The following is a 57,164-nucleotide window of genomic DNA, read 5'->3' as shown; positions in this document are numbered from 1 at the left end:
GCCTGCCGAGCGCGGCGCCGTTCATCGCCACCGGGGTGCGGATCGCGGTGTCGGTCACCTTGATCGTGGCCGTGAGCGTGGAACTGCTGGCGGCGGGCGAGGGCGGGATCGGCGCGTTCCAGTCGCTGGCCGGGAGCGCGAACCGGCTCGACCGCATGCTGGCGGCGACCGTGTGGGCGGGGCTGATCGGGCTGGCCGCCAACCTGCTCTTCACGGCCGGCGAACGCCGCCTCTTCCGCTGGCACCGGGCGAGTGCGGGGGACGTGACATGAGCGGCCCAGTGAGTGGCGTCATGGTCCGGCGTTCGTTCGGCAGGCGGCTCGTGTGGTATTGGCTGCTGCCCGTGGCCGTGCTCGCCTGGGAGCTGGCCGCCCGCTCGGCGCAGGCCGCCTACTTCCCGCCGCCGTCGCGGATCGTGGTCAGGCTGCATGAGATGTGGTTCTCCGGGCCGCCGGGGCGGGCGTTCCTGACCGACGAGGCGGTGGCCGACCTGCTGCCGAGCCTGGCCAGGCTGTTCGCGGGGTGGGCGATGGCGTGTGTGGCGGGCGTGCTGATCGGTGTCGCGCTCGGCCGCTCGCGCCGGCTGTCGGCCCTGGTGGAGCCGCTGCTGCACTTCGGCCGCTCGGTGCCGCCCGCCGCGCTGGTGCCGGTGTTCCTGGCGCTGTTCAAGATCGGCACGCCGATGGAGCTGGCCTCGATCGTGTACGGGGTCATCTGGCCGGTGCTGATCAACTCCATGGACGGCGCCCGGCACGTGGACCGCCAGTACATCGAGACCGGCGTCGTCTACCGGCTGAATCCCTGGCAGCGGCTCACCCGGATCATCCTGCCCGCCGCCGCCCCGAAGATCTTCGCCGGGCTGCGGCTGAGCGTGTCGCTGGCCCTGATCATGATGATCATCTCGGAGCTCGTCGGCAGCAGCGAGGGCATCGGGCACCGCATGCTGGAGGCGCAGAGCCAGTTCGACATCCCGGCCATGTGGGCGGGGATCGTGCTGCTCGGGCTGCTCGGCATCGTGCTCAACACCGCGTTCCTGGGTGTCGAGCGCCTTGTGCTGTCCTGGCATCGCGGCGCCAGGAACGGCGGCTGACTCAACCGCCCCAGCCCGGCACCGCCATCCGGACCGACAGCGCGTGCTCGACCAGGTTGATCAGCGCGCTCTTGACCGAGTCCTTGGACCGCGCGTCCAGCCGCACCAGCGGGATATGCGGGGCCAGGGTGAGCGCGTCGCGAACTTCGGCGTCGCTGTGGGCGTACTGGCCGTCCCAGCCGTTCACCCCCACCACGAACGGCAGCTGGGCCTCCTCGAAATAGTCGATCGCCGGAAAACTGTCGGCAAGACGGCGCGTGTCCACCAGCACGACCGCGCCGATGGCGCCGCGTACCAGGTCGTCCCACATGAACCAGAACCGGTGCTGTCCGGGCGTGCCGAACAGGTAGAGGATCAGGTCACGATCGAGGGAGACCCGGCCGAAGTCCATGGCCACGGTGGTGGTCGACTTCAGCGGCGTCATGCCCAGATCGTCGATCCCGGCGGAGGCGTCGGTCATGACGGCCTCCGTGGTCAACGGCATGATCTCCGACACCGCGCCGACGAACGTCGTCTTGCCCACCCCGAATCCTCCAGCCACCACGATCTTCGTCGAAGTGAGTCCGGGGCTAGAGCCTGCGAAGTCCACTGAGCACCCTTTCGAGCAGATTAACGTCCGGCCTGCCGGCGTCCAGCTGTGGCTGATGCACGCGGACCAGACCTTCGGCAGCCATGTCAGCGATCAGCACGCGTACCACGCCGAGCGGGATCCGCAGCAGGGCCGACACCTCGGCCACGGACCGGACCTGCCGGCACAGTTGGCTGATCGCCTGGTACTCCGGCGTGATATGCGAGAACTCCCGCTGCTCGGCGGTCGCCGAGGACACCAGGGCCTCCATCGCCAGCTTGACCCGCGGCGCCGTCCGTCCACCTGTCACCGCGTACGGGCGGACGGGCGAGGCGGGGTCGGGATTCAGCTGCGACTGGGGCTGGGACTGGGGCTCCGGTGGAGGGGCCCAGCCGCCGCTGTTCCATCTCGGGTCTGACACGTACATCACCTGGTCTGGCTGGCGCGCAGCTCCGCGCGCACAGCCGGAGTCAGCACCTGACCGGCGCGATCGACCATCAGCGTCATCTGGTACGCCACCAAACCCATGTCACAGTCCGGAGCCGCCAGCACCGCCAAACACGAACCATCACTGATCGACATGATCAGCATCAGCCCACGCTGCATCTCCACAATCGTCTGATTAACCGCACCACCCTCGAACACCCTGGCCGCACCCTGCGTCAAAGAAACCAACCCCGACGCGATCGCAGCCAACTGATCAGCCCGGTCAGCCGGAAAACCCGACGAAGCCGCCAACGGCAACCCATCAGACGATACGACCACCGCGTGCGCGACCCCCGGAACCGTCCCGACGAAGTCGGTGATCAGCCAGTCGACGCCGCGCGCCGCGTGGCTCAGATCGTTCATACGCCCTCCTTCGTCGGTCGCATGAACGACAGTCGGCTGCGTTCGATTGGCCGCTCGCTTCGCTCGCTCATGCGCCCTCCTCTCTGTCGTTGTTCTTCGGGCCAGAGGGGAACGCCCTGCCCTCAGTGATGTCGTCACGCGCCGCCCGGAAGCCCTGCTGGAAGCTGGAAAGCCGGTTGCGCACGCGGTCGGGCGACACCGACGGCATCGGCGTCACGCCCTTCGGCGACGACGACGTGTCCGCCGATCCCGGCACCAGGTTGGCCTTCGGCACCCGCTTCGGCAGCCCGGCCGCCGTCGAACCGTCACGTGCCGGCTCCGCCACCGCCTCCGCCGCGCTCCAACCGGCGTCCGCCTTGGCCGAGCCCCAGCTCGCGCCGCTGTCGCGGCCGAACCAGGCGGACTCCACCGCGGCGAAGATCGGCAGGTAGTCGTCCCCCGCCGAGGCGGGGGGAACCGCCGGGATGGGGCCCGTGGAGCCCGAGTCGGTCTCGGGGTAGCCGAACCCCGGCCGCTGCGGCGGATTGGTGTCCTGGCTCCAGCCGCCCGGCGGCGGTTCGAGCACAGGCCGCCTGGGCAGGCTGCGGTCGCCGTTCCAGGCCGGCCCGCGGGGTGGCACCCAGACGTCGGAGTTGTCGTGGCCGCCGTCGGCGCGCGGTTCGGCGGGCCAGGCGCCGGGGTCGGGCTGCCACTGGGGCTGCTGCGGCCAGTTGCCGCCGCCCGTCTCCGGGTTCGACGGGAAGGAAGGGTGGCCGGGGCCCATCTGGTACGTGGGCTGCGGCCAGTCCGTGGCCGGCGGGGCGGGGTGCGGCCCCGAGTACGGCTCGTCCGCGGAGCCACCGCTCGGCGCGCCCGCGAAGGCCGGAGGCTGGTTCCCGGAGAAGGCGGGAGGTTGGTTGCCGGAGAAGGCGGCCGGCTGGTTGCCGGAGAAGGCAGGTGGCTGGTTGCCGGAGAAGGCGGCCGGCTGGTTGCCGGAGAACGTGGGCGGCTCGTTGCCCGAGAAGGAAGGCGTACCGGAGAAGTCGGGGGCCTGGGAGCCGAGCATGTTCTCCGGGATGAGCACCATCGCGGTCAGGCCCCCCGAGCTGTGCGGACGCAGCTGCACCCGGATCCCGTGCCGGGCCGCCAGCCTGGCCACCACGAACAGCCCCATGCGGCGCGACACCGACACGTCCACGCTGGGCGCGTCCGTCAGCCGGTCGTTCGCCTGGGCCAGCTCCTCCATGGTCATGCCGATGCCGGAGTCGGTGATCGACAACATCACGCCGCCGCCGTCGATCCGGCTGCCCGACACCGTCACCCTGGTCTCGCGCGGCGAGAACGACAGGGCGTTCTCGACCACCTCGGCGAGCAGGTGGATGACGTCGTTGACGGCCTGACCGGCCACCGAGACGCCGTCGGGCACCTGGAGCACGACCCGCTCGTAGTTCTCGACCTCGGACAACGAGGCCCTGGCCACGTCCACCAGCTTCACCGGCTGGCTCCACCGGCGCGGCGGGTCCTGACCGGCCAGCACCAGCAGGTTCTCACTGTTACGCCGCATACGGGTGGCCAGGTGGTCCAGCTTGAACAGGTTCCCGAGCCGCTGCTCGTCCTGCTCACCCTGCTCCAACCCGTCGATCAACGTGATCTGCCGCTCCACCAGCGTCTGGCTGCGCCGCGACAGGTTCACGAACATCGCGTTCACGTTGCTGCGCAACCGCGACTCCTCGCCCGCCAGGCGGACCGCCTCACGGTGCACCTCATCGAAAGCGCGCGCCACCTCGCCGATCTCGTCGTGCGTGTCCACGCCGATCGGGATCACCGGGCCGACCGAGCCCTCGCCGCTCTCGCGCAACTGGTGCACGGTCTCCGGCAGGCGGTGTCCCGCGATGTCGAGCGCGTCGCCGCGCAGCTTGCGCAGCGGCCTGATGAGCGAGCGGGCGATGAGCGAGATGATCGCGAGCACCGCGAGCAGCAGCAGCAGGATGAGCCCGCCGGAGATCAGCGCCGAGCGGTTGGCGCCTTCCTCCAGGGCGCGGGCGCGCAGGATCACGGAGGAGGACAGGTCCTTCTCCACGCTCCGCAGCGCGTCGATCTTGCCGGTGCTGACGTCGAACCAGGTGGCCACGTCCCTGTTGGGCCGCACCCCGATGCTCAGCTCCTTGCCCTCGGCGGACTGCGCCATGGCCCGCAGCCTGAACAGGTCCGTCTGGTCGACGTCCCGGCCCACGACGGTGTTGCGGTAGAGCTCGAGCTGTTCGAGGTTGGCCAGGGTGCCGAACAGCGTCTCCTCGCTCTCCTCACGCGACTTGGCGTCGGTGAGCGCGTCGAACTCGCCGCTGTCGAAGCCCTTCTTGTCCAGCGCGCTGGCCAGGATGCCGCGCTGCTTGGACGCCTGCTCCTTGGCCCTGGCGATCGAGGCCATCGAGCTGGCACTGTGCGAGACCTGGTCGTCCACCGCGACCTGGCCGACCTGGTCGTGGAACTGCAGCAGGGTCGCGATGATCTGCGAGTACTTCTGGATCATCGGCAGGGGCTGGATCTTCCCGTTGACGGCCGTGTCGCGCAGCGTCGGGATCTCCTCCAGGCGCCGCAACACCGGCCGGATCGCCTCGACGTGGGTGTCGGTGAGCGCCTGCGCCCGCTGCTTGGCCTCGTCGATGAGACCGTTCACCCCGCTGTAGGTGGTACGGAGCTGGGCCTCGCGGTTCTCGGGGCGGCCCTGGGCGATGTAGAGGGCGGTTTCGTCGCGTTCGAAGGACAGCTCGTGCGTGACGGCGCCGAGTTGCTCGCTGAGCTCGGCGACCTCTCTGAGGGTCTGATAGGTGCGGGCGTCACTGAGCGAGGTGATCACGTTCAGTCCGCCCAGACCCACGGCCACGGCCGTGGGAACGACGATCAGCGCGACAAGACGCGATCGCACGTGCCAGTTGCCCAGCCCGAACCTTTTGGAGGAAGGTTTGGACAACCGTTGCCTCTGATGCCCGTGCGGCTCGCGGTCAGCGGAAGCTTCAGCGCTCTGCGTTCTCACTTGCCTTCGCAACCTCTCGCCCCTGAGGGGAATTCTCGGTGACCATGCAGGTAAATGCACGTGGGGCAATATGTACATCGAGATATGCGCCATTTGAGCACAGGGGTTGGCTAGGGCCAACCACTACTAGTGCCCCATTGAGGTGTTTATCCCCGATTGTCCAGAAAATTCGACAGAATCAGTAGACAGCCTTCTATCTGGTGAAACAGGCAATAGAGGACTGTCCCACGAGCCGCATCCGGACTCGCGGAAATGATCGAATTTCATGCCCCATCAGTAACAGATGTCCCGCAAGGCACCTCCTCCCTCAAACCGGACAAACATTAGGATTCCTACCAGTCGTCAAAATTTCACGATATAGCGGTAAACACGGTTTGCAACCACAAGTGTTATCTTCGCGATAATGACCACCAATTTGGTGCTACGGTCGATCCCTGTTGTGCGTCAGGCACACACAGCCCCCGGGAGCACAAGCCACCCGGTCCCCCCCTGACTCCATCTGAAGGGAGTCCCTGACATGAGGCTTGGCCGTCCCGCCAGGGCCGCCATCATCGGGTTAGCTTTGACACTCGGCGCCGTTGCGTGCAGCACGGGCGGCTCCACGACCGCGAGCGCGCCGCCGTCCGCATCCGCCGGCGGCGGCCTGGAGAAGACGAAGCTCAAGATCGCCACTCTGCCCGCCATCGACAGTGCCGCCATCTACGTCGCCATCGACCAGAAGCTCTTCGAGCAGGAGGGCCTGGAGGTCACTCCGCAGGTCGTCCAGGCCGCTCCGGAGGCCATCCCCATGCTGCTGAACGGCGAGATCGACGCCATGTTCGGCAACTACGTGTCGATGTTCCAGGCCCACGACAAGGGATCGCTGAAGCTCCGGATCCTGGCCGAAGGCTCGCGCGCGGCCCCCGACTCGCTCAGCATCATGGCGCTGCCCAACTCGCCCATCAAGACGCCCAAGGACCTCGAAGGCAAGACGATCAACGTGAACGTCCTGCACAACTTCCAGGAGCTGGCGCTCGCGCAGGTGCTCAAGGCCAACAACGTCGATCCGGCCACGATCAAATACGTCGCGGTCACGTTCCAGAACATCATGCCCTCGTGGCAGGGCGGCCAGATCGACGCCGCCTATCTGGGTGAGCCCCTGGTCACCGCGGCCACGTCGTCGATGGGCGCGCGCAAGATCCTCGACCCGGCCTCCGGTCCCGCGGCCGAGTTCCCGATCTCGGGCTACGTCAGCACGCAGGAGTGGTACGACAAGAACGCCAAGACCGCGGCGGCGTTCCAGCGGGCCATCCACAACGCGGCCAAGCTGATGGAGAACAACCGCGAGGTGGTGGCCAAGGTGCTGCCCAACTTCACGCAGATCGACGCGGCGACCGCGGCCACCGTCACCTTCCCGTACTTCTCCAGCAACGACAACCCGGTCCGCCTCCAGCGGGTGGCCGACTGGATGCTGGAGGCCAAGTGGCTCAGCAAGGGGATCGACGTCAAGTCGCTGATGTCGCCCACCACCTCCGGGTGAGCGCTCAGGTCCTGTCTCGTGCCCGCCCGGCGTCCGCGGCCACCCGCTGGTCGCGCCGGGCGGCCGGGGCGCTGGCCTTCGCCGCGCTGATCGAGCTGCTCAGCAGGACCGGCCTGGCCGATCCGCAGTTCCTGCCGCCCGCCACGGAGATCGTCGGGCGGGCGGTCACGCTGCTGTTCGATCCGGCGTTCGGCGCGCACGCCCTGACGAGCCTGCTCGCGTGGGCGATCGGGCTCGGGCTCGCGGCGGTGATCGCGGTGCCGCTCGGCCTGCTGCTCGGCAGTGTGCCGATCATCGACGCCGCCACGCGTTCCGTCGTGGAGTTCCTCCGGCCGATCCCCTCGGTGGCGCTGATCCCGCTGGTGGCGCTGGTGATCGGGACGGGGCTGCAGCTCCGCGTCACGCTCGTGGTCTACGCCTCGCTGTGGCCCATCCTCTACAACACGATGTACGGCCTGCGCGGCGTCGACCCCCTGGCCAAGGAGTCGCTCAGGTCGTACGGCTTCGGGCGCCTGGCGGTGCTGCTCCGGGTGTCGTTGCCGTCGTCGGCGCCCTTCATCACCACAGGGTTCAGGCTGGCGGCCGGGGTGGCGCTGATCCTGACCGTCAGCACCGAGATCGTGGCCGGGCGGGGCGAGGGGATCGGGGTGTTCATCTTCTTCGCCGGGATCGCCGTGCCCGCGCGCATGGTCGACATCCTGGCCGGGGTGTTCTGGGTCGGGCTGTTCGGGGTGCTGGTGAACGCGTTGCTGGTCGCGGCCGAGCGGCGGGCGTTCCGCTGGCACCACGCGCAGTTGGGAGAGCGCGCATGAGGACCCGTGGTATGCGTACGGCGGCGTTCCGGGCGCTGGTGCTGGCCGTCCTCGTGATCGTGTGGGAGGCGGTCACGCAGGCGGCGGGCAGCACGTTCTTCCCGCCGCCCAGTACGATCGTGGGGCGGATGCAGACGATGTGGTTCTCGGGGCCGCCCGGCACGTTGTTCCTGACCGACGCGGCCATCGGGAACATCCTGCCGAGCCTGGGCAGGATGGCCGCCGGGTTCGCCGGGGGCGCGCTGGCCGGGGTGGCGCTCGGGCTGGCGCTGGGGTTGTCCGTCAGGGCGTACGACTATCTCGACGGGGTGTTGCAGTTCCTGCGGGCGATCCCGCCGCCGGCGCTGGTGACGGTCTTCCTGGTGGTGTTCGGGTTCGGGCTGCGGATGCAACTGGCGTTCATCGTGTTCAGCATCGTGTGGCCGGTGTTGCTCAACACCGCCGACGGGGCCCGCTCGGTCGAGCCGCTGCACCTGCACACGGGCCAGGTGTTCCGATTGTCGCGGGCCGAGCGGCTCTTCCGGGTGATCCTGCCGTCGGCGCTGCCCAAGATGTTCGCGGGGCTGCGGCTGGCGCTGTCGCTGTCGCTGATCGTCATGGTGTTCTCCGAATTGTTGCCCGGGACCACGAACGGCATCGGATTCCAGCTCACGGAGGCGTACTCGACCTTCGACCTGCCCGCCATGTGGGCCGGGATCGTGCTGCTCGGGGTGCTGGGCTACCTGCTCAACGAGCTGTTCCTGATCGTCGAACGGCGGGTGCTGGCCTGGCACCACGCCGCCCAGCAACTCGTTGGTTGAGATCGCGCCCTGAAAGAGGTTTACCTGACAGACATGTCTGGCAATTCCCGCTCCGATAGAGTGTTTTTCGGCTCGGAAAGAGTCGCCGTGTTGCCCGCGGTCTCGCCCCCCAAGGAAATCCATTGCTCGAAATAGACAATCTTTCTCATGTGTACGGCGGCGGTAGCCCTAACGCGCACCACGCCATCGACGGGCTCAACCTGAGCGTCGCAGCGGGCGAACTGCTGTGCATCGTCGGGCCCTCGGGATGCGGGAAGTCGACGCTGCTGCGTTCGATCGCCGGCCTGATCAGCCCGACCGGCGGGCAGGTCAGGGTGGAGGGCAACCTCGTGCGCCAGACCCCCGACAACCTGGCCGTGGTCTTCCAGGACTACAGTCGCTCGCTGTTCCCGTGGATGTCGGTGGCCGACAACGTGGCCCTGCCGCTGCGCCGCAGGAACATGGACAAGCGCCAGCGCCGCGAGGCCGCCCACGAGGCCCTGGAGTCGGTCGGGCTGTCGGGCGCGGAGCGCAAATACCCGTTCCAGCTCTCGGGCGGGATGCAGCAGCGGGTGGCGATCGCGCGGGCGCTGGCGTACCGGCCGACGCTGATGCTGATGGACGAGCCGTTCGGGTCGGTGGACGCGCAGACGCGCGAGGACCTGGAGGACCTGGTGCTCAAGGTCCGCGGGCATCACCAGATGACGATCGTCCTCATCACACACGACATCGACGAGAGCGTTTACGTGGGCGACCGGGTCGTCGTGCTCTCCAAGGCGCCCGCGCACGTGGTGGGGGACCTGAAGGTGGACCTGCCGGGGCCGCGCGACCAGATCACCACCCGCGAACACCCCGACTTCGTCCATCTCCGCGCCGAGGTGGGGCGTCTCGTTCGCGGCCACGCCACCGTATAAACACATTCAACTGTTACGGCGGAGCCGAGCCGGCCGCCACCCGCCGTCCATGGCTGGGCGCCTCCAGGAGGACGCCCGCTGACCGGTGCGTGGCCAGCCGCCGTAACGGCGCTTGCTTTACCGGCTTCGTGGTTCAAAACCCGTGCTCACCGGCGTCAGTGCTGCGGTTCGTGCTCGGTGGCGCGTTGGGCGGAACAGCTCTGGGAGCAGGGCGAACAAGCCGAGGGCGGCCAGCGCGGCGCCGAGCCAGAGCGGGGCACGCAGGCCGTACGCGTCGATGGCCAGGCCGCCCGCCGAGGAGCCGATGATGACGCCCAGGGTGATGAAAGACGAGTGCACCGTGTTGACCAGCGGCCGGGCGTTGGCGGTGCGCTGGACGCGGGTGACCATGGCCGGGTTCATGGTGACGCCTACCAGGCCGACGCCGAGCATGAACGCCACCGCCGGGACGCTGAGGTGGGCCAGCAGGGCGAACCCGGTCAGGAAGATCAGGTTCATGGCCAGGCCCCACACCTGGACGCTGACCGTGTGCCGGTCGGCCAGGCGCCCGACGACGGTGTTGCCGACCACGGTCGCGGCGCCGTAGGCGATGAGCAGCAGCGGCACCGTGCCCTCGCTGATGCCGGTGACCTGGGTGAGGATCGGGTTCAGGTAGCTGAAGGCGGAGAAGGTCGCGCCGATGATGAGGGTGCTGGTGGACAACACCACCCACAGTTTGGCGTTCTTGAAGACCTGCAGCTCGTCCCGGAAGTTCGCGCCGTCGCCGCCGGTGCGCTCCAGACGGGGTATGCCGATCAGCGTGGCGAGCGCGGTCAGGACCGTCAGCCCGCTGATGGCCCAGAACGCGGCCCGCCAACCCAGGTGCTCCCCGATCAGGGTGGACAACGGGAGCCCCAGCAGCGTGCCGACCATCAGCCCGTTCATGACCATCGCGATGGCCCGTCCGCGCACCTGCGGCGCCGTCAGGTGCGCGGCCAGGGAGACGGCCACGCCGAAGAACGCCTGCGAGGCCACCCCGGTGACCACCCGCGCCACCATCATGATCGGGTACGAGGGCGCGACGGCGGCCAGCACGTTCCCCGCCAGGAAGATCGCGAACAGCGCCATGAGCGCCGCCTTGGGAGACAGTCTCACCACCGCGACGGTGAGGAACGGGCCGCCGACGGCCATGGCGACCGCGAAGGCGGTGATGAGGTAGCCGATCTGCGGGATGGTCGCGTCCAGTCCGCCGGCCAGCTGCGGCATGAGTCCGGCGACGGCGAACTCGCTGGTCACCATGGCGAAAATGCCGAGGGCCAGCAGGTATACGGCACGGGGCAAGGTCGGTCGCTCCTTCGGGGGCAGGTTTTGCATCGAACGGTGTAGAACGCGGGCATGCGGATGCCCGCCGTGGACTCGGCGAAAGTGTCAGGTCAGAGCGTCCATGGCCGTGGTCGCGATGGACTCCAGGGCGGCGCGGTCCGCACCCCCTTGCGCGGCGACCCGGAGGCCCGCGATCACGGCGTTGACGAAGCGGGCCAGCGATTCGGGGGTGCGCGTGGAGGTGATGTCGCCGGCCGCCAGCCCGGCCGCGATGGCGCCCCGCAGGGAGTCGAGCCGCCGGGCCATGTCGCGCTCCAGGAGCAGGGCGACCTCCGGGTCTCGGCCCGCCAGCTCCACCGTGGTGTTGACGGTCAGGCACCCACGGCCGTGGCCGTCACGCCTGGACGCGGACTCGATCTCGATGATCTCGGCGAGCAGCGTGCGGATCCGCTCGACGGCCGGCCGCTCCTGGTCGTCCAGGACGCGTAGCGCGTTGCCGGTGGTGGCCTCGATGTAGCGGGTCAACGCGCGCTTGAACAGCTCGTGCTTGCTGGTGAACGCGTTGTAGAGGCTGCTGCGGTCGAGCCCGACGGCATCGCACAGGTCACGGGTCGAGGTGGCCTCATAGCCGTACGCCCAGAAGAGGTCCATCGCGGTGCCCAGCACCTGATCCTCGTCGAATGTGCGCGGTCGAGCCATGCGACGCACCTTACCCGTTTTACACCGATCGGTGCAATATGCCCCGATCAGGGTGATTGCGTGAGCCCGATGACGTGACCGGGATGGTCGACGAGGCCATGGCCGCCACCGCCCGCCTCCTCCTCGACCGCCACACCCGCTCGACCGGCCTTTGACCGGGTGCAAGGGCCTGGCGTGCAGATCTGCGGCGAATGCGCGGTCCTGGCAGGCGAGATCATCGCCGCCCGACACCAGCAGGACCTCGAGCCGGGGCGACGCCTGATCGGCTGAGCCGGCCGCGGCGCACCGCCCTCTGTCGCCGGCTGATAAACGGGTTGCGGGCGCCGAGAGGATGGACTGCATGGATCGACAGCTGCTCAGCGCCATCGCGCACCGCGACCATCCGATCGCCGCACCCGTCTCGGCGGCCAACCTCGACCGTTTGCTGCGCCGGGCGGCGCTGCCGGAGGGGGCACGCGTACTCGACCTCGGGTGTGGCGAGGGCGAATGGTCGCTCCGGGCGCTCGAGCTCGTCCCGTCGTCCGTGGCGGACGGTGTGGACATCTCCCCGCACGCGGTGTCGGCCGCGGAACGGTCCGCAGCCGCGCGCGGCCTGTCCGACCGGCTCTCCCTGCACGTGACGTCCGCCGCCGAGTTCTCCGCCACCGAACCGTACGACCTGGTGATCTGCCTGGGCTCGACCCACGCGTTCGGCGGTTTGACGGAGACGATGGACGCGGCCGCCAAGTTCGTCCGGCCTGGCGGGCTGGCGCTGGTCGGGGAGGGCTTCTGGGACCGGCCGCCGGCCCCGGAGATCGCCGAAGCCTTCGGCGCGTACCCTGACCTGGCGGGCACGGTCACCACCGCCGAGTCCGGCGGCTGGCTGACCGTCTACGGCCACGTGAGCGACCTGGCCGAATGGGACGAGTACGAATGGTCGTGGACCGGCACGCTGGCCCGCTGGTCCGCCGACAACCCCGGCCCCGACGGTGAGCAGGCCCTCGCCGTCATGAGAGAGCACCGCGAGATGTGGCTCAACGGCTACCGAGGCGTGCTCGGCTTCGTCTCCCTTCTGCTCCGACGCGTGTGAGTCGCACCCCGCGTCATGGCCGGTGTGCCGCCTCAAGCGAGTTCCAGGCCGCCGGCGCCGCTCGCCGGACCGTTTCGCGCACCGAGTTCGCCGCCATGTCCCGCGGCATGCCGCTCCTGGACGACCGGACATATCGCGAGGACATGGACCGTCACGTCAATGACGATCTCTACGACCCTTACGACCGCGCCCTCGGCAGAAGCGAGTTCACCGAGGACGAGAGGTGAACCACGCTCAAGGTTTGCTCGACACCGACATCCTCATCTTGCGAGCCGGGATCGACCCCGACGAACTGCCCGACAAGATGATGATCAGCGCCATCACGACTGCGGAGCTGTCGGCCGGCGTCCTGGCGGCGATTCGCCACGTCGCCCACCACCGTCGGCGAACCGCCACCCGCGCGTCGGCGCCTCGACGACTGCCGCGCCCCCTGCAGCTTCTCCTGGCCTCAGGCGATCTTGTATTCGGTGTCGCCGAAATCGGCGACCACGCGCAACCGCCCGCCCAGCGCCTCCACGTACGCGCGCAACGTGGAAACCTCAACTCGATCCAACTCCCCGTGCTCAATCGCCGACACGCGTGGACCGGACACGCCCATCGCGTCAGCCACATCCCGCTGGGTGAGCTCCTGCTCCCTTCGAATCTCAGCCAGCCTGTGGGCACGAATCTCCGCCTTCAGCCTGGCCATGGCGGCGTCCTTCTCGGCGGGCGAGCGTACGGGGCGCCCCGCGGCCTTTCGCCGCTCGTGCGCCTGCCGCTTCACCTCGTCCCAACTCGTTGCGCTCATTCGTACTCCCTCGAGTTCAGTTCGGCCAGGTGTTGCGCGTATCGCTTCTCGGCGATTGCGATATTGATGTCGTACCAGCGGTCCCAGCTTCCCGATTTATCCCCCGCCACAAGAAGAACCGCTCGCCGGACCGGGTCGAAGGCGAAGATGATCCGGATCTCGCTGCTTCCACATGATCCAGGACGAAGTTCTTTGAAGTGGTGCTGATCCGCCCCCTTCAGCCGGTCCACAAGGGGGCGACCCAATGTGGGGCCGAGCTGCGCCAACATATCGATGGCATCCTCGACCTGTTCAGCGGTGCCCCAGTCCTCATCGCACAAGCGGTCGAACCACTCTCGGACCTCGGCCACAAGCACTACTTCCCAACTGGCCACTGCTTCAATTTAATGCCTGTGTTAAGTCCTCGGCAAGCGGCGCCGCGCCACGCTCTCGCGCAGCTGACCTTTGGCCCCGGGGTGGGTGTCGGGCGGCCCACCACCCAAGAGGGGCAACGGGTGGGAGCCGCCGGTCCACCTACTCCGAAGACCTACACAGGGGTGTGCATGTGGCGGGTCAGGGCGTGCTCCACCAAGGTGATCAAGGTGGATTTGACCGACTCTCGTTGTCTGGCGTCCAATCGGACGATCGGGATGTGGCCGCCGATCGACAGGGCCTCGCGGAGTTCGTCCTCCGCGTGGGCGAACTGGCCGTCCCAGCCGTTGATGCCGATCACGAACGGCAGTTTCGCCTCTTCGAAATAGTCGATCGCCGGGAAGCTGTCCGCCAGGCGGCGGGTGTCCACCAGCACGACCGCGCCGATGGCGCCGCGTACCAGGTCGTCCCACATGAACCAGAAGCGGTGCTGTCCGGGAGTCCCGAACAGGTACAGAATCAGGTCACGGTCGAGCGAGACCCGGCCGAAGTCCATCGCGACGGTCGTGGTCGTCTTGTTCGGCGTGAGCGAGACGTCGTCGACGTGCGCCGAGGCGTCCGTCATGACCGCTTCCGTGGTGAGCGGGAGGATCTCCGACACCGCACCCACGAATGTCGTCTTCCCCACGCCGAAGCCCCCGGCCACGACGATCTTCGTCGAGGTTAGGCCGGGGCTAGAGCCTGCGAAGTCCACTGAGCACCCTTTCGAGCAAGTTGAGGTCCGGCTTTCCCGCGTCCAGCGCAGGCTGGTGCACGCGGATCAGGCCTTCCGACGCCATGTCGGCGATCAGCACCCGGACCACGCCAAGAGGCTGGCGTAAAAGGGCGGAGATCTCGGCAACCGACCGGACGTTCCGGGTCAGCTGGATGATCGCCTGATACTCCGGACTAAGTAGGGAAATGTCTTGGTATTCCGACGTCACAGAGGACACCAATGCCTCCATGGCGAACTTCATCCGCGGCGCGGTGCGCCCCCCGGTCACGGCATAAGGCCGTACCAGGGAGCTCGGCTTCTGCGGACGGGGAGCCGCCGGATGCGGCGGAGTGCTATCACCAGCCCAACCCTGACCTGACACCATGATCTCCTGTCACCACCCCGCTAGCGGGGGCGGGCCGCTTGCAGCTCAGCGCGTACGGCCGGAGTAAGAACCTGGCCCGCCCGCTCAACCAGCAAAGTCATCTGGTACGCCACCAGGCCCATGTCACAGTCGGGAGCCGCCAGGACAGCCAAACAGGAGCCATCGCTGATCGACATGATCATCAAGAGCCCACGCTGCATTTCGATAACGGTCTGCGACACCATACCGCCCTCGAAGACCCGCGCGGCGCCCTGGGTCAAGCTGATCACACCCGAGGCCACCGCGGCGAGCTGATCGGCCCGGTCCTTGGGAAACCCCTCGGAGAAGGCCAGTGGCAACCCGTCAGACGACACCACGACCGTGTGGGCGACGCCTGGCACGTTGTTCACGAAGTCCGTGATCAGCCAGCTGATACCGCGCGCTCCCTGGCTCATTTCTCTCATTTATCCTCCTCATTCTCGTCTCCGCGGGTGAACGCTCGGCCTTGGCGGACACCCTGCTGGAAGCTGGAGAGCCGGCTGCGCAGCCGCTCGGGTGAAACTTGCGGCGCCGGTGAAGTGGCCTGGGGCTCGGCGAGGCTCGCCGTACCAGGCACCAGGTTGGCCTTGGGGACGCGGCGGGGCAGGCCCGAGGGCGTCGTACCGCCCTGCGCGGGCTGCGCGGCGGCCTGCGCGGCCTGGAAGCCGGAGTCCGCCGGCGAGGACCAGGTCGCCCCCGCACCCGACGCGCCGGGCGTGCGCTGCGGCAGCCCGGACCTGCCAGCTGTCCCGGCGACCGGAGGCGCCGGCGCGGCAGGAGCCGGGTCCGCGGGTACGGCCGGGTGCACAGCCGTGATCTCCGGCTCGCCCTCGGGCTCGTAACTCGGCCGCAGCTGCTCGGGGTCCGGCCGCCGGAACCAGTCCGAACCGACCGACGAGAAGATCGGCAGGAACTCGTCGCCCTGCTCCTCCATGGGCGAGTTGCGCACCACGGGCAGCGGCCCGGTCAAGTCCTGCGAGGTGTAGTCGCCGGGCCCGAACCGCCCGTAGTCGGAGCGCCCGTTCTGCTCGTAGTGGTCGGCGGGCTTGGGCTCCTCGGCGAACGGCGAGCGGTAGGACTCCTCGGACTGCGGCCGCGGCCGGTCCTCCGACTCGAACAGCGACCTGCGCGGCAGCGGGTCCGAGAACGACGACCAGCGCGGCTCCTCCTGAGGCTGCGGCGGCGGCTCGGTGGCGAACGACGGCCAGCGCGGCTCGTCCTCCCGCAGGGGCGGCGGCTGCTCGGCGAACGACGGCCACTGGTTCTCCTCGAACGGCCGCGCGGCCGGGGGCTGCTCCTCCGCGAACGACGGCCATCGCTGCTCCCCGAAGGGCGCGGGCGGCTGATCCTCGGCGAAGGACGGCCAACGCTGCTCGTCCTGCGGCTGCCCGGTGTACGGCGACGGCTGCTCGCCGAAGCCCACAGGCTGCTGCTCACCGAACGAAGGCTGCTGCTCACCGTACGGCGGCCAACCGGCCCCCGGCGCGGGCAGCGACCCCGGCCACTGCGTGTCCATCACCCGGTCGGGAGTGTCCATGGAAGGCGCCGAGGGGTAGGACCCTGACCCGTTCTGCGAAGGCTGCCCGAACGTGCTCGGATCGAACGTCGTGAACGCCTCGTACTGCCCGCCGGGCTGCGCGGACCCGAGCCCGCCGCTGATGAGCATGTCGGGCATCATGACCAGCGCGCTCAGCCCGCCCGTCTCCCGCATGCTCAGCTGCACCCGGATGCCGTGCCGCAGTGCCAGCCGGCCGACCACGAACAGGCCCATGCGCCGGGAGACCGACACGTCCACGACGGGCGGGTTCGCCAGCCGCCAGTTGGCCTCGGACAGCTCCTCCTGGCTCATGCCGATGCCCAGGTCGTTGATCGACACGAGCACGCCACCCTCGACGGGCGTGCTGGTGACCTGGACCTTGCTCTCGCGGGGCGAGAAGGAGATGGAGTTCTCGATCAGCTCGGCGAGCAGGTGGACGGCGTCGGTGACGGCGGGGCCGACGATCAGCGTGCCGGACGAGATCTGGATCTGGACCCGTTCGTAGTTCTCGACCTCGGACAGCGAGGCGCGGGCGATGTCGACCAGCGGCACCGGTTCGCTCCACTTGCGGGCGGCCTCCTGGCCGGCCAGGACCAGGAGGTTCTCGCTGTTGCGGCGCATGCGGGTGGCGAGGTGGTCGAGGCGGAACAGGTTCGCCAGCCGCTGCTCGTCCTCCTCACCCTGCTCCAGGCCCTCGATGAGCTGCAGCTGGCGTTCGACCAGCGTCTGGCTGCGGCGGGAGAGGTTGACGAACATCGAGTTGACGTTCGAGCGCAGCTTGGCCTCGTCGCCGGCCAGCCGGATCGCCTCGCGGTGGACCTCGTCGAACGCCCGCGCCACTTCACCGATCTCGTCGCGGGTGTTGACGCCGACCGACGGCACCTCGGGTACCTGCGCCCCATCGCCCGACTCGCGCAGCACGCGCACGGTCTCGGGCAACCGGGTCGTGGCGACCTGGAGCGCCTCGGCCCGCAGCCGGCGCAGCGGGCGGACCAGCGAACCGGCCACGCGGGTGGTGATGATCAGGACGAGCAGCAGCAGGACGAGGATCAGCGCACCGGAGATGATCGCGTTGCGCTGCTCGGTGTCGCTCAGGTCCCTGGTGGTCGCCACGATCTTGGTGGCCAGGCCGTCCTCGACCTTGCGCATGGCGTTGCCGGTCAGGGTGGTGCTGTCGTACCAGAGGCTCAGGTCGCGGCGGGTGGTGACGTCGAGGTCCCTGATCCGGTCGTACTCGCGTACCTGGGCCAGGGCGCGTTGCCGCATGGCGTCGGCGAGGTCGACCTGCGGTCCCTTGACGCCGTCCTCGTACGCCTTGAGGTCCTTGGGGGCGGCCTCCTGCTCGAAGGCGGCCAGCTCGGCCTGCTGCTTGTCCCAGGAGCCGAGGAAGTCCGTCCAGTCGTCCTTGTCCAGCTCGCGCTGGACGAGCGCGACGATGAGGATGATCTGCTGGCGCGAGACCTCCTCCTTGACCCGCTGGATCGAGCCGAGCGCGGCCACGTCGCCCTGCAGGGCGTCGTCGTTCACGCCGTCGCCCAGGTCGCCCTGGATGCCGGCGAAGACGCCGATCATGGTCGTATACGTGCTGATGGCCGCTCGCGGCGGCGCGTTCTGGACCATGGACTCGCGCAGGCTGTCGAGGCCGTCGAGCCACCGGCGCATGTTCGCGACGCCTTCGCGGACGCGAGCCGGGTGCGCGGCGTCGATGGCCGTGGCCGCGGCGAGCACCTGTCTCTTGGTCTTGTCCGTCGCCTGGCGCTGGGTCTTGAGCTGGACGAGGCGTCCGCCCTTGTTGTGGTCGGCGACGTACCACGCGGTGAGCGTGCGTTCCTTGCCGAGCTCGTGGTTGAGCGCTCCGATGCGCTGGACCAGCTCGGCGACCTGGGTGAGCCGGCGGTATTCCGCGCTGGTGCCGATGGCGTTGGCCAGCTGTACGCCGGCGAGCAGCACACCCACGACCGTGGGGATGAGGATCAGCGCGACCAGCCTCGAGCGCACACGCCAGTTCCCCAGCCGGAGACGTCCGCCTGTGTACTCCCCTGACCTCGTGTGCCTGGGGTTTTCAGTCCTCACTGACTCTCGCAACCTCTCGCCGGTACGTGCTCGAAAAAATCAGACACGCGTGTGGCGCATGGGATTCTTTCCGGCTGGGTAATTGGAACACAACCCGTACCAGATCGGCCAACCGAACATATCCCATCAAATGGCCCCAAAGAGGGATTTTGGGGCACATCTCGCCGTACACGTTTTCAGGCGGGCCGGAACGAATCCCGTTCAGCCGGTGCCGCGTGCTTCACCATCAGGTGCCGCGTCACCGAATACTCCTGCACCGCCTCCTGGCTCATGTCCTTGCCGAACCCGCTGCCCTTCACCCCGCCGTGCGGTGCCTCGCTGGCGATGGGCAGATGGTCGTTCACCCAGGTCACGCCCACATCGAGCCGATGCGAGACGCGCATGGCCCTGGAGACGTCACGCGACCACACCGACGACGCCAGACCGTATCTGGTGTCGTTGGCCAGCCTGACCGCCTCGTCCTCGCCGTCGAACGGCAGGGTCACCAGCACGGGCCCGAAGAGCTCACCCTGCACGATCTCACTTTCCTGCGCGACCTCGCCGACCAGCGTGGGCGGGTAGAAGAACCCCGGCCCGGCGATCGGGGCGCCTCCGTGCAGCACGCGCCCGCCGGCCCTGGAGACGAACCCGTGCACCCGGTCCCGATGCGCCGCGGAGATCAGCGGGCCGATGTCCGTCGCCGGGTCCCACGGGTCGCCGGCGGTGATGCCGGCCAGAGTCGCCCGGATCGCCTCCACGGCGTCGGCGTAGACCTCGCGGGCGACGTACACGCGGGTGGCGGCCGTACAGTCCTGCCCGGTGTTGTACGTGGCCCCCATGGCCACGCCGCGGGCCATCTCCGCCAGGTCGGCGTCCTCGAAGACCAGCGCGGGCGCCTTGCCGCCGAGCTCCAGGTGCACCCGCTTGAGCGTGGCGGCCGCGCCGGTCATCACGGCCCGGCCCGTCTCGGTGGAGCCCGTCACGCTGACCATGTCCACGCCGGGGTCGGAGACCAGTGCCTGGCCCACCTCGGCGTCCCCGGTGACGGCCTGGACGAGCCCCTCGGGCGCGCCCGCCTTGGCGAACAGCTCGGCCAGCCGCAGCGTCGTGCGCGGCGTCTGCGGCGCCGGCTTGATCACCACCGCGTTGCCCGCGGCCACCGCCGGTCCGACCTTCCAGACGGCCATCACGAACGGGAAGTTCCACGGCGCGATCGACCCCACCACCCCGACGGGACGGCGCAACATGACCGAGGTGTAGCCGGGGCTGAACACCCCGGCGCCGGAGCCTTCGAGCGAACGGGCGGCCCCGGCGAAGAAGCGCAGGTTGTCCACCGCGAACGGCAACTCGCCGTCCCGGAACACCGCCGCCGGTTTGCCCGTCTCCTCCACCTCCAGCCTGGTCAGCTCCTCGGCATCGGCCTCCACCAGGTCGGCGAGCCGCAGCAGCAGCCGCGCGCGCTCGGCCGGAGTGGTCTGCGACCACTCCTGAAAAGCCACACGAGCCGCCTGTACGGCCGCCCCCACGCCCTCCACCGGCGTGTCCGGAATTTCGGCACATGGGAGCCCGGTGGCGGGGTTGATCAGTTCACGCATGGGAAGACTTCATCTCTCAGGGTCGTACTACTGACCGAGCTGCTCGATCAGGTCGGCGGCCTGGCGCAGGCCATCGCGGCGCCGGATCTCCTCGCCCGCGGCGGCCAGCCTCGCACGCAGCCCGGTGTCGCCGAGCAACCGCGCGACCGCCCCCGTCAGGTCGTCGTCGGTGAAGGTGTAGGTCGAAAGCCTGACACCATAGCCCAGTTCGTCCACCCTCTGGGCGTTGTCGTACTGGTCCCAGAAGAGCGGCAGCAGGATCATCGGCTTGCCGAAGTGCAGCGCCTCCGTGGTCGTGTTGTTGCCGCCGTGGGTGATGACGAGGTCACACAGTGGGATGATCTTAGTCTGCGGCAGGAACTCCGAGCCCCACATGTTGTCCGGAAGCTTGATCTCCTCGTGCAGCGGGCCCATGGAGACGATGTACTGGTGCGGCGTGCCGGCCAGCACGTCGATCACCCGCTGCATCAGCTCCACGTCGGAGGAGCCGAGCGAGCCGAGCGAGAAGTAGATCAGCGAGCTCCTGCGCTCGTGCTTATGGTCGCGCCCGCTTCGCTCCTCGTTGGCTCCTCCGTCGCTCTCTCGTCGCGAGCTCCTGCGCTCGAAGGGCAGCGTGAAGTCCTCGTCGGTCTCGCGTACCGAGGAGTCGAGCCGGTGCCACGTGGAGCCGAGCGGGCGGGCGCCGGCGTAGTCGAGGATCTCGGGGTAGACGTAGAGGTTCAGGTCGCCCTCGTGGATGAAGTCGAGGTCCGGCAGGGGCTCGGTGCCCTGCGCGACCGACCACTCGTTGAAGGCGGTCCAGAGCTCGCGGTGGGTGCGGTCGTACTCGGCGCGGAAGGCGTCCCACTCGGAGCGGTCATCGGCCGGCAGGCCGGAGAAGACCGGCGCGATGTCCGCGCCGCGCACTTCCAGCGGGTTGCAGGAGACGATGCGGGCGAACTTCTTGCCCGCCGTGCGCAGCGCCGGGAACGTGATCACGTTGTCCTCGACGATCACGTCGGGGTTCACCCGCTCGATGATGGCCTTGAGCTGCGGCTCGCAATATTTCACGCCGTCGATCAGCTCGGCCCAGATGGGCTGGGTGACGGTCTCGAGCTGCTCCCGCGTGCTCTTTCGGTATTCGGGCGCGGTCTCGCGGATGAAGTCCTTCCAGAACTGGCCCGGGTCCTGCTCTTCGGCGTCCTCAGGCGGGGGCGCCAGGTCCACGAGGTCCTCCTCGAAGCCGAGCGCTTCGAGTTTGCCCTTCCACGACGCCTCGGCCGCGAAGACGACGCGGTGGCCGCGGCGGCGCAGGATGTCGCCGATGCCGATGCAGTTGTTGGTCGGGCCGTAGGCGCTTTCAGGCATGAACAGGATGGTGAGAGACATCGAGACTCCGGGGGAACTCATCGATTTGAAGAGGAATTCAAAAACGCGTCTGGCGTAAACGTAAAGTTAAGTGCACTATGGTCACGGCTAACTGAACAGCGGCCGAACGAGTGAAGGTGGTGAGGGTGGCTCAGCGTAAAAGCCGAAGTGACCGGCGCATCGACTTGATCGAGGCCGCACGCAGGGCCATCATCCGCCATGGCATCGACGGTGTACAGCTCTCGCACGTCGCCGAGGAGGCCGGGCTGACCTCCGGCGCCGTGCTCTACCACTACCCCGACCTCAGCGAACTGCTGGTCGAGGCGCAACACGCGGGCATGGAGCGCTTCTACGAGCAGCGCCTGCGGCAGCTCGCCGCGCTCACCGACCCGGCCGCGAAGCTGGTCGTGACGATCAGGTCGGGGCTCCCGACCGGGCCGCTCGACCCCGACGTACGCCTGCTCAACGAGCTGGGCGGGGCCGCGGGCCGCAACAGGGTCTATGGCGTGCTGCTCACCTCGCTCTACGACCGGCAGGTGTCGATGTACCAGGCGATCCTGGACACGGGGGCCGCGCTGGGGGTGTTCCGGCTGAGCGCGGACTCGGCGACGATCGCCCGCAACCTGGTGGCCCTGGAAGACGCGTACGGCTACCGCATCACGGCCAGGCACCCGGTGATCGGCCCGGCGGAGGCGGCCGAGCTCATCCTGTCCTACGCCCGCGTGGCCACGGGCAACGACCTGGCTCATTGACCGGCCGCCATGATGACCGCGTCCTGGGCGTCCCAGCGCACCCTGACCTTGGCGCCCACGTCCACACCGCTGGCCCCCTGTACGGCGACCAGCACCGGCTTGACATGGCCCGGCACGTCCACGGAGATGTGCGACACGCCGCCGTAGAAGCTGACGTCCAGGACCATGCCCTTGATGCCTTTGGCGGCGCTCTCGTGTTCACTGGTCGAGTCCGCCTCTTGCACCCTGGTGTCCGCACGTGGTTCCCCAGGTGTCCGGTTCGGCTCCCTCTCGTGTTCACTGGTCGAGTCCGCCTCACCTTGCACCCTGGTGTCCGCACGTGGTTCCCCAGGTGTCCGGTTCGGCTCCCTCTCCTCCACCAGCTCGACCTTCTCCGGCCGTACCGCCAGCAGCGCCTCGGCGCCCGCCGCCAGCTCCGTCAGGGGCGTGCCGCGCAGCGGGCCGAAGTCGTCGGTCTGGAGCGCGTCCAGGCCGCCGGCCGCGCCGTGGAAGAGGTTGTTGGCGCCGACGAAGTCGGCCACGAAGGGTGAGCGCGGCCGCTCGTAGAGCTCCACCGGCCGGTCCACCTGGCACACCGTGCCGCTGTCGAAGACCGCGATGCGGTCGGCCAGCGACATGGCCTCCTCCTGGTCGTGCGTGACGACCACGAACGTGATGCCGACCTCGTGCTGCAGCCGCTTCAGCTCCAGCTGCATGTCGGCGCGGACCTTCTTGTCCAGGGCGGACAGCGGCTCGTCGAGCAGCAGCAGCCGGGGCCGCTTGACGATGGAGCGGGCCAACGCCACCCGCTGCCGCTGCCCGCCGGACAGCTGGGCGGGCCGGCGCGCGGCGTGCGCCGTCAGCCCCACCGTCTCCAGCACCTCGTCCACGCGCTGCCTGACCTCGTGGCGGGGCAACCGCTCGCGCTCCAGCCCGTAGGCCACGTTCTTGGCCACGGTCATGTGCGGGAACAGCGCGTACGACTGGAACATGAGGCTGATCGGCCGCCGGTTCGGCTGCTTGGCCAGCAGGTCGGCGCCGTCGAGCGTGACCGTGCCCGCGTCCGGCGTCTCGAACCCGGCGATGATGCGCAGCAGCGTGGTCTTGCCGCAGCCGGAGGGCCCGAGCAGGGCGAAGAACTCGCCCTGCTCGATCTCCAGCGACACGTCGTCGAGCGCGACGACGTCGCCGAACCTACGGGAGATCCCGTCAACCCTGAGCACGTGACTCCCCGATTTTTGTCATGCGCTGCCCGGCGATCACCGCCGTGAAGCTCACGAGGAGCAGGATCGCAGCCAGCGCGTTGATCTTCGGGGTCACCCCGAAACGGATCATTGAGTAGATGACGATCGGCAGCGTCGGCTCGGCGTTCCCGATCGTGAAGAAGGCGATCACGAACTCGTCCAGCGACAGCGTGAACGCCAGCAGCGCCCCCGCGACGATCCCCGGCGCGAGCTGCGGCAGCGTGATCCGCACGAACGTCGCCACCGCCCCGGCCCCCAGGTCGCGCGAGGCCTCCTCCAGCGAGGTGTCGGCGTTGGAGAGCCTGGTGCGCACCACCGCCGTGACGAACGCCATCGAGAACAGCGCGTGCGAGAGGATCACCGAGTACAGGCCGAGCGTGAGCTGGATCAGGCCGTAGAAGAGCAGCAGCCCGATCGCCAGCACCAGGTCGGGCAGCACGGCCGGCATCAGCGCGAGCGCGTCCAGGAGCTTCGACCTGGTGTGCCGGGCCAGGCCGACGGCCAGCAGCGTGCCGAGCACGGTCGCGAGCGCCGTCGAGCCCGTGGCCACGATCAGCGTGTTGATCACGCCGGTCCTGATCCGCTCGTCCCCGGCCAGCTCGCCGTACCACTTGAGGCTGAACCCCTCGTAGGTGTACGCCGAGTCGCCGGAGTTGAACGACATGACGACCAGCACGACGATCGGCAGGTAGAGGAAGACGAACGTGGCCCAGAACGGGACGTACAGGAGCTTGGACCTACGCACGGCGGGCCGCCCAGGACTGCGCGAGCAGCAACACGACCAGCACCGCGATGAGCGCCAGCGTCACCGTCGAGGCGAACGGCCAGTCGCGCGCCGCCAGGAACTCGTTGCGGATCACGTTGCCCGCCATCAGCGTCTTGCTGCCGCCGAGCATCTCGGGGATGACGAAGTTCCCGAAGCTCGGCACGAACACGAACATGCACCCGGTCAGCACGCCCGGCACCGTGAGCGGCAGCGTCACCTTGCGGAAAGTGGTGAACGGCGCGGCGCCCAAGTTGGCGGACGCCTCGCGCAGCTCCGGGTCGAGCTTCTCGATGGCCGTGTACAGCGGCAACACCATCAACGGCAGGTACGAGTAGAGCAGGCCGGTGACGATCGTGCCCTCTTTGTAGAGCAGCTCCAGCTCCGTGCCGAGCAGCGAGTTCACCAGCCCCGGCCCGTTCAGCAGGATGATCCACGCGTAGATGCGGATGATGAAGTTCGTCCAGAACGGCAACACGATCGCCACCAGCGCCACCGTCCGCCACCTCCGGGGCAGCTGGGCGATGACGTAGGCCGTCGGGTAACCGAGCAGCAGCGCGATCAGCGTCGTGAGCGCCGCGATCTTCAGTGATCCGCCGAGCACCTGCAGGTAGACCGGATCGATCAGGCGCTCGAAGTTCTCCGTGGTGAACTCGTAGACCACCCCGCCGAAACGGCCGCGCTGGAAGACCGTGGTGCTGAGCACCAGCGCCAGCGGCACCAGCAGCAACACGACCAGGTACGTCAGGCCGGGCGAGAGGAACACGAACGCACCCAGCCGGCGCCCCCAGGAGCGGGACACCGGCCGGGTCCTTGCCTCAGACTTCACCGACGACTATCCGGCGGCCTGGACTTCCTGCGACAGGCGGGTGAACTTCGTCGACGCCTGTCCCAGGTCGATGATCGCCTCGCCGTTGAGCAGCTCGGCGGGCTTGATGCCGAGCAGCGAGCCCTTCGGGGCCTGCACCTTCTCCATGGCGGCCTTGTTGGGCACCTTGTAGTTGATGTTCGCCGCGGCCCAGCTGTGGATCTCGGGATCGAGGATGTAGTTGATCAAGGCGTGCGCGGCCTCCTTGTTCTTGGAGGACTTCATGATCACCATGGTGTCCACCCAGAGGTCGCTGCCCTCCTTCGGCACCTTGAACGCGATGTTGCCCTTCGGGTCGGTGGTCGGGCACCAGCCGTCCCACGCCTCGACCATGGCGGCCTCGCCGGACTGCAGCTTCTCGCCGAACGTGGTGTCGTCGTAGCTGAGCAGGTGGGGCTTGGCCGCGAGCAGCAGCTCCTTGGCCTTGGCGATCTCGTCGTCCTTGTCGGTGTTGACCGAGTAGCCGAGCGCCTTGAGCGCGGGCAGGGCCAGCCAGCGCTCGGTGGTCATCATGGTGACCTTCTTGTCCGCCCAGGCCGGCGGCTTGAGAAGATCGTTCCAACTCGTCACCGGGGTCTTCGCCAGGTCGGTGCGGTAGCAGATGCCGGTGGTGCCCCAGGTGTAGGGCACCGAGTACTTGTTGCCCTTGTCATAGGAGAGCTGGGTGGCCTCCGGGTAGAGGTTGGCCAGGTTGGGGATCAGCTCAGGGTGGATCGGCTCCAGCAGGCCCTGCTCGTTGAGCGCCTGGGCGTACTGGCCGGACACGAACGCCACGTCGATGCCGCTGTCACCGGGGGCGGTGAGCTTGGTCATCGCGACCTCGTTGGTGTCGTGCAACGAGATCTTCATGTCCTTGACCTTGAGCTTCGCCTTGACCTTCTCGGGAAGCTCCTTGGGCGTGTAGCCGTCCCACACCGTGACCTGGAGCGTCTGCTGCGACAGGTCCGCGTTGGGCTTGAGCTGGTCGGCTGCCGCCGCGGTCGTGCCTTCTGAGCTGGTCGACTCACCACCACCGCACGCCGCGACGGCAAGCGCGAGGCCGGCCGCCGCCGCGGCGGCCGGAAGACGACGGGTGAACCGGATACGGGACACGGCCGCTACTCCTTCTGAAATTGGCTGTAACAGAGGTCGCGCGACCTTACCGGACACAGCTGACCAGAGCAGGAGTGTTGCAGCAGAAATCAACATGAGCAAGACTTTTTATGACATTGCTACCAGGAAGTTTGGTCTACCAGTTGAATTGGGATTCAATAAGTCATCGCATGATCTCTCTGGGTGAGAACCCGCTCACCGCCGAAGACCGCGGCCTCACCGCCGCACTCCTGAGGCTGATGGCGGGTGAGCTGCCGCCGCCCTTCGCGGTGCGGCGCTTCCGCCCGCTGCCCAGCCTCTCGTACGGTCCTGGAGATCTCCACACTGGGGCTCCAGGTGAACGCGACTTCGGCCCGCACGTGGACCAGACCAACTATTCGGTGGTGGTGGACGAGAAGGTGGTCGTCAAGTGGCTCACCCCTCCGGTCCCGCTGCCCCATCCCACCCCGGAGATCCTCGCCCACCTCGTTGAGGCGGGCTTCAACCACACCGCCCCTCCGTACGCGGCGCTGACCCGCGTAGCTGACACGCACGAGGAGCTCCTGGCCCTGGTGACGGGCTACCTGCCGGACGCCAGGGACGGCTGGGAGTGGTGCGTGGACGAGGCGGCGGCGGGCACTGCGGACTTCGCTCCTGAGCTCGGCCGCCTGGCCGCCGACCTGCACCTCGCCCTCGCGACGCTCCCCTCGGGGAGGCCGGGTGACCTGGCGGTCCGAGCGGAGGCCGCGCTTCAGGAGGCCCTCGATCTCACCGGCGGCGAGGACGGAGCGTGGCTGGCCACCAAGGCCACGGCCCTCAGGCGCGAGCTGGCGCCCTTGGCCAAGCCCGTCACGAGCCCGCTCATCAGGATCCATGGTGATCTCCACGTCGGCCAGATCCTCAAGTGGCGCGACGGTTACGCGGTGATCGACTTCGACGGCAATCCCACCGTCACCGAGGCCGATCCGTACCAACCGGCGGCCAGGGACGTGGCCCAGCTCGCCATGAGCCTGGAGCACGTGGCCCAGGTGGCGATCAAACGACGGGACACCCCGCCCGCCCGGGCGGCCGCCTGGGTCGCGAAGGCCCGCGCCACCATGCTCACCGCCTACCGGGCCCGCCTGGCCGCGAAGGACCGGCCCGACCTCCTGGACGCAGACCTGATCCGCCCGTTCGAGGTGGAGCAGGAGTGCCGTGAGCTCATCTACGCCGCCCGCCACCTGCCCCGCTGGCGCTACGCCCCCATGGGTGTGCTGCGCACCTGGTACCACGAGGAGAACATCACGTGAATTCCGAGCTCTACCTGTCCGACCTGGAGTCCAAGCCGGCCTCCCTGGCGAACCTGGCCGACGCGCTGCAGGCGGACGACCCCTTCAGTCAGCTCCCGGACAACATCGACAGGGTGCTCTTCCTGGGCATGGGCAGCTCGCGCTACGCCGCGAAGGTGGCCGCCCTGCGCCTGCGCGCCGCGGGCATCGACGCGTACGCCGAGTACGCCTCCGCGGCGGCCACCGTCCCGGCCACCGAGAACACCCTGGTCGTGCCGATCTCGGCCACCGGCTCCAGCCGGGAGACGCTGGACGCCACGGCCCGCTACGCGAACGGCCCGGCGTTCCTGGCCGCCATGACGAACACGCCGGGCTCCCCCCTCACCGAGACGGCCGACCTGGTGATCCCCATGCACGCGGGCGAGGAGCGCGGCGGCGTCGCCTGCCGTACGTTCCAGCACACCCTGGCCCTGCTCCTGGCCCTGGAAGCCCGCCTCGCGAGGCGCGATCGCGACCTGACCACCCTGATCAGGCGGTCGGCGGAGGCCACGCAGGACCTGCTGGACCGCAGGGACGAGTGGCTCCCCCTCACGATGGAGCTGCTCGACGGCCCCCACGGCGTCTACACGATCGCCCCCGTGGAACGCCTCTCGTCGGCCGAGCAGTCGGCCCTGATGCTCCGCGAGGGCCCGCGCCGACCCGCCGACGCCTGCGAGACGGGCGACTGGTCCCATGTGGACGTCTACCTCACCAAGACCCTCGACTACCGGGCCCTGCTCTACCCCGGCTCCCGCTACGACGCCCAGGCCATGGAGTGGGTACGCGAGCGCGACTCCATGGTGATCACCGTGGGTGCGGAGGTGAAGGACGCCACGGCCGCGATCCGCTACCCGCACGACGGCGACCCGGACGTGGCCCTGCTCACGGAGACCCTGGTGGCGGAACTGGTGGCGGCGTACTGGTGGCAGTAGGTCAGTGCGCGCGCACGGTCATCGCGTGCTCGACGAGCGTGATGAGCGTGTTCTTGACCGCCTGCCGCGCCCGCGCGTCCGTACGGATGATGGGCACGTGCGGCGAGAGCGTGAGCGCCTCCCGCACCTCGCTCTCGACGTGCGGGAACGCCCCGTCCCAGCCGTTCAGCCCGACCACGAACGGGATCCCCGAGTCCTCGAAGTAGTCCACGGCGGGGAAGCTGTCGGCCAGCCGCCGCGAGTCCACCAGCACCACGGCCCCGATCGCGCCCCGCACGAGGTCGTCCCACATGAACCAGAACCGGTGCTGCCCCGGTGTGCCGAACAGGTAGAGGATCAGGTCGTGCTCCAGCGAGAGCCGCCCGAAGTCCATGGCCACGGTGGTGGTGGTCTTGCCCGGAGTGAGCCCGAGGTCGTCGATGCCCTCCGACGCGTCCGTCATCACCGCCTCCGTGGTCAGCGGCATGATCTCGGACACGGAGCCCACGAACGTGGTCTTCCCCACACCGAACCCGCCCGCCACGACGATCTTCGTGGAGGTGAGCCGGCTAGAGCCTGCGAAGTCCACTTAATACCCTTTCGAGCAGGCTCCTGTCGGGAAGGCCCGCCTCTAGCTGCGGCTGGTACACCCGGACCAGCCCATCCGCTTCCATGTCGGCGATCAGCACCCGCGCCACCCCGAGAGGGACGCTCAGCAGCGCGGAGATCTCCGCCACGGAACGCACCTGCCGGCACAGCTCGCTGATCGCGCGGTATTCGCGGGTGTAGGTCATGCCGAGTTGTGCTGAGGTGGCCGACGATACCAGCGCCTCCATGGCGAGCTCGGTGCGCGGAGTGGTCCTGCCGCCGGTGACGGCGTACATCCGGACGAGCGAGCTGCGCTCGGGCTCCGGCTCCCCGTTATCCCACGATGCCAACGTCTACTCCCATCACCGTGTCCATCTGGCCTCGCCCAGCGAGGCGGGCCGGTGATGGATGTCCTCGCTTCGCTGCGGATCCATCACCGGGCGCGAGGCGGAAAGTTCCGCCCGTACGGCAGGCGTGAGGACCTGCCCGGCGCGCTCGACCAGGATCGTCATCTGGTACGCGACCAAGCCCATGTCACAGTCGGGTGCGGCCAGCACCGCCAGGCAGGATCCGTCGCTGATCGACATCACCAGCAGCAGGCCGCGTTCCATCTCGACGAGGGTCTGGGTGACCCCTCCGCCCTCGAACACCCGCGCGGACCCCTGCGTGAGACTGACCAGCCCGGCCGCGATGGCGGCGAGCTGGTCGGCGCGGTCCTGGGGAAAGCCGCGGGAGAACGCCATCGGCAGGCCGTCGGCGGAGACCACCACGGCGTGCGCGACGCCGGGAACCTCTTCGACGAAGCGGCTGACCAGCCAGTTGATGTCCCTGGCGGCCTGGCTCAGCTCCTTCATCAGTCCTCCTCTAGCTCGGCGCGCCCCTTGCGCACGCCCTGCTGGTAGCTGGCCAGCCTGTTACGCAGTCGGTCAGGGGACAGCGGAGGAGCGGGAGCGGGCGGCGGCTTCAGGTTCGCGGTGCCCGGTACCAGATTCGCTCTCGGCGTGCGCTTCGGCAAGCCGGAGTTCGTGGTGCCGTTCTGCGCGGGCTCCGCGGCCGCGCCGGCGGCCTGCCATCCCTGGTCGGCGGGCGACGACCAGGCCTGGTCACGGTGGTCGTCGCGGTGCTCGTCGCGGTGGTCGGCCGTCGGCGACGACTTGGAGAACCAGCCGCTCTCCTCGACGGAGGCGAAGATGGGCAGGAACTCGTCCTTGGACGGCGCCGGGGTCGGCGTCGCGAACGAGGGGTACGACTCGCGCGGCAGGCCCAGGTCGGGTGGCGGCTGCTCGACCGAGTGGGTGTGCGGCGAGCTGAACCATGACGAGGGCTCGGGGGCGGCGGGCGCGGCGTCCAGCGACGGATGCCCGGCGGGGAGCGACGGATGCCCCGACGGATACCCGGACGCGAACGACGGAGGCCCAGAGGCAAGCCCCGGCGGTGGCCCGTAGGAAGGCGGCTGCGGGTTCGCCTGCCTGGGCACCTGGACGCGCGGCTGCGGCGTGGGAATCGTGCCCGGCGCCGCCGTGAGCAGCATGGGCGGCACCAGCACCATCGCGGTCAGCCCGCCGATGTCCTGCAACCGCAACTGCACCCTGATGCTGTGCCGCAGCGCCAGCCGTCCGACCACGAACAGCCCCATCCGCCGCGACACCGACACGTCCACGACGGGCGGGTTGGCCAGCCGCCAGTTGGCCTCGGTGAGCTCCTCCTGGGTCATGCCGATCCCGTGGTCGGTGACCGACAACAGCAGGCTGCCGCCGTCGATGCGGCTGCTGGAGATGATGACCTTGGTGTCCTGCGAGGAGAACGAGACGGCGTTCTCGACCAGCTCGGCCAGCAGGTGCACCACGTCGGTGACGGCCTGGCCGGCGACGGCGACGTCCGACTGCACCTGGATGCTGACCCGGTCGTAGCTCTCGACCTCGCCGAGGGCGGCGCGCACGATGTCCATCAGCTCGATCGGCTCGCTCCACTTGCGCGCCGCCTCCTGACCGGCCAGGACGAGCAGGTTCTCGCTGTTGCGCCGCATGCGGGTGGCCAGGTGGTCGAGCTTGAACAGGTCGCCCAGCCTGGTGTCGTCGCGCTCGCCGCGCTCCAGCCGCTCGATCAGCGTCAGCTGCCGCTCGACCAGCGTCTGGCTGCGCCTGGACAGGTTGACGAACATGGCGTTGACGTTCGAGCGCAGCTGCGCCTCGTCGCCCGCCAGCCGTACGGCCTCCCGGTGCACCTCGTCGAAGGCGCGCGCGACCTCGCCGACCTCGTCCCTGGAGAAGATCCCGATAGGCGGGACCTCGGTGTTGACCGCGCCCTCGCGCGACTCACGCAGATGTTGCACGAACTCGGGCAGCCGCCGGCCCGCGATCTCCAGTGCCTCGCCGCGCAGGCGGCGCAGCGGCCGTACGAGCGACCTGGCCACGCCGGTGGTGATCAGCAGGACGACCACGAGCAGCGCGAGCACGGCGCCCGCGGTGATGAACGCCTGCTGCCGCTCGTCCGCGCTGAGCGCCTCGCTGCGGGCCACGATGCCCTGCGCCTGGCGTTCCTCGACCGTGCGCATGGAGTCGACGACCACGTTCGACGCGTCGAACCACTCGTTGGCGTCATCCTTCTTGCTCAGGTCCAGGTTGCGCAGCGGCAGCCCGTTCGTGGCCCTGATCAGCACCAGCTCGCGCAGGAACAACATGCGGTCGGCGGACCTGCCGTTGACGGTCTCGTCGAAGAAGCGCCGCTCCTCCGCGGTGGCCTCGTCGGCGAAGCCCTTGCGCTCGTTGGCCTCCCTGGACTGCTCGCCGAGGAAGCGCTTGAGCTGGTCCTGGTCGAAGGCCCCCTCGACCAGCACGGCGGTGACCAGCGCCTGCTGGTAGGAGACGCTCTCCTTGGCGCGGGCCAGCCCGTCGAGCATGCGGGTCTGGCGGAACAGCTCGTCGTCCGCGCTGCCCTTGATCAGCTCCGTGTGGAAGGAGAGCAGGTCGTTGATCACCGTGGTGTAGAGCTCGACCGCGGGCCCCGGCAGCAGGTCGGCCTCCAGCGCCTGCTTGCGCAGGCCGGTCAGGTCGTCCAGGCGGCTGAGCAGGTTCTCGATCTGGTCCGCGGTACGGCCGGTCGCCTCGGTCAGCAGTTGCTGCGCGAGGCCGCGCACCTGCTTGGCCTCCAGGTCCACCTGGGCCATCTGGGCCTGCACCTCGGACAGCCCGTCCGCGGGGCGGTTGCGCGCGATGTACCAAGCGGTCCTGGCCCGCTCGGCGGACACCAGGTGGGTGAACCCGCCCAGCTCGGCGGAGAGCTGGGCGAACTGGTTCGTCCGCGCGTAGTCGCCCGCGGCGGCCGTCGAGGAGAGCACCTGGATGCCGCCCAGCAGCACGGCCGCGGCCGTCGGGATCAGGATGAGAGCGACGAGGCGTGCCCGGACGCGCCAATTGCGCAGGCGCCAGTTGCCCTCGCTCGCCTGCCTCTCACCCAAGTCTGTACTCACCGAACGCACCTCGCCCGAATCGGCGTATATGAGGGGGCCAGGGGCCCGTGGGAAATCAGCAAGTGCGGGTAATTGGAACACATCCCATGGCGGGGTGGCTACCCGAACATAACGCGACAAAATACGAGTCGTGTGACTCCTGAGAAGAGACCTGGGGCTCCATCTTGCGGCCTATAGGTCAGGAAATAAACCTTTAACAAAGGAAATGTCCGTCGGTGGGCGATTCGTACGTTCCAAGCGAGTAACGTGCGAGGCGCACCCAGGTCTCTGGAAGGTCACAACGTTGAGATTTCCGTGATTCCAGACATATGTTGAGCGACGTCAAAACGAGGAGGCAAGTGGTGGGGGATTCTCCCGACAGTGCGGCTATCACCGTTGCCGGCCTTTGGAAGATCTTCGGTTCCAGGGCGCAGAAAGTGCTGGACAGCGATGACAAGCAGCTTGAGCCCGCCGCGCTGAGAGAGAAGACCGGCTGCACCGCCGCCGTCAGGGACGTCAGCTTCGAGGTGCGCCCCGGCGAGGTCTTCGTGGTCATGGGCCTGTCGGGCAGCGGCAAGTCCACCCTCGTACGCTGCCTCACCCGGCTCATCGAGCCCAGCGCCGGCGACATCAGGATCGGCGGCGAGGACATCTGCAGCGCCTCCCCCGCCAGGCTCCGCGAGCTCCGTCGGCACCAGGTCAGCATGGTCTTCCAGCACTTCGGCCTGCTGCCGCACCGCAAGGTGATCGACAACGTCGCCTACGGCCTGGAGATCCAGGGCACCGCCAAGGTCGCCAGGCACGCGCGGGCCGGCGAGATCCTCTCCCTCGTCGGCCTCGACGGCTACGCCGACGCCTACCCCGACCAGCTCTCCGGCGGCATGCAGCAACGCGTGGGCCTGGCCAGGGCGCTGGCCGTGGACCCACAGGTGATGTTGTTCGACGAGCCGTTCAGCGCGCTCGACCCGCTGATCCGCCGCGACATGCAGGCCGAGGTGATCCGGCTGCACCGCGAGGTCGGCAAGACGATGGTGTTCATCACGCACGACCTGTCCGAGGCGCTCAGGCTGGGCGAGCGGATCGCGATCATGCGGGCGGGCTCGATCGTGCAGCTCGGCACGGCCGAGGAGCTGGTGGCCGCGCCGGCCGACGACTACGTGGCCGACTTCGTACGGGATGTGCCCAGGAGCCACGTACTGACCCTGCGCTGGATCTGCCGCGAGCCCGAGCCGGGAGAGCCGCTGGACGGGCCCGCGCTGCCGGTCACCACCCTCATCAAGGACGCCATCGGCGCCTCCTCCGCCTCCTCTCGCCCGATCAGGATCATGGACGGCGACGAGTTGGCGGGCGTCGTGGACCGGGTGGACCTGCTGACCTTCCTGTCGGGCGAGGACTTGTCCGTCAAGGCGGCCACATGAGCGAGCGCAGCGAGCGAACAATCAGACACAGCAGCATTGTGCTGCTCACGCGCCCGACGAAGGAGGGCGTGTGAGCAGCTCGGCTGTCAGCGCGCCTTCCAGGCTCGGGTTACCGAGGTGGGCGGCCCCGGCCGGGGTGGCGGTCCTGTTCGCGGCGGCGTACCTGGTCTTCCGCGGCACGGGGACGTTGCCGCACGACAACGAGGCGCCGCAGTTCCTGGCCGTCACCGACCTGCGCGAGTGGATCGACGACCATCGCAACGACAACCCGCTCTTCCTGTACTTCCTGAACTACATCCGGCTCTTCGTCGGCGGCCTCTACGACCTGTTCGAGACCGTCCTGTACGCGCTCGGCTGGCCCGGCATCACCGGCGTCATGGGCGCGCTGGCCTGGCTGGCGGGCGGCTGGCGGATCGCGTTGCTGGCGGTCGCGGGCGTGAGCGCGTTCGGGTTCCTGGGCTTGTGGCAGTCGAGCGTCGACACGCTGGCCCTGGTCTCGGTCGCGGTGTTGCTGTCGCTGGCCATCGGGATCCCGCTGGGCGTCTGGGCCGGGCTCTCCAGCCGCGTGCGCCGGGTGATCACGCCGGTCCTGGACGTCATGCAGATCATGCCGACGTTCGCGTACCTGGCGCCGCTCGCGCTGTTCTTCCACATCGGCGCGCCCGCCGGGGCCATCGCGACGATGATCTACTCGATCCCGCCCGCCATCCGCATCACCGCGCTGGCCGTCTCGGAGGTCTCGCCCACGGCGGTCGAGGCGTCCTCGTCGCTGGGCGCGACGCGCTGGCAGACGTTGTTCAAGGTCTACCTGCCGCTGGCCAGGTCCACGATGGCGCTGGCGGTGAACCAGACCATCATGATGGCCCTGTCCATGGTCGTCATCGCGAACCTGATCTCGGCCCCTGGCTTGGGCGGCGACATCATCCGCGGCCTGTCCCGGGCGCAGGTGGGCATCATGCTCCCGGCGGGCATAGCGGTCGTGATCATGGCCGTGGTGCTCGACCGGACGACGATGGCGATCGCCCAGCGAGGGAGCGCCGTCGCCTGGAGGAGCGGCGGGAGCGAAGCGACCAGAGCGGGGGAAGGCGGCGGCATCAAGGGTGACCGAGCCGCCTCACGGAGTGAGGCCATGAACACGCGCGACTCCCACGCGCGGATCGGCAGGCTCAACCTCGCCGCCGCGGGCGTGCTGGCGGTGGCCGGGCTCGCGCTCATCCCCGTGCTCCCCCGGACGTGGCCGGAGAACCTCACGGTCAACTTCGTCGCCGAGGTGAACGACGCCGTCCGCTGGGCCGAGACCAACTGGTTCACGGTCACGACGTTCATCAAGGACCTCACCTCCTACGCCCTGCTGAACCCGCTGGAAGGTGTGCTCACCTCGGCCCCGTGGTGGCTGATCGCCCTGGCGGTGCTGGCCGTCGCCTGGCGGGTGAGCGGGGTGCGCGCGGCACTGACCGCGCTCGCCTGCCTGCTGGCGATCGCGCTGCTGGGCACCTGGGAGCACGCCATGCAGACGCTGACCACGGTCGCCGTCGCGGTCCTGGTCACCCTGCTCATCGGCCTGCTGCTGGGGGTGGCCGCGGCCCGCTCGCCGCGCTACTCGGCCGTGCAGCGGCCCATCCTCGACGCCGCCCAGACCATGCCCGCCTTCGTCTACCTGCTGCCGGCGCTGGCGCTGTTCGAGACCACCAGGTTCACCGCGATCTTCGCCTCGATCATCTACGCGGTGCCGCCCGTGGTGCGCCTGGTCGAGGACGGCATCAAGGCCGTGCCCGCCACGGTCGTGGAGGCCGCCGCCTCGGCCGGCTCGACCTCGGGCCAGCTCCTGTGGAAGGTGCAGCTGCCGATGGCCAGGCAGGCGATCCTGCTCGCGGCCAACCAGGGCATCGTCATGACGCTGGCCATGGTCGTCGTCGGCGGCCTGGTCGGGGCCGGTGCGCTCGGCTACGACGTGGTCAGCGGGTTCTCCCAGCGCACCGACTTCGGCATGGGCTTCATCGCGGGCATCGCGACCGTACTTCTCGGCGTCATGCTCGACCGCATCACGCAGGGCGCCGACAGGCGCCCTTCCCCCCGAAAGAGGAAGTTCACATGAAGATTCGCCTGCTCGCAGGCCTCTTGGTTCTTGGGCTAGCCGCCGCAGGCTGCGGCGGAGCCACAGTCGAGACCTCACCCAGCTCCGCCGCCCCATCGTCGGCGGGCGCCAGCAGCGCCGCCGGCACCGTGAAGATCGCGATCAACCCCTGGGTGGGGTACGAGGCCAGCGCGAACGTCGTCGCGTACCTGCTGAAGAACGAGCTCGGTTACACCGTCGAGCTGCCCGAGATCAAGGAGCAGCTGGCCTGGGAGGGCTTCGAGACCGGCGACGTCGACGTCATCATCGAGAACTGGGGTCACCCGGACCTGAAGAAGCAGTTCATCGAGGAGAAGAAGGTCGCGGTCGAAGCCGGCTCCACCGGCAACAAGGGCGTCATCGGCTGGTACATCCCGAAGTGGATGGCCGACGAGCACCCCGACATCACCGACTCCAAGAACCTCAACAAGTACGCCGACCTGTTCAAGACTTCGGAGTCGGGTGACAAGGGCCAGCTGCTGTTCGGCGACCCGTCGTACGTCAGCAACGAGGAAGCCCTGATCAAGAACCTCAAGCTGAACTTCAAGGTCGTCGTCGGCGGCAGTGAGGCGGCCCTGATCAAGGGCGCCCAGCAGGCGCAGGAGCAGAAGAAGGCGCTGCTGTTCTACTTCTGGGACCCGCACTGGCTGTTCAGCAAGACCGACCTGGTCCGCGTCAACCTGCCCGCCTACACCGAGGGCTGCGACGCCGACCCGAAGAAGGTCGCGTGCGACTACCCGGAGATGGACCTCGACAAGATCGTGAGCAAGAAGTTCGCCGACACCGGCGGCAAGGCCTACGAGCTGGTCAAGAACTTCAGCTGGACCAACGAGGACCAGAACGCCGTCGCCGACGACATGACCAACAACGGCATGACCGGCGAGCAGGCCGCCAAGAAGTGGGTGGAGGCCAACACCGCCAAGTGGCAGGCCTGGATCCCCAAGTGACGCCGTCCTGAACCCTGATCGATCGTGGGCCCCTCCTCGTGGAGGGGCCGCGGTCGTGGAGACCTCTCATGCGAACGAAGACGCTCGTCGGGCCGCTGATCGCCGCCCTGCTGCTGGCCGCCTGCTCCAGCGAGGAGCCCGACTCGGCCGCCAGGTCCAAGGGGACCGTGAACATCGACATCCACGCCTGGGTGGGGTACGAGGCCCAGGCCGGGGTGCTGGCGTACCTGCTCGAGCACGAGCTCGGGTACAAGGTCAACAAGCGGGCCATGAAGGAGGGGGATTCCTGGAAGGACTTCGAGACCGGCAAGGTCGACGTGATCGTCGAAGACTGGGGTCACACCGCCTTGAAGAAGGAGTACATCGAGAAGAAGCAGGTGGCTCTGTCGGCCGGTCTCACGGGGAACAAGGGCGTGATCGGCTGGTACGTCCCCGAGTGGATGGTCAAGAAATATCCTGACATTACGGACTACCGAAACCTCAATAAGTACGCCCGCCTCTTCCGGACCGAAAAAACCGGAAATGCCGGACAGATCCTGGACGGCGACCCGACATTCGTCACCAACGACGAGGCTCTCGTCAAGAACCTCGGGCTCAATTACCAGGTCGTCTACTCGGGCAGCGAGGACGCGCTGATCAAGGCCGCCGAGTTCGCGGCGAAGAACCGGAGGCCGCTGCTCATGTATTTCTACGAGCCGCAGTGGTTGTTCACGAAGGTCAAACTGGTCAAGATCGCGCTGCCCCCCTACGCTGTGGGCTGCGACAACGCCCCGGCCAAGGTCGCCTGCGACTACCCTCCCTACCTGCTGGACAAGATCGTCAGCAAGCGGTTCGCGCAGACCGGCGGCCGGGCGTACGAGCTGGTCCGCAACTTCAACTGGAGCAACGACGACCAGAACGCCGTCGCCAGTGACATGATCAACGAGAAGATGACCGCCCAAGAGGCGGCCAAGGTGTGGGTGGAAGAGAACAAGATCGTGTGGAAGGACTGGATCCCGCGTTGAGGTTCGACTACGTGATCGTCGGCGGCGGCTCGGCCGGCTGCGCCCTGGCCAACCGGCTGAGCGCCGACCCTTCGACGTCGGTCCTGGTCCTGGAGGCTGGCCGGCCGGACTACCTGTGGGACGTCTTCATCCACATGCCGGCCGCGCTGATGTTCCCGATCGGCAGCCGCTTCTACGACTGGAAGTACGAGTCGGAGCCGGAGCCGTTCATGAACGACCGGCGGATCTACCACGCCCGGGGCAAGGTGCTGGGCGGCTCCAGCAGCATCAACGGCATGATCTTCCAGCGCGGTAACCCCCTGGACTACGAGCGCTGGGCGTCGGACCCCGGGATGAAGCACTGGGACTACGCGCACTGCCTCCCGTACTTCAAGCGGATGGAAACCTGCCTCGCGGACCCGGACTCGGCGTTCCGCGGTGGCGACGGACCGCTCCGGCTGGAGCGCGGCCCCGCCCGAGGCCCGCTGTTCGAGGCGTTCTTCGAGGCGGTCCAGCAGGCAGGCCACCCGCTGACCGACGACGTGAACGGCTACCGCCAGGAGGGCTTCGCCGCCTTCGACCGCAACATCCACCGCGGCCGCCGCCTGAGCGCGGCTCGCGCGTACCTCCACCCGGTACGCCACCGCCGCAACCTCCAGGTACGGACCCGAGCCTTCGTGGAGAAGATCCTCTTTGACGGAACCAGGGCCGTGGGCGTGCTCTGCGGCGGCGAGCGCATCAACGCAGGCGAGATCATCCTGTGCGGCGGCGCGATCAACACCCCCCAGCTCCTCCAGCTCTCAGGCGTCGGCCCGAGGGCGCTGCTGGAGCCCCTGGACATAGAGGTCGTCCACGACCTGCCTGGCGTGGGCGAGAACCTCCAGGACCACCTGGAGGTGTACGTCCAGCACGCCTGCAAGCAGCCCGTCTCGCAACAACCGTCACTGGCGATGTGGCGCAGGCCCTTCATCGGCGCCAATTGGCTCTTCCTCAGAGGCGGCCCCGGGGCCACGAACCACTTCGAGGCGGGCGGCTTCATCCGCTCCAACGACGACGTGGCATACCCGAACCTGATGTTCCACTTCCTGCCGATCGCGGTCCGCTACGACGGCTCGGCCCCCGCGGGCGGCCACGGCTACCAGGTCCACATCGGCCCGATGTACTCGGACGCCCGGGGCTCGGTCCGCATCAAGTCCAGCGACCCGCACGAGAAGCCCGCGCTGCGCTTCAACTACCTCTCCACGGACCAGGACCGCCGGGAGTGGGTCGAGGCCATCAAACACGCGAGGAAGATCCTCTCCCAACCGGTCTGGGCAGACCTGAACGGCGGCGAACTCTCCCCGGGCCCCGAAGTGCAGACGGACGAGGAAATCCTGTCGTGGGTGGCCAGAGACGGCGAAACCGCCCTCCATCCCTCCTGCACCAGCAAGATGGGCCTCGACGACATGTCCGTCATCGACCCCGAAACCATGCGCGTCCACGGCCTCGACGGCCTCCGCGTCGTGGACGCCTCGGCCATGCCGTACGTCACGAACGGCAACATCTACGCCCCGGTCATGATGCTCGCCGAGAAGTCCGCCGACCTCATCCTCGGCAACACCCCACTCCCCCCGGACCCCGCGGAGTTCCACCGGCATAAGTGACAGTTGTTTCAGACTAAACTGAAGCTTATGGCTCCTGAAAACGACCGCGAGCGCATGCTCGAATGGGTCGAGCGGGTGGCGACGTTCTGTGGCGACGCCTGGGGCCTGGCGCCCATCACCGGGCGCATCCTGGGCTGGCTGCTCATCTGCACCCCCGCCGAGCAGTCCGCCGGTGAGATCGCCGACGCGATCGGGGCCAGCAGGGCGTCCATGACGTCCAACATGCGCCTGCTGACCTCCATCGGCCTCGTCCGCCGCCGCACCCGGCTGGGCGAGCGCACCACGTACTACCGGATCGAGGACGACGCGTTCGAGAAGGTCGTGCGGCAGCGGCTGGCGTCGTTCGCCGCGTTCGGGACGATCGCGGAGGAGGGGCTGGAGCTGGGCGGGGAGGACGAGGAGCGCACCCGCCGCATCCGCTCGGCCCAGCACTCCATCGCCCTGCTCACCGGCCCCGCGAAGTAAGGGCCACGACACGTCGTACGAGATTCATCGCTGCACCCCCTACCTGCGGAAACGATATCCCGCGGGTAAGAGAACCGACATTTCACGGCCCCAAGAACCGACATACCGCGGTGTCAGCTACCGACATTTCGCAGACAACCCAGCCGACATCGACGCGATCAGCGGTCGAGGCGCTGGTACAGGCGGACCGACAGGGCGAAGAACACGGCCGTGATCGCCACGGGCCAGAGCACGGCCATCAGGACCGCGTGCTGGGCCACCCACGACTCCCCGCCCCACCCCGGGTTCCCGAACAGCTCCCTGGTCGCGGCGACCGTGGATGACAGCGGGTTCCACTCCGAGATCGCGCCCAGCCAGCCCGGCATGGTGCCGGGGGCGACGAAGGCGTTCGACAGGAACCCGATCGGGAACTCCAGCGTCTGGATCGCCACCACCCCGCCGGGGTCCTTGGTGAGGAGCCCGAGGTACATGCCTGCCCAGAGCAGGGAGAAGCGCAGGAGCAGGAGCAGGCCCACCGCGCCCAGCGCCCCCGGCAGCGTGGCCGGGCGCCAGCCGACCGCCAGGCCGCAGGCCAGCAGACCGGCCAGGATCAGCACCGAGTTGAGCAGGTCGGCGATGGCGCGGCCGATCAGCACCCCCGACGGCGCCATGGGCATCGAGCGGAAGCGGTCCGTGATGCCCTTGGAGGCGTCGGTGGTGACGGCGATCATGGTGGCGCTCAGGCCGAAGAGCATCGTCATGCCGTACATGCCGGGCATGAGGAACGCGAAATAGTCCGCCCCCGAGGGCACCTCCACCGCACCGCCGAACAGGTAGCCGAAGGCCAGGGTGATCACCACGGGGAACGCCACCCCGAACACCACCGTCATCGGCTGGTTGGCCCAATGGATCAGATCCCGACGGGCGACCGTCCATCCGTCAGCCAGTACCCACTTCATTTCGTGCCGCCTCCTGCGTTGGTGAGGTTCAGGAAGACCTCGTCGAGAGTGGGGCGGCGCAGGGCGACGTCCTCGGCCTCGATCCCGGCCGCCGCCAGCGCCGCGAGCACCTCCGTGAGCGCCTGCACCCGCTCGTTCACGGGCGCCCTCACGTGCCTGGTGTCCTGGTCGATCTCGGCCGGCCCGGACGCCACCGCGCCGGCGATCGCAGCGGCCTCGGTGAGCCGCGCCGGGTCGTGGATGACCACGTCGAGCCGGTCGCCGCCGAGCTTGGACTTGAGCTCGTCCGGCGTGCCCTCGGCCACCACCCGCCCGGCGTCGATCACCGAGATCCGGTCCGCGAGCTGGTCGGCCTCCTCCAGGTACTGCGTGGTCAGCAACACGGTGGTGCCGCCGGACACCAGGTCGCGCACCGCGCGCCAGATCTCGGCACGGCTGCGCGGATCCAGCCCCGTCGTCGGCTCGTCGAGGAAGAGCACGGGCGGGGCCAGGATCATGCCGGCCGCGAGGTCGAGCCTGCGCCGCATGCCGCCCGAATACTCCTTGGCCGGGCCGGTGTGCTCCAGCCCGAACCGTTCCAGCAGTTCCGCGGCCCTGGTCCGGGCCGCGCCCGCGCCGAGGTGGTAGAGGCGGCCGAACATCTCCAGGTTCTGCCTGCCGGTCAGCAACTCGTCCACGGCGGCGTGCTGGCCGACCAGGCCGATGTTGCGGCGTACCTGGCGGGGCTGGGTTGCCACGTCGAAGCCCGCCACCTCCGCGCGGCCGCCCGAGGCGCGCAGGAGCGTGGTGAGGATGCGGACGGCCGTGGTCTTGCCCGCGCCGTTGGGTCCGAGCAGGCCGCAGACCGTGCCCGGGCCCACGTCCAGATCGACGCCGTCGAGCGCCGCTTTCTCGCCGTACGTCTTCCGCAACCCCCGCGTGAGCACCGCCGACATGCCTGTCTCCTTCACGACTCGTACGGCGTACCGTACAGCATACGATTCAGATCGGCAACCGTACGGTGTACCGTACACATGTGACCGTGGAGTTTTCCGGGAAGGGCGATCCGGCGCGCAGCCTGGCGTTGCTCTGGCGTACCAGCGAGCGGGCCAGCCGCAAGGGGAAGCCCGAGCTGAGCGTCGACCGCATCGTGCGCGCGGCCATCGAGGTGGCCGACGCCGAGGGGCTGCAGGCGCTGTCCATGCGCCGCGTGGCCGAGCGGCTGGGCGTCGGGACGATGTCGCTCTACACGTACGTGCCGGGCAAGCCGGAGCTGTTCGACGTCATGCTGGACACCGTCTACGGCGAGACCGACAGGCCGGAGGACGTGCCGGACGGCTGGCGGGCCAGGCTGGAGCAGATCGCCAGGGAGAACTGGCACCTCTACCTGCGCCACCCGTGGCTGCTGCAGGTGGCGGCCAGCCGGCCCGTGCTCGGCCCGAACGTCACGGCCAAGTACGACTACGAGCTACGCGCGGTGGACGGCATCGGCCTGTCGGACCTCGAGATGGACTCGGTGATCACACTGGTCACCGGCTTCGTGCACGGGGCGGCCAGGGGCGCGGTGGAGGCAGCGCTGGCGGAGAGCCAGACGGGTATGACCGACCAGCAGTGGTGGGCCGCGCACGCGCCCTTCCTCAGCCGGATCTCCGACCCCAGCCGCTTCCCCACGGCCGCCAGGGTCGGCCAGGCGGCCGGAGAGGCACTCAACGCGGCCTACAGCCCGGAGCACGCCTTCGAGTTCGGCCTGCAACGCGTCCTCGACGGCATCGAGGCCCTGGTGAACACCCGAGCCTGAGCGCCCGACAGCCTCAACTCGAAAGGGCCTGTTCGTAGGCCAGGAGCGTGTCCACGAACATCCGCCGCTGCTCGGGCGTGAGCGGCTCCAGGGCCTGCCGCCACGCCTTGGCGCCGTAGCCGAGCCACTCGTTGATCGAATCCTGGTGCCCGCCGGCGATGCTCACGATCGTACGGCGCCGGTCCGCGTCGTCCTCGCGCCGCTCCAGCACGCCCTTCCTGCTCAGCTCCCCCACCATCAGGCTGACCGTCGCAGGGGCCACCTCCAGTCGCCGCGCCAACTCGTTCACCGTCATCGAGCCGTCGAACAGCAGGTACGCCAGCAGCGACAGATGCCGGGGCGCCAGCGACAACGACTGCAGCTCCTCCGGTACCCCCAGCCGCTTGGCCCGCCCCACCATGCGCGGCATCAGCAGCAGCAATGTCCTGATCCCGTCGTCCACGCTCAAGCCGTCTGTTGACATCCCCAATACCTTGCTGTCTAAATTAGCTTTGTTAGCAAAGCAAATACGAATCTGGCTAATCAAAGGATAGTGAGATGGCGGACTTCAACCAGCAGGTCATCGAGGAGTTCCGGGCGAACGGCGGCGAGGTGGGCGGCATGTTCGAGGGCGCCCCGCTGGTCCTGCTCACCACCACGGGTGCCAGGACCGGGCTACGGCGTACCAATCCGGCGGTCTTCCTGAGAGACGGCGAGCGGGTCCTGGTGTTCGCCTCCAACGCGGGCGGCGACGCCCACCCGGCCTGGTACCACAATGTCGTGGCCAACCCCCGGGTCATCGTCGAGCTGGGTGCGGAGCGGTTCGCGGCCAGGGCGGTACCGCTGGAGGGCGAGGAGCGCGACCTCATGTACGCCCGCCAGGCCGCCATGGACCCGGCCTTCGCCGCGTACCAGGAAGGGACGGAGCGGGTCATCCCGGTCGTCGCGCTCTATCCCGAGGCTGAGCGGCTGGAGGCGTTGGGCGACGAGCTGATCAGGGTGCACGGCTACCTCAGAGGCGAGCTGGCCAAGCTGCGCGCCGGTGAGGCGGGCGCCAGCGACCTGCGGGCCCATTGCCTGGCGTTCTGCGACGCGGTGAGCTTCCACCACTCGGGCGAGGACCGCGTGGCGTTCCCGCACCTGGAGCGGCTCTTCCCGGAGCTGAAGCAGCCGCTCGACCGGTTGCGCGGCGAGCACGTGGTGATCGCCAAGCTGGTCGAGGAGCTGCGCGAGGCCACCGAGCCGGAGACACTCGACCGCATCTCGGGTGAGCTGGAGGCCCACTTCGCTTATGAGGAGGAGCGGCTGGTCCCGGTGCTCAACTCCCTCACCGAAGTCCCGTGGGGCTAGCGGACGGGCGCGGCGCGCAGGCGTACGACGTGCTCGACCAGCGAGATCAGCGTCGACTTGACCGACTCGCGGTTGCGGGCGTCGGTACGCACGATCGGCACGTGCGGCGACAGGGCGAGCGCCTCCCTGACCTCCACGTCGGAGTGCGGGAACTGCCCGTCCCAGCCGTTGATGCCCACCACGAACGGCAGCTTGGCCTCTTCGAAGTAGTCGATGGCGGGAAAGCTGTCGGCCAGGCGGCGGGTGTCGAGCAGCACGACCGCGCCAATCGCGCCGCGCACCAGGTCGTCCCACATGAACCAGAACCGGTGCTGCCCCGGCGTCCCGAACAGGTAGAGGATCAGGTCGCGGTCGAGCGACAGCCGGCCGAAGTCCATGGCGACGGTGGTGGTCTGCTTGTTCGGGGTCATGCCGAGGTCGTCGATGCCCGCGGACGCGTCGGTCATCACCGCTTCTGTGGTTAGCGGGAGGATCTCGGACACCGCCCCCACGAACGTCGTCTTGCCGACGCCGAACCCACCAGCCACGACGATCTTCGTCGAGGTGAGCCCGGGGCTAGAGCCTGCGTAGTCCACTGAGCACCCTTTCGAGCATGTTGAGGTCTGGTTGTCCCTGGCTGAGGCGTGGCTGGTGCAGGCGGACAAGCCCTTCGTCTGACATGTCCGCAACAAGCACCCTGGCCACGCCCAGCGGGACGCGGAGCAGGGCCGAGATCTCGGCGACCGACCGGAACGACCTGCAGAGCTGCATGATGGCCTCCTGCTCGGGGGTGAGCATGGCCATCTCTTCGTCCGGGATCGACATAGACGAGATCAACGTCTCCATCGCGAGGTGATAGCGCGGCTCCGAACGGCCGCCTGTCACCGCGTAAGGACGGAACAGGGGCTCGTCGTCCCCAGCCCCGTCAGCGCCGTACACGGCCCTCTCCCATCAGTTCCATCACATCACCGGGTCCTGGCCGCCTGGAGTTCGGCGCGCAGGGACGGCGTGAGCGCCTGTCCCGCCCGGTCCACCAGCAGCGTCATCTGGTACGCCACCAGGCCCATGTCACAGTCGGCACCGGCCAGCACCGTGAGCACGGAGCCGTCGCTGATCGCCATGACCAGGAGCAACCCGCGCTCCATCTCGACGACGGTCTGCGTCACGGCGCCGCCCTCGAACACCCTGGACGCGCCCACGGTCAGGCTCAACAGGCCCGCGGACACGGCGGCGAGCTGGTCGGCCCGGTCTGGCGGGAAACCCTCCGAGGTGGCCAGGCAGAGGCCGTCCGCCGACACGACGACGGCATGGGCGACTCCGGGCGTGTTGCGGACGAAGTCCGTGATCAGCCAGTCGAACCTGTGCGCCTCATGACTAAGGGTTGTCACGCATCCTCCCCGACGGGACGCTTACTCACTCTTGTTCCTCCTGTCCACGAACTTCCTGACGACCCCGTCGCACACCCTGCTGGTAGCTGGCCATCCGGTTGCGCACCCGGTCCGCTGAGACCGGGGGCGCCGGCGCCTGCCGTTGCGGCTGGTGTTGCGGCTGCGCGGGCTGGCTTGCCGTACCGGGAACCAAGTTCGCCTTGGGGGTGCGCTTGGGGAGCCCGGCGGCGGTGATGCCGCCCAGGCTCGGCTTGCTGGCCGCGGCCGCCGCACGCCATCCGGCGTCCGCGGCCGTCCGCCACGCTTCCTCCCCAGAGGGTACGGCCTGCGCGGGGCGGACCTCACTTTCGCCCTGCGCCGGCGCCTGTGACTGGGGCTGCGGCGGCTGCTCACCGGGCGGTCTGCGGAACCAGGCGGACTCCACCGAGGCGAAGATCGGCAGGAACTCCTCCTGCTCCGGCTCCATCGGCGACACCTCGACCGACGGCGCCGGCTCCGGCCTGCGCACGTCGTTGGTGCTGTACGAGGGCGGCGTCTGGAACGCGCCATTACCCGACGGGTAGGACCCCGTCCCCGGGTACGACGGGTAGGCGCCGGAGTCGAACGACGGCGGCTGCCTGCGGTACGAACCACCATCGGTGTCGGCGGTGAACCCCTGGGTCCCCTGCCGGCCGGTGTCGGAGTTGAACGAGCCGAACCCCGGCCCGGACGCGCTGTCGAAGGGCCCCTGCGGAGCCGGACTCTCAAAGGAATGCCGCGCGGGCCCGGGCCTCGCTGGGCCGCCGTCGAGGGAGTCGAAGCTGCCGAACGACCTGAACGACCCGTTCTGGGCGGGCGGTCCGGCCTGGCTGGGCACGGTCCCGCCGCCGAACGCCGGCCGCTGCGGCAACGGCTGCTGCATGCCGTCGGCGATCAGCGTGGGCGGCAGCAGTACCATGGCGATCAGGCCGGCCCCGTCGCCCTTCCTGAGCTGCACCCTGATGCCGTGGCGCAACGCCAGGCGGCCGACCACGAACAGGCCCATGCGCCGGGAGACCGACACGTCCACGACGGGCGGCTCGGCCAGGCGCCGGTTCGCCTCGGCCAGCTCGTCCTCCGTCATGCTGATGCCGAGGTCGCTCACCGACAGCAGGGCGCCGCCGCCCTCGATGAGGCTGCTGGTGACCGTGACGTGGGAGTTGCTCGGGGAGAACTGGATGGCGTTCTCGACCAGCTCGGCGACGAGGTGCACCAGGTCGTTCGCGGCGCTGCCGAGCACGGAGGTGGCCCGGTGCACCCTGACCTGGACCCGCTCGTAGCCTTCGACCTCCGACAGCGCGGCGCGTACGACGTCGACCAGCTTCGCGGGCTGGCTGCGCCGGCGGGTGGCCTCGTGGCCGGCCAGGACCAGCAGGTTCTCGGAGTTGCGGCGCATGCGGGTGGCCAGGTGGTCGAGCTTGAACAGGTCGGCCAGCCGGCCGCCGTCCTGCTCGCCCTTCTCCAGGCCGTCGATCAGCGAGATCTGCCGCTCGACCAGCGTCTGGGTGCGGCGCGAGAGGTTGACGAACATCGAGCTGATGTTGCTGCGCAGGTCGGCCTCCTCGCCCGCCAGCCGCACGGCCTGGCGGTGCACCTGGTCGAAGGCCCTGGCCACCTCGCCGATCTCGTCGTTGCCCTCGATCTCGATCGGGCGTACCTCGGCAACCCCCGAGTCGCCGCTGACCCGCAGCTGGCGCACCACGTCGGGCAGCCGGAAGCCGGCCACCTCCAGCGCCTCGGTACGCAGCCGGCGCAGCGGAGTGACCATGGAGCGCGCGATGGCCACGGTGAGGAGCAGGACGAGCAGCAGCAGCGCCAGGATCAGGCCACCGGCGATGATCGCGTTGCGGATCTCGGACTCGCGCAGCTCCTGGCTGCGCAGGTTCACCTTGGCGGACAGGTCCCTCTCGATCCCGTGCAGGACGTCGACGGTGGCCGTGTTGTCGTCGAACCACTCCTGGCGGCTGGCCCTGGCGGAGATCAGGTTGTCGGTGATCCTGGCGCCCGGCGCCCGGCCGCTGGCCAGCGTGACCGCGCGGGACTTGGTGAGCTGGACCCTGACGTACTCGGGCTTGGAGGTGAGCGCCTTGGACAGCTCCAAGCCGGTCTCGACGCCGGCCTCCGCGCCGACGGTGGCGATGTCGCCCTGCTGGCGGGCGTTGGAGGCGATGAAGGTCTCGACCTCCTTGGCGTCCACGCGCTGGCTGTCGTAGGAGGCCTGGAGCAGCTGGACGCGCTGCCTGGAGATCTCCTCCTTGGCCGCCACGAGCGCGCTCAGGGCGCGGAACTGGCCGATGATCTGCGGGTCGTCGGACAGCAGGCTCAGCTCGTCGTGCAGCTTGATCAGGGTGTCGGTGAGGAAGTCGTAGCGGATGGTGTCGACCTGGCCCTCGGCCCTGATCCTGGGTAGCCGGCTCAGGTCGTTCTTCGCCTGGCCGGCGGCCTTGACGATGCGGGGGCCGTACGAGTCGTCCATCGTGTCGAGGTCGGCGCTGACGGTCTTGACCAGGGTGTCGACGGCCGCCTTGTGCTCGGCGAGCGGTTGGGCGAGCTTCTTGCGCATCGCGCGGGACGCGCCGATCCAGCCGCCGGTGTCACGCTCCAGACCGATCGCCTGCACCAGGTCGCGGATGCGGCCCGCCGCCTCGGCCGCGGTGGCCGTGCGGTCGTAGTCCGCGATGCTCTGGACGGAGCCGACCACGCGCGCTCCACCGAGCACGACGCCGGCGATGGTGGGCACCAGGATGAGCGCGGTGAGCCGCCACCTCACACGCCAGTTTCGCAGGCCGAGGCGTGGCAGCGACCGCTTCCCGCGGTCCCGCCTCGCGGCGTGGCCGCCGTCGGAGTTCCCCGTAGTCACTGCTTTCGCTACCCCTCAATCGTCCCGTCAGCAACGGGTGTTCAAGCCGTCCACAAGGTATCCGCAGCACCCGACTTACCCGGCATAACGGACACAATCGTTACATATGTGACCGGTAGTTGTGTGCTGTTGGTTATCGCAGTGCGGCAAGCACCTGATCGCGGACTTGAGCCCTCTGCGCGTCGTCGCTGAGGGGGCGACCGGCGCGATCCACAACATAGAAGACGTCTACCGCCTCCGCGCCGAGAGTCTCTACGCGAGCGGCTCTCACGTCAAGACCGCACTCCCCGAACGCCCGTCCTATACGCCACAGAAGCCCCGGCCTGTCATGGGCCCTGACTTCCACCACGGTGGCGGTCGCGGAGGCGTCGTCGACCAGTGTTACCCGAGGTGGAGCCACGGGTACCCGGGGCGGTCTCATGGACCGGGTACGGCGGGCCAGCCGCTGCTCGATGTCAAGGCGGCCAGCAAGGACGAGACGGAGGTCGGACTCCAGCGTGGCGGGGTCGGGCGGGGAGCCGTACTCGGGGATGACGGAGAACTCGATCACCGCCGTGGACCCCGCGGAGGCGGACGAGGCGGAGCGGACGACGAGCCGGTGCGCGGAGAGCACGCCGGCGGCGCTCCACAGCAGCCCCACCCGGTCGGGGGCGACGACCGTGACCGCCCCGCCGTTGACCCGGACGGCACCGCCGCCGTGCCTGGCCAGCGAGGCCTGCTCGGTCGACAGCGTGGGCGGCTTGGGCGGCGTCGACCCAGCCAGCACGGACCTGACGCGGCGGACGAGGTCGGCGACGAGCCCGGCCTTCCAGCTGTTCCAGGCGGCCGGACCGGTCGCGTTGCCGTCGGCGACCGCCAGCGCGGCCAGCAGGTCGAGGACCTCGCGCGTGCCGACGGTGGCGGCGACCTTCTCGATCGTGACGGGGTCGTCGAGGTCCCTGCGGGTGGCGGTCTCGGGCAGCAGCAGGTGGTGGCGTACGACGGTGGCGAGGGTCTCCACGTCCTGCGCCGGCAGGCCGATGCGGGTGGCGATGTCGCGCACCACGACCTCGCCCGTGGCGGAGTGGTCCCCTGGCCAGCCCTTGCCGACGTCGTGCAGGAGCGCCGCGATCAGCAGGAGGTCGGGACGGGAGACCTCGCGGGTGTGGCTGGCGGCGTTCGCGGCGGCCTCGATCAGATGCCTGTCGACCGTGAAGCGGTGGATCGGGTTGCGCTGGGGGCGATGGCGTACGCGTTCCCAGTCAGGGAGCAGTTTGACAAGGATGCCCGCCTGGTCGAGCTCCTCCCACACGGGCACGGCGGCGCGGCCGGCGCCGAGGATCGACACCAGCGCGTCGCGCGCCTCCTCGGGCCACGGCACCGGCAGCGGAGGCGACTGAGCAGCCAGGACGGACACCGTCGCGGGCGCCAGCGGCAGTCCGGAGTCGGCCGCCGCGGCGGCGGCCCGCAACACCAGGACGGGGTCCTTGCGGGGGCTGATCCCCCTGGCGAGCACCACTTCACCACCGTGCTCGACCACGCCGTCCGCCAGCGGGCGGCGGCCTCTGGGAGCGGGGCCTGACAGGAGCCTGTCAACAGTGCGCCAGGTGACGTCGAAGGCATGGGAGACGGTGCGGCCAGCCTCGGCGAGCCGGCGCATCAGCGCCTCGGCGTCGAGCAGGCCGAGCAGCCCGGCCACGGCGTCCTGCTCCTGCAGCACCAGGCGGTCGGTGCCGCGGGCGGTGACGATGTGCAGCGCGTGCCGCACATCCAGGATGAACTCGTACGCCTCGCGCGCCCGGGGGCCCGGCGCCGAGGCGACCCAGGCCGCCGCCACGGCCTGCATGGCCTGGACGTCGCGGAGCCCGCCACGCCCGTCCTTCAGATCTGGTTCGAGGAGGAAGGCCAGCTCGCCGCTGACCTGGGCCCGCTTGTCGGCCGCGTCACGCAGCTCGCCCAGCCTGCGCCGGGAGTCGGCCCGCCACTCGGCCAGCACCGCCTCCCTGGCCTTCCTGGTCAGCTCGGGGTCACCCGCCACGTGCCTGGCCTGGATGAGGCCGAGCACGGCCTTCAGATCCTGCCTGGCGACCGACACCGCCTCTTCGACCGTGCGCACGGAGTGGTCCAGGCTGACGGCCGAGTCCCAGATCGGATACCAGATCCGGTCGGCGATCCTGGCCACGTCGGCCCGGCCGTTGTGGAGCAGGACCAGGTCGAGGTCGCTGCCCGGTGCCAGCTCGCCCCTCCCGAGGCTCCCGACGGCGACCAGTGAGACATGGTCGCCGTCGCTCGCCGTACGGAAGAGATCCTTCAGCCAGCGGTCGGTGTCCGCGGCCCGCTCCTTGCGGGCCGCGGCGTACGAACGGGCCTCTCCCCTCACTGCTGTGCCCCCTTGCCGAGCGCCGCCCGGACGCCGTCGTCCGAGCCTCGCCACGGATCCATCGTGAAAACCCTGCCGTGCTCCGCCCGGACCCCGATGTCCCGGCGTAGCTGCGGATATCTCACAGGGCCTCCGGGCCCCTCTCTCCCGTGCGCACTCGGATGACGGTGTCCACGGGCACGGACCAGACCTTGCCGTCGCCGATCTTGCCGGTGTGCGCGGCCTTGACGATGACGTCGATCACGTCCTCGGTGTCATCCTCTTCCGCGAGGACCTCAAGCCTGACCTTCGGCACCAGGTCCACCTGGTACTCGGCGCCGCGGTAGACCTCGGTGTGGCCGCGCTGCCGGCCGTAGCCGCTGGCCTCGCTGACCGTCATTCCCTTGATGCCGAACTGCTCCAGCGCGGCCTTCACGTCATCGAGCTTGAACGGCTTGATGATCGCGGTGATGAGCCTCATGCGTCCACCTTCTTCTGTGCCGGGGTGGCGGGACCGTTCGGGGAGGTCACGCCGGAGGCGTAGACCGTGCCGAGGTCGTAGCCGGTCTCGGCGTGCGTGGTGACGTCAACGCCGGTGACCTCGTCGTCGGCGGTGATCCGGAAGCCCATCGTCTTGTCGATGATCTTTCCGATGACCCAGGTGATGACGAACGAGTAGCCGCCGACGGCGATCGGGCCGAGCACCTGCAGGCCCAGCTGGCCGACGCCGCCGCCGTAGAACAGGCCCTCGCTCTGCTGCTCCAGGAAGGGGTACGCGGCCAGGAAGCCGAGCGAGACGGCGCCGATGACGCCACCCACCAGGTGCACGCCGACCACGTCGAGGGAGTCGTCGTAGTTGAGCTTGTACTTCAGGCCGACGGCGTAGGCGCAGATCCCGCCGGCCAGCAAGCCGATGACCATCGCGGCCCACGGGTCCACGAAACCACAGGCCGGGGTGATGGCGACCAGACCGGCGACCGCGCCGGAGGCGACACCGAGGCTGGTGGCGTGCCCGTCACGCAGCTTCTCCACGACGAGCCAGGTGCCCGCGGCGACCGCGGTGGCGATCTGGGTGTTCATGAACGCCAGGCCGGCGGTGCCGTCCACGGCCAGCTCGGAACCCGCGTTGAAGCCGAACCAGCCGAACCACAGCAGGCCGGCGCCGAGCAGGACGAGCGTGAGGTTGTGCGGCCTCATCTGCTCCTTGCGCCACCCCTTGCGCTTGCCGAGGACCAGGGCCAGCGCCAGCGCCGCGGCTCCGGCGTTGATGTGGACCACCGTGCCGCCCGCGAAGTCCTCGATGCCCATGGTGTTGAGCCAGCCGGTGCCCCAGACCCAGTGCGCGACCGGGAAGTAGACCAGCGTCGCCCAGATGATGCTGAAGAGGATCCACGCGCCGAACTTCGCCCGGTCCGCGATCGCGCCGCTGATCAGAGCGACGGTGATGATGGCGAACGTCAGCTGGAAGGCCGAGAAGACCAGGCTCGGCATGCCGGTGCCGTCGTCCTTGGTGGCGGTGTCCACCAGGCTCTGCAGGCCGAGAGCGTCGAAGCCGCCGACCACGTTGTTGATCGCCGCGCTGGCGTTGTCGGTGAATGCCAGCGAGTGCCCGAACAGCACCCAGGCGATGGTCACCGTGATGATGGCGCCGAACGACATCATCATCATGTTCAGGACACTCTTGGCCCTGGTCATGCCCCCGTAGAAGAACGCGAGACCCGGAGTCATCAGCAGCACCAGGGCGGTTGCCGCGAGCATCCAGGCTGTGGTGCCGCTATCGATCTTCACGACGCGACCCTCCTTATTACATGTGGCGTGTGGCCACAGCGTGTTCGCCTGGGGTTTCGTGGCTCGACCAGGTGTGTTTCACATTGGTGAATCTCGCCGCACTGGTGTTTCGGCAACGTTTCGGGACTCTCACACGCCCGATTTCGGCTGCGCTATATCGGACGTGCGATACTTAGGCTTGCCTAACCTAATAGATCAAGGAATGCCCATGCGTCTCCGCCTGGCCCTCGCCGCCATGCTCCCCCTACTCGCCCTCGCCTCCTGCGGCACTGCCACCAGCTCCCAGGAGGCCGGTCCCACCAGGACCGTCAAGCACGCCATGGGAGAAACGAAGGTGCCGATGACCCCCAAGCGGGTCGTGGTGCTCGACACGGACAAGCTCGACAGCATGGCGTCGCTCGGCCTCGCCCCTGCGGGCGCCGTGCAGGTGACCGAGAACGAGGCCTTCCCCCAATACCTCGGCTCGGCCCTGGCGGGCACCAAATCGGTGGGGACCATCGCGCAGCCCAACATCGAGGCCATCGCGGCGCTCAAGCCGGATCTCATCCTCGGCTCCAAGTTCCGCCAGGCCGCGCTCTACGACAAGCTCAGCAAGATCGCCCCGACCGTGTTCACCGAGCGAGTCGGCATCACCTGGAAGGAGAACTTCCTGCTCGACGCCGCGGCGCTGGGCAAGAAGGACCAGGCCCAGCAGCTGCTGACCGCCTACGAGACACGGGCCAAGGAGGTCGGCGCCAGGTTCTCCAAGATCAAGGTGAGCATCGTGCGGTTCCGGCCGACCGAGATCCGCATCTACGGCCCCGACTCGTTCTCCGGGATCGTGCTGGGCGACGCCGGCATCCCCCGGCCCGAAGCCCAGCTCCTCACCGGCCATGAGGACCGCCGCTTCGCCAAGCTGAGCCAGGAGAACATCGCCGACGCTGACGGGGACGCCCTGTTCTACACCGCATTCGGCGAGGCGGCCGCCAAGTCGCAGGCCACGGTGACCGGCGGGCCGCTGTGGAAGAACCTGGCCGCCGTCAAGGCCGGTCACGCCTACAACGTGGACGACGAGATCTGGATGACCGGCATCGGAGTCACGGCCGCCGGCAAGATCCTCGACGACCTGGACAAACACCTCACCCCGCTGGTGTAGAGCGTTCAGGGTTCAGTCCAAAAGCGGCGCAGGTGCAAGACCACGACACGGCGGAGGCCGCGGTCGAGGAATTCCTCCACCGCGGCCTCCGCCACGACCGACCACCCGCCTCCCACAGCCCGGCGCCCTGCCCGCCGGGGTCAGGCGGCGGCGGTGGCCATCTTGCGGAGTCGGGCCAGCGCGTCCCGTTCGATGCGGCGGGCCCGGTCGCGCCCGATGCCGTAGCGCTCCCCCACCTCCGTGAGCGTGTGCTCGCGCCCGTCCACCAGCCCGTAACGCCACCGCAACATCTCGCTGGTATCACCCTCGAGCCCGGTCAGCCACTGGTCCAGCCGCTCCCGCTCCAGGATGTCGATGGCCTGCTGCTCGGGATCGGCCCACGTCTCGTCGGCGATCATGTCGCCGAGCTCGGTCTCGTCCTCGTCCCCCACCCCGAGCTGCAGCGAGACCGGATCGGAGGCCCACCGCCGCAGCTCCCGCACCCGCTCGATCGGCAGGTCCAGGATCCCGGCGAGGTCGTCGTCGGTGGGCTCGACGTCGAACTCCGCCAGCATGTCCCGCCGGACCCGCATCAACCGGGTCATCTGCTCCCCCGCGTGCGTGGGGAGACGTACCGGACGGGCCTGCTCGTGGATGGCGCGCCCGACCGACTGCCTGATCCACCACGTCGCGTACGTGGAGAACTTGTATCCCCGCCGGTAGTCGAACTTCTCCACAGCGCGAACAAGGCCCAGGTTCCCCTCCTGGACCAGGTCGATCAGCGGCATCCCCCGCCCCGAATACTTCCGCGCGACCGCCACCACCAGGCGCAGGTTGGCCTGGATGAACTCGTCCTTCGCCCGCTGGCCCGAAATGGCCAGGCGCTCCAGCTCCTCGTCGGCCGCGTCCCCGATCCGCGGCTCCGAGCCCCCGCTGTCGAGCAGCTGCTCGGCGAAGAGGCCCGCCTCTATCCGCTTGGCGAGCTCAACCTCTTCCTCCGCCGTGAGCAGCGGGACCCGGCCGATCTCGGCCAGATATGTCCCCAGCAGATCGCGATCGGCGACGTGCTGCTCCTGCGTGCGACTCCCCGTAGGCCTTGCCATCCCCAGGCACCTCGTTCCGCAGCTGCGTTCTATATCCGGCCAACGTCCGGCCAGATGCAAAGATTCCCTAAACAACTACGACCGAGGGAGGGTTCTGGATGTCCTCCTAAAGGAGGAGACCACCGTGAAACACCTGGTGGACGAGGGGTACGCCGGGTCTGTAGGCCAGATGCACGTAGGAGGGGGCGTCGAGCACGACCAGGTCCGCGCGGGCTCCGCGGCGCAACCAGCCTACGTCCGTACGCCGTAGCGCGCGGGCCCCTCCGTACGTCGCCGCCCTGACCGCCTCCACCGGCGTCATCCCCATCTCGCGTACGGCCAGCGCCACGCAGAACGCCATCGACGACGTGAACGACGACCCCGGATTGCAGTCGGTGGCCAGCGCCACGGTGACGCCCGCGTCGATGAGCCGCCGAGCGTCAGGGTACGGCGACCGCGTCGAGAACTCGGCCCCCGGCAGCAGCGTGGCCACCGTGTCCGAGGACGCCAGCGCCTCCACGTCGCCCGGCGTCAGATGGGTGCAGTGGTCGGCGGAGGCGGCGCCCAGCTCGCAGGCGATCCGCACCCCCGGCCCCTCGCCGAGCTGGTTGGCGTGCACCCGCGCCCCCAGCCCCGCCTTCAGCCCGGCGGCCAGGATCTCCCGCGTCTGGTCCCCGTCGAACGCCCCGCGCTCGCAGAACGCGTCCACCCACTTCGCGTACGGCGCACACGCCTCCAACATCTCCCCCGCCACGAGCCGCACGTAGGAGTCGGCGTCCAGGTCCGCGGGCACGACATGCGCCCCCAGGAACGTGGTCTCGTCGGTGAGCCCGGTGGCGATCTCCAGCGAGCGCCGCTCGTCGGCGACGGACAGCCCGTACCCGCTCTTGATCTCGACTGTGGTCGTGCCCTGCGCGAGCATCTCGTTGACCAGCCCGAGAGCGCGGGTGGCCAGCTCGGCGTCGCTCGCCTGCCTGGTGGCGGCGACCGTGGTCCTGATGCCGCCGCCCGTGTACGGCTGGCCGGACATGCGGGCCTGGAACTCGGCCGTCCTGTCGCCCGCGAAGACCAGGTGCGCGTGGCTGTCCACGAAGCCGGGGATCACCGCCCGGCCCTGTACGTCCACCCGCTCGTCGGCGTCGGGGGCGTCCGTGGCGTGCCCCGTCCAGGCGACCAGGCCGTCCTCGACGACCAGCGCAGCGTCCGCGATCTCCTCGCGCTCGGGGTCACCGGTGTAGAGCGACCCGATTCCGTCGATCAGCGTCGTGGTCATCGCAGCTCCCCTATCGCCTTGGCCAGCATGGATCCGACGTCGCCGAGCTGGTGCCGCCCCTCGGCGACCACCCGCCGCCCGCCCGAGACCACCGAGTGCACGTCCGCCGCCGTGGCCGCGAACACCACGGCCTCCAGCCCCTTGGCGCCCGCCGTGCGTACGGAGTCGAGCCGTACGGACACCAGGTCGGCCCAGGCGCCGGGCACGAGCTGGCCGGCGTCGGGGAAGCCGAGCGAGGAGTGGCCCGCGCCGGTGGCGGCGGCGAGCAGCTCGGCGGCGCGCCAGTGGCCGCGTTTCCCGCTGGCCAGCCGCTCGTCCAGCTCCACCGCCCTGGCCTCCTCGAACAGGTCGATCACGGCATGGCTGTCCGAGCCGAGCGTGATCGGCGCGCCCCGGTCGGCCGCCGCCCTGGCGGGGCCGATGCCGTCCGCGAGGTCGCGTTCGGTGGTGGGGCACATGCAGATGTACGTGCCCGACTGCGCGAGCAGCTCGACGTCCACGTCGGTCAGGTGGGTGGCGTGCACCACGGTCGAACGCGGCCCCATCACCCCCCGCTCGTGCAGCACCTGCGTCGGCGTGGCCGCGTACGTCTCCACGCAGGCCGTGTTCTCCGCCTGCTGCTCGGAGACGTGCACGTGCAGGGGCGCCGCGTAGCGGTGGGAGAACTCCGCAACGACCGGCATCTGCTCAGGCGGCACCCCGCGCACGGAGTGGATGGCCGCGCCGATCTCCACGTCGGGCTGCCCCTCGTAGTCCGAAGCCAGGTGCTCGGCTCTGGCCGCCCAGCCTTCGGCGTCCCCGTCGGTGAAGCGCAGCTGGGTGCCGGACAGGGGGACGCCGATGCCGCCGGACACGTAGCAGGTGTCGAGCAGCGCGATGCGCAGGCCCGCGTCCCTGGCGGCGCGGATGAGGGCGTGGCCCATCGCGTTGGGGTCGGCGTACGGGCGGCCGTCCGGCGCGTGGTGCAGGTAGTGGAACTCGCCCACGCAGGTCACCCCGGCCAGGGCCATCTCGGCGTAGACGGCCCTGGCGAGCTGGAGATAGCTGTCGGGGTCGAGCCTGGCGGCCACTTCGTACATGCCGTCGCGCCAGGTCCAGAAGTCGCCCTTGCCCTCCTGGGCGGTGCCGCGCAGCGCGCGGTGGAAGGCGTGGGAGTGGGCGTTGGCCAGGCCGGGGATCGTGAGCCCCGCCAGCCGCTCCGCCGAGCCCTGCGCGCCCTGGCCGATCTGCGCGATCCTGGCGCCCTCGACCTCGATGAGCACCCCGTCGGCGACGCCACCGGGCAACCAGGCATACTCACACCAATACACGCGGGGGGCTCCGCCCCCCGCGTGTATTGG

The 57,164-nt window shown here is 69.1% G+C and carries 54 protein-coding genes and 1 pseudogene (1 of these 55 running past the window's edge); 20 read left to right on the top strand and 35 right to left on the bottom strand.

Translation table 11 applies throughout. The annotated features are described in order from the left end of the window. Together ACFLIM_RS31015 and ACFLIM_RS31010 are read left to right on the top strand one after the other, a co-directional pair. Positions 1-272, top strand: the 3' end of a protein-coding gene (locus tag ACFLIM_RS31015) for an ABC transporter permease (protein ID WP_393171482.1). The gene continues 505 nt to the left of window position 1, outside the view; the window shows 272 of its 777 coding nt (coding positions 506-777); the start codon falls outside the window, past its left edge; it ends in the stop codon at positions 270-272. Then, positions 269-1,090: an ABC transporter permease gene (locus ACFLIM_RS31010; protein WP_393171480.1), complete on the top strand. Its 822-nt coding sequence runs from the start codon at positions 269-271 to the stop codon at positions 1,088-1,090. The genes ACFLIM_RS31015 and ACFLIM_RS31010 overlap by 4 nt, the downstream gene beginning before the upstream one ends. A 1-nt stretch (position 1,091) precedes the next feature. Here the strand turns inward: ACFLIM_RS31010 and ACFLIM_RS31005 are convergent, their stop codons facing one another. The 4 genes from ACFLIM_RS31005 to ACFLIM_RS30990 all read right to left on the bottom strand — a co-directional run bounded on the left by ACFLIM_RS31005 (position 1,092) and on the right by ACFLIM_RS30990 (position 5,412). Beyond that, positions 1,092-1,631, bottom strand: a complete 540-nt coding sequence (locus ACFLIM_RS31005; RefSeq protein WP_393171478.1) for a GTP-binding protein — start codon at positions 1,629-1,631, stop codon at positions 1,092-1,094. A gap of 28 nt (positions 1,632-1,659) precedes the next feature. Further along, complete coding sequence (locus ACFLIM_RS31000; RefSeq protein ID WP_393171476.1) at positions 1,660-2,079, bottom strand: DUF742 domain-containing protein; 420 nt, start codon at positions 2,077-2,079, stop codon at positions 1,660-1,662. Between the two features lie 5 nt (positions 2,080-2,084). Beyond that, complete coding sequence (locus tag ACFLIM_RS30995; RefSeq protein WP_347697900.1) at positions 2,085-2,507, bottom strand: roadblock/LC7 domain-containing protein; 423 nt, start codon at positions 2,505-2,507, stop codon at positions 2,085-2,087. Positions 2,508-2,574: 67 nt separating this feature from the next. After that, entirely contained in the window at positions 2,575-5,412 is a 2,838-nt protein-coding gene (locus ACFLIM_RS30990) for a sensor histidine kinase (RefSeq protein WP_393171475.1), read from the bottom strand. 625 nt (positions 5,413-6,037) lie between these two features. Between ACFLIM_RS30990 and ACFLIM_RS30985 the strand changes: the two genes are divergently transcribed. From ACFLIM_RS30985 to ACFLIM_RS30970, 4 genes are all read left to right on the top strand, one after another. After that, positions 6,038-7,039, top strand: a complete 1,002-nt coding sequence (locus ACFLIM_RS30985; protein WP_393171473.1) for an ABC transporter substrate-binding protein — start codon at positions 6,038-6,040, stop codon at positions 7,037-7,039. Then, positions 7,036-7,851 (top strand): ABC transporter permease, encoded by an 816-nt coding sequence (locus ACFLIM_RS30980; protein WP_393171472.1) that lies wholly within the window; start codon positions 7,036-7,038, stop codon positions 7,849-7,851. Before ACFLIM_RS30985 ends, ACFLIM_RS30980 begins: the two co-directional genes overlap by 4 nt. Then, complete coding sequence (locus tag ACFLIM_RS30975) at positions 7,848-8,651, top strand: ABC transporter permease (protein WP_393171470.1); 804 nt, start codon at positions 7,848-7,850, stop codon at positions 8,649-8,651. Before ACFLIM_RS30980 ends, ACFLIM_RS30975 begins: the two co-directional genes overlap by 4 nt. A gap of 122 nt (positions 8,652-8,773) precedes the next feature. Beyond that, on the top strand, positions 8,774-9,544 hold the full coding sequence (locus ACFLIM_RS30970; protein WP_393171468.1) for an ABC transporter ATP-binding protein: 771 nt from the start codon (positions 8,774-8,776) through the stop codon (positions 9,542-9,544). Positions 9,545-9,661: 117 nt separating this feature from the next. Here ACFLIM_RS30970 and ACFLIM_RS30965 read toward each other — a convergent pair whose 3' ends face one another. Beyond that, positions 9,662-10,864: an MFS transporter gene (locus tag ACFLIM_RS30965; RefSeq protein ID WP_393171466.1), complete on the bottom strand. Its 1,203-nt coding sequence runs from the start codon at positions 10,862-10,864 to the stop codon at positions 9,662-9,664. 87 nt (positions 10,865-10,951) lie between these two features. Next, on the bottom strand, positions 10,952-11,545 hold the full coding sequence (locus ACFLIM_RS30960) for a TetR/AcrR family transcriptional regulator (protein WP_393171464.1): 594 nt from the start codon (positions 11,543-11,545) through the stop codon (positions 10,952-10,954). Between the two features lie 340 nt (positions 11,546-11,885). Between ACFLIM_RS30960 and ACFLIM_RS30955 the strand changes: the two genes are divergently transcribed. Continuing rightward, positions 11,886-12,614, top strand: coding sequence for an SAM-dependent methyltransferase (locus ACFLIM_RS30955; RefSeq protein WP_393171462.1), 729 nt, complete (start codon positions 11,886-11,888; stop codon positions 12,612-12,614). Continuing rightward, positions 12,611-12,841: a hypothetical protein gene (locus tag ACFLIM_RS30950; protein ID WP_393171460.1), complete on the top strand. Its 231-nt coding sequence runs from the start codon at positions 12,611-12,613 to the stop codon at positions 12,839-12,841. The genes ACFLIM_RS30955 and ACFLIM_RS30950 overlap by 4 nt, the downstream gene beginning before the upstream one ends. A gap of 221 nt (positions 12,842-13,062) precedes the next feature. Here the strand turns inward: ACFLIM_RS30950 and ACFLIM_RS30945 are convergent, their stop codons facing one another. The 8 genes from ACFLIM_RS30945 to ACFLIM_RS30910 all read right to left on the bottom strand — a co-directional run bounded on the left by ACFLIM_RS30945 (position 13,063) and on the right by ACFLIM_RS30910 (position 21,440). Next, entirely contained in the window at positions 13,063-13,401 is a 339-nt protein-coding gene (locus tag ACFLIM_RS30945) for an XRE family transcriptional regulator (protein ID WP_393171458.1), read from the bottom strand. After that, positions 13,398-13,775: a type II toxin-antitoxin system RelE/ParE family toxin gene (locus ACFLIM_RS30940; protein ID WP_393171456.1), complete on the bottom strand. Its 378-nt coding sequence runs from the start codon at positions 13,773-13,775 to the stop codon at positions 13,398-13,400. Before ACFLIM_RS30940 ends, ACFLIM_RS30945 begins: the two co-directional genes overlap by 4 nt. A gap of 152 nt (positions 13,776-13,927) precedes the next feature. After that, a complete protein-coding gene (locus ACFLIM_RS30935) occupies positions 13,928-14,506 on the bottom strand; it encodes a GTP-binding protein (RefSeq protein ID WP_192790701.1) in 579 nt (192 codons plus the stop codon). Then, a complete protein-coding gene (locus ACFLIM_RS30930; protein ID WP_055507219.1) occupies positions 14,487-14,891 on the bottom strand; it encodes a DUF742 domain-containing protein in 405 nt (134 codons plus the stop codon). The genes ACFLIM_RS30935 and ACFLIM_RS30930 overlap by 20 nt, the downstream gene beginning before the upstream one ends. 20 nt (positions 14,892-14,911) lie before the next feature. Further along, positions 14,912-15,334, bottom strand: a complete 423-nt coding sequence (locus ACFLIM_RS30925) for a roadblock/LC7 domain-containing protein (RefSeq protein WP_435054279.1) — start codon at positions 15,332-15,334, stop codon at positions 14,912-14,914. Further along, a complete protein-coding gene (locus ACFLIM_RS30920; protein WP_393171453.1) occupies positions 15,331-18,444 on the bottom strand; it encodes a nitrate- and nitrite sensing domain-containing protein in 3,114 nt (1,037 codons plus the stop codon). Before ACFLIM_RS30920 ends, ACFLIM_RS30925 begins: the two co-directional genes overlap by 4 nt. A gap of 251 nt (positions 18,445-18,695) precedes the next feature. Next, positions 18,696-20,093: an aminobutyraldehyde dehydrogenase gene (locus ACFLIM_RS30915; RefSeq protein WP_393171452.1), complete on the bottom strand. Its 1,398-nt coding sequence runs from the start codon at positions 20,091-20,093 to the stop codon at positions 18,696-18,698. A 27-nt stretch (positions 20,094-20,120) separates the two neighbouring features. After that, positions 20,121-21,440, bottom strand: coding sequence for a nucleotide disphospho-sugar-binding domain-containing protein (locus tag ACFLIM_RS30910; RefSeq protein WP_393171450.1), 1,320 nt, complete (start codon positions 21,438-21,440; stop codon positions 20,121-20,123). Between the two features lie 146 nt (positions 21,441-21,586). On the opposite strand from ACFLIM_RS30910, the gene ACFLIM_RS30905 reads away from it, so the two are divergent. Then, a complete protein-coding gene (locus ACFLIM_RS30905; RefSeq protein WP_393171448.1) occupies positions 21,587-22,192 on the top strand; it encodes a TetR/AcrR family transcriptional regulator in 606 nt (201 codons plus the stop codon). Here ACFLIM_RS30905 and ACFLIM_RS30900 read toward each other — a convergent pair. The 4 genes from ACFLIM_RS30900 to ACFLIM_RS30885 are packed head-to-tail and all read right to left on the bottom strand — an operon-like array spanning position 22,186 to position 26,138. Continuing rightward, positions 22,186-23,394, bottom strand: a complete 1,209-nt coding sequence (locus ACFLIM_RS30900; RefSeq protein ID WP_393171447.1) for an ABC transporter ATP-binding protein — start codon at positions 23,392-23,394, stop codon at positions 22,186-22,188. The two genes, ACFLIM_RS30905 and ACFLIM_RS30900, sit on opposite strands and share 7 nt — an antisense overlap. Continuing rightward, complete coding sequence (locus ACFLIM_RS30895) at positions 23,381-24,160, bottom strand: ABC transporter permease (protein WP_393171445.1); 780 nt, start codon at positions 24,158-24,160, stop codon at positions 23,381-23,383. The genes ACFLIM_RS30900 and ACFLIM_RS30895 overlap by 14 nt, the downstream gene beginning before the upstream one ends. Next, positions 24,153-24,980, bottom strand: coding sequence for an ABC transporter permease (locus ACFLIM_RS30890; protein ID WP_393171443.1), 828 nt, complete (start codon positions 24,978-24,980; stop codon positions 24,153-24,155). Before ACFLIM_RS30890 ends, ACFLIM_RS30895 begins: the two co-directional genes overlap by 8 nt. 33 nt (positions 24,981-25,013) lie before the next feature. After that, complete coding sequence (locus tag ACFLIM_RS30885; RefSeq protein ID WP_393171441.1) at positions 25,014-26,138, bottom strand: polyamine ABC transporter substrate-binding protein; 1,125 nt, start codon at positions 26,136-26,138, stop codon at positions 25,014-25,016. A 170-nt stretch (positions 26,139-26,308) separates the two neighbouring features. On the opposite strand from ACFLIM_RS30885, the gene ACFLIM_RS30880 reads away from it, so the two are divergent. After that, positions 26,309-27,406, top strand: coding sequence for a hypothetical protein (locus tag ACFLIM_RS30880; protein WP_393171439.1), 1,098 nt, complete (start codon positions 26,309-26,311; stop codon positions 27,404-27,406). Continuing rightward, positions 27,403-28,356 carry an SIS domain-containing protein gene (locus tag ACFLIM_RS30875; protein ID WP_393171437.1) on the top strand — a complete coding sequence of 318 codons (954 nt, stop codon included), beginning with the start codon at positions 27,403-27,405 and terminating at the stop codon, positions 28,354-28,356. The genes ACFLIM_RS30880 and ACFLIM_RS30875 overlap by 4 nt, the downstream gene beginning before the upstream one ends. Before the next feature lies 1 nt (position 28,357). Here ACFLIM_RS30875 and ACFLIM_RS30870 read toward each other — a convergent pair whose 3' ends face one another. From ACFLIM_RS30870 to ACFLIM_RS30855, 4 genes and pseudogenes are all read right to left on the bottom strand, one after another. Beyond that, positions 28,358-28,924 carry a GTP-binding protein gene (locus tag ACFLIM_RS30870; RefSeq protein ID WP_393171435.1) on the bottom strand — a complete coding sequence of 189 codons (567 nt, stop codon included), beginning with the start codon at positions 28,922-28,924 and terminating at the stop codon, positions 28,358-28,360. Next, on the bottom strand, positions 28,905-29,273 hold the full coding sequence (locus ACFLIM_RS30865; RefSeq protein ID WP_393171433.1) for a DUF742 domain-containing protein: 369 nt from the start codon (positions 29,271-29,273) through the stop codon (positions 28,905-28,907). Before ACFLIM_RS30865 ends, ACFLIM_RS30870 begins: the two co-directional genes overlap by 20 nt. 90 nt (positions 29,274-29,363) lie before the next feature. After that, positions 29,364-29,777 (bottom strand): annotated as a pseudogene (locus ACFLIM_RS30860) (roadblock/LC7 domain-containing protein); the annotation flags it as partial. Further along, a complete protein-coding gene (locus ACFLIM_RS30855; protein WP_393171431.1) occupies positions 29,777-32,392 on the bottom strand; it encodes a sensor histidine kinase in 2,616 nt (871 codons plus the stop codon). The pseudogene ACFLIM_RS30860 and the gene ACFLIM_RS30855, both read right to left, overlap by 1 nt. A 416-nt stretch (positions 32,393-32,808) precedes the next feature. Here ACFLIM_RS30855 and ACFLIM_RS30850 point away from each other — a divergent pair, with 416 nt between their 5' ends. The 6 genes from ACFLIM_RS30850 to ACFLIM_RS30825 all read left to right on the top strand — a co-directional run bounded on the left by ACFLIM_RS30850 (position 32,809) and on the right by ACFLIM_RS30825 (position 39,940). After that, on the top strand, positions 32,809-33,789 hold the full coding sequence (locus ACFLIM_RS30850) for a quaternary amine ABC transporter ATP-binding protein (RefSeq protein ID WP_393171429.1): 981 nt from the start codon (positions 32,809-32,811) through the stop codon (positions 33,787-33,789). 70 nt (positions 33,790-33,859) lie between these two features. Next, entirely contained in the window at positions 33,860-35,884 is a 2,025-nt protein-coding gene (locus ACFLIM_RS30845; protein WP_393171427.1) for an ABC transporter permease, read from the top strand. A gap of 128 nt (positions 35,885-36,012) precedes the next feature. Beyond that, on the top strand, positions 36,013-36,849 hold the full coding sequence (locus tag ACFLIM_RS30840; protein WP_393171425.1) for an ABC transporter substrate-binding protein: 837 nt from the start codon (positions 36,013-36,015) through the stop codon (positions 36,847-36,849). A gap of 68 nt (positions 36,850-36,917) precedes the next feature. After that, the gene (locus tag ACFLIM_RS30835) at positions 36,918-37,853 is read left to right on the top strand and encodes an ABC transporter substrate-binding protein (protein WP_393171424.1); all 936 of its coding nucleotides are present in this window, start codon (positions 36,918-36,920) and stop codon (positions 37,851-37,853) included. Then, positions 37,829-39,475, top strand: a complete 1,647-nt coding sequence (gene betA / locus ACFLIM_RS30830) for a choline dehydrogenase (RefSeq protein ID WP_393171422.1) — start codon at positions 37,829-37,831, stop codon at positions 39,473-39,475. Before ACFLIM_RS30835 ends, betA begins: the two co-directional genes overlap by 25 nt. A 27-nt stretch (positions 39,476-39,502) precedes the next feature. Further along, positions 39,503-39,940: a GbsR/MarR family transcriptional regulator gene (locus ACFLIM_RS30825; RefSeq protein WP_393171420.1), complete on the top strand. Its 438-nt coding sequence runs from the start codon at positions 39,503-39,505 to the stop codon at positions 39,938-39,940. Between the two features lie 158 nt (positions 39,941-40,098). Here the strand turns inward: ACFLIM_RS30825 and ACFLIM_RS30820 are convergent, their stop codons facing one another. Both ACFLIM_RS30820 and ACFLIM_RS30815 read right to left on the bottom strand, forming a co-directional pair. Continuing rightward, entirely contained in the window at positions 40,099-40,878 is a 780-nt protein-coding gene (locus tag ACFLIM_RS30820; RefSeq protein WP_393171418.1) for an ABC transporter permease, read from the bottom strand. After that, complete coding sequence (locus ACFLIM_RS30815; protein WP_393171417.1) at positions 40,875-41,813, bottom strand: ATP-binding cassette domain-containing protein; 939 nt, start codon at positions 41,811-41,813, stop codon at positions 40,875-40,877. Before ACFLIM_RS30815 ends, ACFLIM_RS30820 begins: the two co-directional genes overlap by 4 nt. Before the next feature lie 80 nt (positions 41,814-41,893). On the opposite strand from ACFLIM_RS30815, the gene ACFLIM_RS30810 reads away from it, so the two are divergent. After that, on the top strand, positions 41,894-42,655 hold the full coding sequence (locus ACFLIM_RS30810) for a TetR/AcrR family transcriptional regulator (RefSeq protein WP_393171415.1): 762 nt from the start codon (positions 41,894-41,896) through the stop codon (positions 42,653-42,655). A 13-nt stretch (positions 42,656-42,668) separates the two neighbouring features. Here the strand turns inward: ACFLIM_RS30810 and ACFLIM_RS30805 are convergent, their stop codons facing one another. Continuing rightward, positions 42,669-43,118 carry a MarR family transcriptional regulator gene (locus ACFLIM_RS30805; protein WP_393171413.1) on the bottom strand — a complete coding sequence of 150 codons (450 nt, stop codon included), beginning with the start codon at positions 43,116-43,118 and terminating at the stop codon, positions 42,669-42,671. A 74-nt stretch (positions 43,119-43,192) separates the two neighbouring features. Here ACFLIM_RS30805 and ACFLIM_RS30800 point away from each other — a divergent pair, with 74 nt between their 5' ends. After that, positions 43,193-43,984 carry a nitroreductase/quinone reductase family protein gene (locus ACFLIM_RS30800; RefSeq protein WP_393171411.1) on the top strand — a complete coding sequence of 264 codons (792 nt, stop codon included), beginning with the start codon at positions 43,193-43,195 and terminating at the stop codon, positions 43,982-43,984. Here ACFLIM_RS30800 and ACFLIM_RS30795 read toward each other — a convergent pair. From ACFLIM_RS30795 to ACFLIM_RS30765, 7 genes are all read right to left on the bottom strand, one after another. Then, positions 43,981-44,559: a GTP-binding protein gene (locus tag ACFLIM_RS30795; protein WP_393171409.1), complete on the bottom strand. Its 579-nt coding sequence runs from the start codon at positions 44,557-44,559 to the stop codon at positions 43,981-43,983. The genes ACFLIM_RS30800 and ACFLIM_RS30795 overlap by 4 nt on opposite strands. Continuing rightward, positions 44,540-44,902, bottom strand: a complete 363-nt coding sequence (locus ACFLIM_RS30790) for a DUF742 domain-containing protein (RefSeq protein ID WP_393171407.1) — start codon at positions 44,900-44,902, stop codon at positions 44,540-44,542. The genes ACFLIM_RS30795 and ACFLIM_RS30790 overlap by 20 nt, the downstream gene beginning before the upstream one ends. Positions 44,903-44,928: 26 nt before the next feature. Continuing rightward, the gene (locus tag ACFLIM_RS30785; protein ID WP_393171406.1) at positions 44,929-45,351 is read right to left on the bottom strand and encodes a roadblock/LC7 domain-containing protein; all 423 of its coding nucleotides are present in this window, start codon (positions 45,349-45,351) and stop codon (positions 44,929-44,931) included. Between the two features lie 25 nt (positions 45,352-45,376). Beyond that, positions 45,377-48,139 carry a sensor histidine kinase gene (locus ACFLIM_RS30780; RefSeq protein ID WP_393171404.1) on the bottom strand — a complete coding sequence of 921 codons (2,763 nt, stop codon included), beginning with the start codon at positions 48,137-48,139 and terminating at the stop codon, positions 45,377-45,379. Positions 48,140-48,362: 223 nt separating this feature from the next. Further along, a complete protein-coding gene (locus ACFLIM_RS30775; protein ID WP_393171402.1) occupies positions 48,363-50,588 on the bottom strand; it encodes a [protein-PII] uridylyltransferase in 2,226 nt (741 codons plus the stop codon). 121 nt (positions 50,589-50,709) lie between these two features. Then, positions 50,710-51,048: a P-II family nitrogen regulator gene (locus ACFLIM_RS30770; protein ID WP_020546578.1), complete on the bottom strand. Its 339-nt coding sequence runs from the start codon at positions 51,046-51,048 to the stop codon at positions 50,710-50,712. Further along, positions 51,045-52,355, bottom strand: coding sequence for an ammonium transporter (locus ACFLIM_RS30765; protein ID WP_393171400.1), 1,311 nt, complete (start codon positions 52,353-52,355; stop codon positions 51,045-51,047). Before ACFLIM_RS30765 ends, ACFLIM_RS30770 begins: the two co-directional genes overlap by 4 nt. A 208-nt stretch (positions 52,356-52,563) precedes the next feature. Between ACFLIM_RS30765 and ACFLIM_RS30760 the strand changes: the two genes are divergently transcribed. After that, a complete protein-coding gene (locus ACFLIM_RS30760) occupies positions 52,564-53,490 on the top strand; it encodes an ABC transporter substrate-binding protein (RefSeq protein ID WP_393171398.1) in 927 nt (308 codons plus the stop codon). Between the two features lie 140 nt (positions 53,491-53,630). On the opposite strand, the gene ACFLIM_RS30755 is transcribed toward ACFLIM_RS30760, so the two are convergent. The 3 genes from ACFLIM_RS30755 to ACFLIM_RS30745 all read right to left on the bottom strand — a co-directional run bounded on the left by ACFLIM_RS30755 (position 53,631) and on the right by ACFLIM_RS30745 (position 57,134). Further along, the gene (locus ACFLIM_RS30755; RefSeq protein WP_393171396.1) at positions 53,631-54,572 is read right to left on the bottom strand and encodes a sigma-70 family RNA polymerase sigma factor; all 942 of its coding nucleotides are present in this window, start codon (positions 54,570-54,572) and stop codon (positions 53,631-53,633) included. Between the two features lie 106 nt (positions 54,573-54,678). Beyond that, positions 54,679-55,824: an imidazolonepropionase gene (gene hutI, locus ACFLIM_RS30750; protein ID WP_393171394.1), complete on the bottom strand. Its 1,146-nt coding sequence runs from the start codon at positions 55,822-55,824 to the stop codon at positions 54,679-54,681. Next, a complete protein-coding gene (locus ACFLIM_RS30745) occupies positions 55,821-57,134 on the bottom strand; it encodes a formimidoylglutamate deiminase (protein WP_393171392.1) in 1,314 nt (437 codons plus the stop codon). The genes hutI and ACFLIM_RS30745 overlap by 4 nt, the downstream gene beginning before the upstream one ends. Positions 57,135-57,164: the final 30 nt, after the last annotated feature.

Origin of the sequence: Nonomuraea marmarensis (genome assembly GCF_043197025.1) — a bacterium.
Lineage (GTDB): Bacteria > Actinomycetota > Actinomycetes > Streptosporangiales > Streptosporangiaceae > Nonomuraea > Nonomuraea marmarensis.
This window is presented reverse-complemented; position numbering and strand designations above follow the sequence as displayed.

Coding starts and splice junctions, on each gene's coding strand:
- ACFLIM_RS31010 (WP_393171480.1), top strand. CDS start 269: ATGAGCGGCCCAGTGAGTGGCGTCATGGTCCGGCGTTCGTTCGGCAGG.
- ACFLIM_RS30995 (WP_347697900.1), bottom strand. CDS start 2,507: ATGAACGATCTGAGCCACGCGGCGCGCGGCGTCGACTGGCTGATCACC.
- ACFLIM_RS30985 (WP_393171473.1), top strand. CDS start 6,038: ATGAGGCTTGGCCGTCCCGCCAGGGCCGCCATCATCGGGTTAGCTTTG.
- ACFLIM_RS30975 (WP_393171470.1), top strand. CDS start 7,848: ATGAGGACCCGTGGTATGCGTACGGCGGCGTTCCGGGCGCTGGTGCTG.
- ACFLIM_RS30960 (WP_393171464.1), bottom strand. CDS start 11,545: ATGGCTCGACCGCGCACATTCGACGAGGATCAGGTGCTGGGCACCGCG.
- ACFLIM_RS30955 (WP_393171462.1), top strand. CDS start 11,886: ATGGATCGACAGCTGCTCAGCGCCATCGCGCACCGCGACCATCCGATC.
- ACFLIM_RS30945 (WP_393171458.1), bottom strand. CDS start 13,401: ATGAGCGCAACGAGTTGGGACGAGGTGAAGCGGCAGGCGCACGAGCGG.
- ACFLIM_RS30930 (WP_055507219.1), bottom strand. CDS start 14,891: ATGGTGTCAGGTCAGGGTTGGGCTGGTGATAGCACTCCGCCGCATCCG.
- ACFLIM_RS30925 (WP_435054279.1), bottom strand. CDS start 15,334: ATGAGAGAAATGAGCCAGGGAGCGCGCGGTATCAGCTGGCTGATCACG.
- ACFLIM_RS30915 (WP_393171452.1), bottom strand. CDS start 20,093: ATGCGTGAACTGATCAACCCCGCCACCGGGCTCCCATGTGCCGAAATT.
- ACFLIM_RS30910 (WP_393171450.1), bottom strand. CDS start 21,440: ATGCCTGAAAGCGCCTACGGCCCGACCAACAACTGCATCGGCATCGGC.
- ACFLIM_RS30880 (WP_393171439.1), top strand. CDS start 26,309: ATGATCTCTCTGGGTGAGAACCCGCTCACCGCCGAAGACCGCGGCCTC.
- ACFLIM_RS30835 (WP_393171424.1), top strand. CDS start 36,918: ATGCGAACGAAGACGCTCGTCGGGCCGCTGATCGCCGCCCTGCTGCTG.
- ACFLIM_RS30825 (WP_393171420.1), top strand. CDS start 39,503: ATGGCTCCTGAAAACGACCGCGAGCGCATGCTCGAATGGGTCGAGCGG.
- ACFLIM_RS30820 (WP_393171418.1), bottom strand. CDS start 40,878: ATGAAGTGGGTACTGGCTGACGGATGGACGGTCGCCCGTCGGGATCTG.
- ACFLIM_RS30815 (WP_393171417.1), bottom strand. CDS start 41,813: ATGTCGGCGGTGCTCACGCGGGGGTTGCGGAAGACGTACGGCGAGAAA.
- ACFLIM_RS30805 (WP_393171413.1), bottom strand. CDS start 43,118: ATGTCAACAGACGGCTTGAGCGTGGACGACGGGATCAGGACATTGCTG.
- ACFLIM_RS30800 (WP_393171411.1), top strand. CDS start 43,193: ATGGCGGACTTCAACCAGCAGGTCATCGAGGAGTTCCGGGCGAACGGC.
- ACFLIM_RS30770 (WP_020546578.1), bottom strand. CDS start 51,048: ATGAGGCTCATCACCGCGATCATCAAGCCGTTCAAGCTCGATGACGTG.
- ACFLIM_RS30760 (WP_393171398.1), top strand. CDS start 52,564: ATGCGTCTCCGCCTGGCCCTCGCCGCCATGCTCCCCCTACTCGCCCTC.
- ACFLIM_RS30755 (WP_393171396.1), bottom strand. CDS start 54,572: ATGGCAAGGCCTACGGGGAGTCGCACGCAGGAGCAGCACGTCGCCGAT.
- hutI (WP_393171394.1), bottom strand. CDS start 55,824: ATGACCACGACGCTGATCGACGGAATCGGGTCGCTCTACACCGGTGAC.